We start from the raw sequence: 56,490 nt of genomic DNA, 5'->3' as shown, positions 1-56,490 counted from the left end.
GATTTGGATGAAAAAGTGCTTATGCAAGCAAGCTTGCAACACACTTTCTCATTCAAACCAGCGCATGGCTGAACTGTAACGTAATTTTCTCCACATACAGCACTTTTTCTGTTCTACAGACCACGTCCCGTATCTTACAGGCACATTTCCAAAAAGCACTCTACTGAAGCCATGCATCAAACAATTTCGCCGCGATCGGTGCTGCCGTATGCCCGCCGGAGCCGCCTTCCTCCACGATAACGCATACCGCGATCTTCGGATCATCCGCCGGTGCGAAACCGACAAACCATGCGTGAGTCTCTTTTCCCTTGTCGAATTCTGCGGATCCTGTCTTCCCTGCCACCTGGTAGGAATCCCGTTTCAGGGCGGATCCCGTTCCCACATTGACCACCTGTACCATCAGGTTCTTTAAGGCATCTGCCTCGTTCGGAACCATCAGCTCTCCTGCCACAGACGGGGAAAACTTCCGGATCACATCACCGCCGGAATTTTCCACATGATCCATCAGATACGGTTTCATTAAAATTCCGCCGTTTGCGACCGCCGCGGTGATCAGAAGATTGTGCATCGGGGACATCAATGTCTGTCCCTGTCCGATACCTGTCTGAAGCACTTCCCATGTCTCCGCATCCGGCTGCATGGAGAAGGTACTCTTATTGTACGGAATATCGAGAGGCAGGCTTCTGTTGAATAAAAGCTGCTCTGCAAGGTTCCGGTAGCTCGTCAGCTCAAGCTCTGTGCCGAGGTTCGCGAACGCTCCGTTGCAGGAATTTGCAAATGCCTGGGTGAAATCCTGGGATCCGTGTGCTTTCTTGTGATAGCACTGGATCTTGTTGTTCTCGAATGAAAAAATTCCGCTGCAGTCATAGTGATAGTCATTGTACGCGCCCGGATGTTCTCTCATATACTCCAGGGCTGTGACGATCTTAAAGGTGGATCCCGGCGGGTAGAGTCCCTGAGTCGCGCGGTTTAACAGTCTCGCCTCCGTACTGTCTCCGTTTACGAGATCATTCCAGTTTGCCGCCACCTTATTCGGGTCGAAGGACGGCTTTGAAACCATGCAGAGGATCTTTCCGGTATCCGGCTCGATGGCGATGACTGCACCCCGGTTCTTTCCGAGAGCATCCGATGCGATCTGCTGCAGATTTACATTCAGGGTCGTCACCACGTTGTCCCCAATGCTCTTTCTTCCCATGATCTCATCGGCGGTCTGCTCGATGAGGTTCGTGTGAGATCTCAAAAGGTCAAAGTTTGCCAGGGATTCGATTCCTGTCTTTCCCACCGTCGAATATCCTACCGCATGGGCAAACAGGCTGCCGTATGGGTATTCCCGCACCTCGGTACCGTTGGAATCCGTCGCCGTAACGGTCTTTGCAAGCACAGTCCCGTCATCCGCCAGGATCTTGCCGCGGGTGACCCGGTCCTCGAAAATAGTGGCTCTGGCGTTATACGGATTATCGATCACCGTATCGCTCTTTACCACGAGAAAATATCCCACATAGATTCCCATTGCGAGAAATAAAAATACTGCTGCATACACAAACCAGAGGATATTCCGGTTTGCCTTCGGATTCGGTTTACTCTTCTTCACTGGAATTCTCCTCCTCCTCTTCTTCCCCGCGTTTTAAGACATAAAGTCCCTGGATGACCTGGAATATGATAAAGGTCGAGACGATGGAGCTGCCGCCATAGCTCACAAGAGGCAGCGTCACACCGGTGGACGGGATAAACTTCGTCACCCCGCCGATGGTCAGAAATACCTGGGTAATATAAACACTTCCAAGCCCAAACGCGATCAGTTTATAGAACATCGCCTGCATCTTCATCGCGATCAGCATAAACTGCATATAACAGCCAAGGCATAAAAACAGGACGCAGAGCGCATAGAGTGCCCCCATCTCCTCGGAGATCGCCGCGAAAACGAAATCCTTGTCCACAACCGGGATCTTCTCCGGCATGCCCCGGTAAAGACCCATTCCGAACCATCCGCCTGTTCCGATGGCAAACAGCGCCTGTGCCACCTGGTAGCCCTTGTTTGCGATATCAGACCAGGGATCCGCCCAGGCCTCCACACGCCGTCTCACATGTGGGAACAGATAGTAAGCCGCAACCGCCGCCAGGGATCCGCCCGCAATGCCCGCACCGAACCAGAGATAGCTGGATGTTGCAACAAAAAGCATCGTCATGTAGGCGACGAAAAAGATCAATGCACTTCCAAGGTCCTTTGAAAGCACAAGCACCAACACATGAAGTGCCGCCACGACGGTGGTCTTTATGATCGTCTCCCTGTCCGTGGACTGGTAGAACATGGCTGCCACGAAGAACACAAAACTGATCTTCACAAACTCAGACGGCTGTACTGTAAATCCACCGAAGGAGAGGGAAAGCTGTGCGCCGTAGGAAGTATTTCCGATGACGCAGACCACTCCCAAAAGTACCAGCCCGAGTATTCCATAGACCCATGGGAACGTCACAAGCTGCCATACCCGGTCGATGATAAACGGGATGATCCAGGTGATCACCGCTGCCGCCGCCACGATCACGAACTGTCTCATAGCCCGGTCAGGGTTCAGCCTTGTGAGGATAATAAATCCCGTCGCCAAAAGCGTACACATATTGTTGACGAGCAGTCTGGAACTGTTCCTGTAAAACAGTCTCGTAAGATAAATGTACAGCAGGAAAAATACCACCTGCGCACCGTAAAAGGCTAACATCGTCACAGATTCCGTGTTCAGCCAGATCAGGATATTCGCCAGAAAGTGCAGCATAAACATGCACACAAGCTGGCGTCCGCAGACGCGGTTTTTTCCCTCCTCATCCCGCATGGAAAAGAAGCGGAAATTGTAATAGGTATCCATGGCGATCAGAAGGATCATCAAGTATCTGGATATCTGTATGATCAGATTAGTCAATAATTATCACCTACTCCACTCCGCGCTTAAAGTGTCCGCGCGTAAACTGATTCCTTAAAACTGGCGGCTCCGCCGCTTTTTCACTCATTCCGTATTCCTCAAAGAACGCGTCCAGGATCTCGCCCGCCGCAGCTGGTTCCTCCACCGTGAAGTTCAGGCGGACCGCATTCGGCTTAAGCCCTGTGACCTGTTCGGAGAGTCCTAAAAGGGAAAGCGGCGCAGAATTGTAGATCGTATTGTAACAGAAACGACACTGGTTTACCACCGGGAACCGCATGTCCTTGCGGTCCTTTAACCACATGATTTCCGGCTTTCCGGAACATCCAAGCGTTGTTTTTCTGATACACTGGGCGGAGATCATCATCGGAAGATACCCGTATACGATCATCTCTCCCTGAACACCAGAATCCCGGATCTCTCTCTCGTTTAACTCCACAGGGATCGTCAATCGGTCTGCCCCATACCGCTCCATCGCCGCTCCCGCAAGGTGGTTCCAGGAATACATTCCCTGGTCGAAGTACATAGGAAGTTCAATTCCGGCTTCCCGGAGGAATCCCGGTTCTTCCATGGAACCGATACCAAGCGCGTCAAAACCGGCACTCGTTAAAAGCTCCATCTGCTTTCTGAAGTACTGTTCCGCCTCTTTCCGGAAGATCCTCGGCATCATAAGATAACACCGGACTCCCACCTCATGACAGCGGTCCGCAAGCTTCTTCCACTCCTGGGCGTCAAAGCTCTCCGCCGCAAGATAGATTCCGTATGATCTTTCGGACAGCTTCCGGTACATCTTAAATTTCCCGAGAACCATCTCAAACTGCTGTTTCGTCTGGACAAAGACAGTAAATTCCGGTCTTTCTTCCAAATCAGCCTTTTCAGGCGCTCTCTCTTCTTCCTTTGTCGGTGGAACAGAACTGTTTCTCCGGTATCCGGAAAGGATCTCGTCCTGAAGCTTCTCCAGGACCTCGCGGCGCATCTTATTTAATGCCTGCACCGGCATAAACACATTTCCCTCACACTCCACGGTAAGGTCTGTGAACGTAAACATGGAATCACCGGTCTTTGAGAGCTGTTTTCTGATGCGCTCCGCGTCCATCGGGGCATTCTTTGCCTCCTCGGCGGGCTGGGATTCCTCCCAGGCTGTATTTCCCGCCGTATCCGACACGGAGCAATATCCCGGTTTTCCGACCGCGATGTACGCGCTTCCCGTCACAGGGATCTTCTTTTCCACATTCACATACGTGCGGTCCAGATAGTCGAAAAGTTCCTGGTCCACGTCGCGGTACTCCGGCTTTTCCTTTAAGACCACCATGTCCCGTCCGTTGTGGGTGTGGTAATAGCCCTGGGACTGTCCGCCCCGGTCGAAAAGAGCCAGCAGGGCATCCCTGTCTGCCTTCTCCACATGGTATCCGGCACGCCCCTCCTTCAAGTAGAGGTCCACGTATTTCCGGTAGATACTTACAACTCCTGCCGTGTAGCGCGGACTCTTCATGCGTCCCTCGATCTTTAAGGAACAGACACCCGCTTCCAGGATATCCGGGATCAGATCCAGGGTACAGAGATCCTTTAAGCTTAAGATATATTTTTCATTCTTTTTATTGACATATTTTCCGTTCTGCTCTGCGTCAAAAGGCAGACGGCAGGTCTGTGCGCACCGGCCCCGGTTTCCGCTCCGTCCGCCGATCAGGCTGGAAAACAGGCACTGACCGGAATAGCAGTAACAGAGGGCACCGTGAACGAAGGTCTCCACCTCCAGACCCGTATCATCGTAGATCTCACGGATCTCCTTTAAGGAAAGTTCTCTCGCCGGAACCACACGGACAGCGCCAAGGGCTTTCAGGTCTCTCGCGCTGTATTTCCCTGTCACCGTCATCTGGGTGCTGATGTGGACCGGAAGATCCGGGAAATGTTTCCGGATGTAGGTGAGCACTCCCATGTCCTGAACTAAAACGGCATCCAGTCCCGCCTCATAGTACGGTTTCAGATAGGAATACAGATCTGACATTTCTTTTTCCTTCACGAGCGTGTTGACCGTCATATAAATCCTGCATCCGTGAAGATGCATGAAGTTGATGGCTTTCACCATCGTCTCCTCATCCAGGTTGTTCGCGTAGGCACGGGCACCGAACCGGCTTCCGCCGATATAGACCGCGTCCGCTCCCGCGTTCACCGCCGCCACCATACTCTCGTAGGAACCGGCCGGTGCGAGTATCTCAACCGTTCTGTTTTTCATATTCTCTCCTTTATTCCGCCTTCTTCTCCGCGGATTCCTGCTTCATCTGAAGACCGATCAGCTCATGCTTTAAGCTGTAGATCTCCTTCTCCATCTCATCCTTCTGGCTGCGCAGCATCATCGCCTCCTGAAGTGTCTTAAAATAATCGTCCGCCAGGTTCAAATAGATCATGACTTCCTGGTAATCCTTATTCTGTCTCGTAAATCCCGGCTGTGCCTTTAAAACGGCGATCTTCTCATTAATATAGGCAGCCACCTTCTGCAGGTACTCCGGATCCTCCGCTCCTCCCAGCGTGTAGACATTTCCATTGATCAGCACTTCCGTATAGTTCTTCTCATCCATTTCTAATTCCTCACTTCTTTTGCATAACCGTCCGCCTGTTTTCCAGCCTGTACTCCCTCACGGCTCCACACGATCGATCCACAGATCCGCCGGACAGTTATCATCTATATAAAAATTGTCATTTTTTCTCTATCGTACAGATTTTTCAATTCAGAAAATTCCTGCCTGTATACTGCAGCAAATGTTTTTTTCTATTTCGCCGCATCCAGCCCAAGGTGCTTGTAGGCCAGATCCGTCGCCATTCTTCCTCTCGGCGTGCGCATAATAAGTCCGTTCATCAATAAATACGGCTCATAAACGTCTTCCAGTGTCCCGGAATCCTCTCCGATAGACGCCGCCAGCGTCTCAAGTCCCACCGGACCACCGGAAAATTTCTGGATCAGGGTGAGAAGCAGGGTCCGGTCATTATTGTCGAGACCAAGCTTGTCCACATCCAGGATATCCAGGGCAAAATCCGCCACATGTCTCGTGATCACACCGTCGTATTTTACCTGTGCAAAGTCCCTCACTCTCTTTAAGAGGCGGTTTGCCAGTCTCGGCGTTCCCCTGGACCTTCTTGCGATCTCAAAAGCTCCTTCCTCGTCGATCTCAACGCCCAGGACCTTTGCGGAGCGTTTTACGATCACGCAGAGTTCCTCCGGTGTATAAAATTCCAGCCTCTGGATCACACCAAAACGGTCCCGGAGCGGAGCTGTTAAAAGTCCCACTCTCGTTGTTGCTCCCACAAGTGTAAATTTCGGAAGATCCAGTCGGATCGAGCGGGCGGATGAATCCTTTCCAAGCATGATATCGATGGCAAAATCTTCCATCGCCGGATACAGGACTTCCTCCACCTGGCGGTTCAACCTGTGGATCTCATCCACAAACAGGACATCTCCCTCCTGGAGATTGTTTAAGATCGCAGCCATCTCTCCCGGCTTCTCGATCGCCGGCCCGGAGGTCACCTTTAAGTTCACCCCCATCTCGTTCGCGATGATTCCGCAGAGCGTTGTCTTTCCAAGGCCCGGCGGGCCGTAAAAAAGCACATGATCCAACGCCTCCCCGCGGCTCTTTGCCGCATCGATAAAGACCTTCAGCGTGGACTTTATCTTCTCCTGACCGATATAATCCTTTAAATACTGCGGGCGCAGGGTCCCCTCTATTTTTTTGTCTTCCTCAGTTTCTTCGGTCGTAATGATTTTTCGGCTCATAACATTTCCTATCTATATCTTCTATCAGACAGCCAGATCTCCTGCTGCCATTTTTCAAGGTTTCATCCTATAAGAATGCCAGATGCTTTAACGCGCCCTTCAGCACGTCCTCGGAAGTCATACCTTCTGTGATCGCAACCTTCTTTACTGCGGTCTGCGCCTCGGACGCGGAATAACCGAGGGCCGTAAGCGCTTCCACAGCCTCTTTTCCAGCTTCCGCCATTCCAGAGAGATCCGTTTTCGGGCTCTCCTCCAGATCTGCACCTGCAAATAATACGTCTTCTGCTTTTATTTTATCTTTGAGATCCAGGATGATCCTCTGGGCTGTCTTTGCCCCGACGCCGGGCGCCTTCGAGATTGCCTTCGCGTCACTGGAGATTACAGCCAGACGCAGCACATCCGGTTTCAGCGCGGAGAGGATTCCCAGGGCACTCTTCGGACCGACCCCGTTCACCCCGATCAGCTGGCGGAACATCTCAAGATCCTGCCTTGAGAGGAATCCGAAAAGACTCATTCCATCCTCACGCACGGAAAAATACGTGTAGATCTTCACTTCCTCCCCAAGACCCGGAAGCTCCCCGAGGACCGATGACGGAATAAAGATCCGGTAGCCAATATTTCCCGCCTCAACAACGACGGAATCTTCCCTCTTTTCTTCCAAGGGACCGCGTATATATGAAATCACTGAATGAACCTCCCTTTTCCTCATCATGTCATGATGCATGTCGTAATCATACCATAGCCGCCATTTAAGTGCAAGTGGAACCGCCGCGAGAATCGAACATATTTTCGATTTAGCTGTTTTTTGAAATGTCTTCCCGGAAAACGCCGCCAGGCTTCTCCTTCGTTGACTTTCCATGTTTTCGCGGGTATAATCAGAAAACACGGAAGCAAAAATTCTTCCGCCTGTTCCATTCATGATTTGCCATATGCAGTTTTCCGAGCAGTCACCAGCATTTTTATGAACCCCAGGCGGATCAGCAATATAAGTATAAGGACTATCACATGATCACTATAGAAAAAACATTCCCTGGCACCATCGCCTATCCGTTGGAGCGCCTTGGCGATCCGGAAAAGCTTGTCTTTTTTGATATCGAGACCACCGGCTTCTCCGCCGACTACAACACCGTATATCTCATCGGCTGTATCTGGCCGGAGGGAGACCATCTCCGCTTCATCCAGTGGTTTGCAGACACGAAAGCCGCGGAGGCCGATGTCCTGACCGCATTTTTTTACTTTATAAAGGATTTTCGCACTCTCGTCCACTTTAACGGGGACATGTTCGATATTCCTTTTGTCACGAAGCGCGCCAAGGCCTTAAAGCTCACCCCCGCCTTTGGCAGCGTGGAAAGCGTCGATATCTTCCGCCGGATCAAGCCCTTTAAGAAGCTCCTTGGTCTGCCGGACATGAAGCAGAAGACCATCGAGCGCTTTCTTAAGATCGGACGCAAGGACCTCTATAACGGCGGCGAGCTCATCGAAGTCTACCTGGACTATCTGAGGACTCACGATCAGGAAGAAAAACATCTTCTTCTCCTCCACAATGAGGACGACTTAAAGGGAATGCCTTCTCTCCTTCCCGTACTCTTCTATCCTGACTTTTTCGCCCAGGATTTCACCCTGGACGCGGTGCGGGAAGCTCCCGGCGAGACAGACCGGCTGATCCTCTCCCTCTCAGGGGACCCGGTGACGATCCTTCCGTCCCCGGTGGCTGCCTCCGTCCCCGCCTACGCTTTCCGGGCAGACAAAGACCGGATGGAGCTTTCCATCCGGGTCTACAAAGGTACATTAAAATATTATTATCCGAACTATAAGGATTACTACTATCTGATCTACGAGGATACCGCGATCCACAAGAGTGTCGGCGAATTTGTCGACAAGGACGCCCGGATCAAGGCGACAAAGGAGACCTGCTACACAAAGAAGGACGGCACCTTTCTCCCCCAGCCCGCAGATATCTGGGTGCCGGAATTCAAGACCTCCTGCAAGGATAAAACAGGATTCTTCGAAGTCCGGAAAGACTGCTTCTCCGATGTGGAAAAGCTGAACCGGTATATAAAAGAGATCTTCTCATTTCTCAAATAAAACCCGCTAATCCAGTATCTTCACACATCAGCCCTGCCGCCTGCGTCAGCTGCAGACGGCAGCGGTTATGCTGCAAATCTCATTCAATGCGAAAACATGCTTAGACACATTCCTGCACCGGACGCGAGTGCTTATTTCTAGTAATCCCCGTCCTTAAGAAGCTTCCTGATATACGCAAAAGTCCTTCTCTCGCCCTTCTCCTTCAACATCAGCAGGATCTTATCCAGACATGCCTTCGTCTCCGGATGCATGACGATATATTCCTTATTTCTGGAAAAATATGTGTAGGGTGCCGCATCCGTGTAGTTCCTTCCCTGGTAGATCTTCGAGGCCGCGATCCGGTCCATGACCATCTCCGCCAGGTAATTCACTGGCATCTTCACGCCGACGATCTTCCAGTGGTCCTCCGCTGTGGACACATCGGTCCAGTACTCGAAGTGATGCTTATTTCTCCCCTTGTGATGGAGCCATGCGGAGGAATATCCCTTTTCTTCCTTCTCCGCCGCGTTTGGACTCCGCGTTCCCTGATAATACTTCACGCCGGTCTTAAATTCCTCCCAGGAATACTTCGACAGATCGTGGAGCAGCCCCTGTTTAAAAAGTCCAACCTTAAAGCAGCCTTCCATGACCACCAGCTTGTGATGGGTGATGGTCAGAAAGTGATGCCAGGCGTTGTGGAGCAGTCGTTTTTCTTCCTCATTCAATTTAACAGAACTCATATTTTTACTCTCTCGTTGCCCTCTTAAGCATATCTTCCAGCTCATCCACAGAGAACTTATAATGCTTGTTGCAGAACTGGCAGTTGACCTCGATCTCTCTGCCCTCGTTGATCATGTCCTGGATCTCTTTTTTTCCGATGCTGATGATCGCCTTCTCCACTCTGGAGCGGTCACAGTCACAGTGGAACTGTACCGGCATCTTTGATAAGATCTCAAGTCCGAACTCGCCGAGGATGTCTGTCAGGATCTCCTCCGGAGTCTTTCCCGCATTCAGCAGTGCTGTGATGGAAGAAATTCCGGAAAGCTTCGCCTCGAGCTTGTCGATGATCTCATCGGAAGCACCCGGAAGAAGCTGGATGATAAAGCCGCCTGCCTGACGGACCGTGTTGTCCTTATTCATTAGAACACCTAGGGCAACGGAGGACGGAACCTGCTCAGATGTGGCAAAATAGTAGGTCAGATCTTCCGCGATCTCACCTGTGACAAGCTGTGTCTGTCCCACATACGGCTCTTTTAAGCCAATATCCTTGATAACGCTCAAAACGCCAAGGTCCAGGGAACCGCCGACATCGAGTTTTCCCTGTGCATTCGGCGGAAGCATTACATCCGGATTGAACGCATATCCTTTCACATCTCCATGGCCGTTGGCTGTGACAAGAAGTCCTCCCAGCGGACCGCTTCCCTCAATTCTAAGTGTTAAAAGGTCCTTCTCCCCTTTTAAGTCAGCGCCCATCATGGCAGCTGCTGTCATGAGACGTCCTAAGGCAGCCGTAGCCACCGGGCTTGTGTTGTGGGCATTCTTTGCGTTCTCCACCATATCTCTTGTCGTTGCAGCAAAGGCGCGGATCTGTCCTTCCGCAGCCGTCGCACGGATCATATAATCGTTCATGCTCTATTTCCTTTCTTTTCCATATTCTCTCGCGATCACATAAATACGTTCGCTGTCCTCCCGCGGCGGATTCTTCGTAAATGCATCGTAGGCGGCAACAAATTCCATTCCCGCTTCGTGGATGGCACTCTTCACCTCTTCCAGGGAATAAGCCCGCTGATAATGTGTCTCATGGTACTTCCGGAAGAGATCCCCGTCCTCACGGACAAAGATCGACAGATCATAGATATTGATCCGCTCCTCCTCATCGTACTGGTTGTCCCAGATAAAACTGGAGTCATCCCGGTCTTCCGCGATCGTGTTGTCTCCCATGATCTCCCGGTATTTGTACTCCGTATTCATGTCGAAGATAAACACTCCGCCCGGATCCAGGTAATTGTTAACCAGGCGGAATACTTCCGTCAGATCCTCCGGCTCTAAAATATAGTTCATACAGTCACAGATGGAGACCACCGCCGCCACCGTGCCGTAAAGTTCAAATTCCCGCATATCCTGACAGAGATACAAAATATCTTTTCCGGACTGTTCCTTCTTTTCCAGGGCAAGCTCCAGCATCTCCTCGGAGTTGTCCACGCCGATCATATCATAACCAGCGTCCGCGAGAATCTCCGTGAGACTTCCTGTTCCACATCCGAGATCGAGAAGAAGTCCCTCCGTAACCCCCTGTTCCTTTAAAAGCCCTGTCAGATATTCACACCATTCTTCATATGGAATATTATCCATGAAAGTGTCATAGACAGCTGCAAAACCTGTATATGCCTGCATTTTATCTCCTTGATCAGCCTCAGTCCGCGTACAATAATGAAAAAGCCACTACCCGCAATAGGTAATGGCTTACGTTTCATCTTATGCGTTGCGGCCGCAGCACTTTTTGTACTTCTTTCCGCTTCCGCACGGACACGGATCGTTCGGGTAGATCTTGTGGCCTTCGCGGCGTACGGTTCCGGAAGCTTTCTGCTTCTTGTAAAGCTCTGTTCTTGTCTCAGCGGAAAGGATCTCAGACCACTGCGGAAGCTCATAGAGCCAGGAAGCCTTAGCTTCTACCATATTGTAGTAAAGCTTTTCCGGATCGATCTCAATCTTAACAACGGTATCCTCTGCCATTGTGTCGATCGGGTTCTCATATCCCTTTAAGCTCTCATTGATTCCATCAAGGAAACCAGTCATAATGAGAACTTCTGTGCCATACTTCTCAGCAAGTTCTTTTACAGTTCCCTCAACAACTTCTGTCGGGTTGGAAAGGATCTTCTCGTAGATGCCTTTTTCGATCGTAAAATAGTTTGTCCAGAGTTCTTCTTTCTTTTTATCATCGAGACCATCGCCATAAGCGAGGCTTCTCCATGTTTCAAGTAATGTTGCCATATCAGTTCCATCCTTTTCGTATACTGTTTCTATTTCTTTTCCGCACCATCCATTTTCAAAAGGGCAGACTGGTACAGAAAACGTCTAATGCACATTATAACATAGGATATTTTTTCTGTAAACAGGAAAATTTTTTGTGCATTGGAAATATTAAATGTGACAGGTCCGGTACGTATTCTGTACCATTACTGGGCATTCTGCTTCGTAATATACCCCTCATCATCGATCACCGCCTCCGGAGAGATGCTTCTCATGTAATTGATGATCCGCTCCTTCTCCGCTCCTTCCGCCTTCGCCACGCGGCAATTCGACTGCTTCGCCGGAATAAACCGCAGGGATTCCAACCCCTCATCTCCGATCACCGCCTCCACGAGACAGGAATCGAGCGTCTTTGAGTTGAAGAGATAGTTCCCGAGACTGTACACTACAGGGACATCTCCCTGGTAGCCAATGGGCTGCAGCACATGGGGATGGTTCCCGATGATCAGGTCCGCTCCTGCCGCCGCGATCTGGGGCGCCTGCTCCTGCTGCCAGTGATCCAGCTTATCAGTTCCTTCCGTCCCCCAGTGGATGTATACAATGACAAAATCGCTGTCCGCCTTCGCCGCGGAGATCACCTCCAGAAGTTTATTGATCTCCAGACACCGGAATACCCCCGGAGTTGTCTCCGTTGCCCCTTTGGTGTCCGGCGGAAGTGTCCGCTCGATCTGGGTTGCGGAGACGAAGGTGATCTTCCTTCCGTTTGCGATAAAGGATACCGGTTTCACCGCTTCATCCAGGTTTCGTCCCGCTCCCACATAGGGCATTCCGATGGCTTCCAGGGTGTCCAGGGTGTCTGTCAGGGACACTTCGCCGTAATCATAGGCGTGGTTGTTCGCCAGGGACACGAGATCCGCTCCCATGTCAAAGAGCCAGGACGCGTACTTCGGATCCGCACGGAACGTAAATTTCTTTCCCGCCGTGGGCGCTCCGCCCGTCGTATACGGAAATTCGTTGTTTACCATAAAGATATCGGCGCTCCGCATGATGGATAAGAGATCCGCGGAAATTCCACCCTCGATCCCCTGCCCCCTCTTTAAGAGGGATGCCATGATCGCGTAATGGGAGTCGAACAGGATATCTCCCGCAAAGACGATCCGCGTCTTTCCCGTCTCCGCTGTCTCTTTCACGTAGATCTTGTTCGCCGCCATGACTTCCGGGTCCTTTAAGAGGTCCGCGTAAGGATCCGCGGATCCTGTCTCCGCCTCGGAAGATTCCGTCTCATTCTGCTGCAGGACAACATGAGGTTTTTCACCGCCTGTTTTGCTGTCCACGCTCTCCTGTGTAGTATCACTATTCTCCGCAGGCTCAGCCGTTTTCGTCTCCTGACTTACCTCAACCGCAGCCGTCGTCCGCACGGTCCCCGATGCCACACTGCTGCATCCGCCAAGCAGAACGCCCGCCAACAGGACCGCTCCGCAAATTACCGCTATTTTTCTTCTCATCATACACTCCCATAAGCAGAATTCCTTCAAATTCCACCATTTTCCCTTTTGTTTTTCCTCCCTAAAGCTTACCAGATTTTTTCCTGTTCCGCAACATTACTATATAGAGAAAAAGGCGGCAAAGCCGCCCATTCGCAGCTCCACCGCCTTTATCCATCCTTTTATCGTAACTATTCAGTACCTTCATAGTTACACGCAAAAATCCATTCCAGATCAGCTTCGCTGATGGGATTTTTGCCCTCCAGCCTATGTTTTCTTACGGTCAGCGCAGCAAGTGCGCAGACCTACTGAACAGTTACCTTTTATCCTAACTTTTATCCTTTACTGCTTCTCAGCCTTTCACCGCAAGACTACCAGCCGTGATCGCCTTTCCAGACTTTCTGTCAAACAGAAGAATGTCCGTTCCCGCGATATCAACACCTGTCTCTTCGCCAAGTTTAAAGGTAACACCGCCGAAGATAACGCCTGTCAGCAGGTACTTTCCGATCCTGAGCTTCACGGTTGATTCCATGCCGGTCGGCATCGCACCGTAGATCGTGGATGCGATGGATCCGTCCTTTGAGAGTTTCAGCGCCTCCGGACGGATCGCCAGGACGAAGTCTTCGTTGGTGATCTCCGGCTCTTCCTCCACCGCATAGTCAGACTCGTCGACCTTCGCGATATGGTACTTAAATACCTCGTCCTTGTTGCTCTTCTCAACGGCTTTCTTATCCTTTAGCATCTCAATCCTCTGAGCTTCCAGATCAGCCGCGTCTTTATCTCTCTTTGCGAACCATGCCGCCATATCGATAGGCTCGTTCGGTCGGAATGTCGCTTCGAGATCATCCAGAATCCTAAAGCTGAAACTTCCATCAGCCTGTTCTTTTCCCTTCGCCTCCACAAAGTTGATGGACGGATTTCCGACGAAATCCGCAACAAAGAGGTTTGCCGGTCTGTTGTATACATCAAGCGGGGCATCATACTGCTGAAGCACACCATTGTTGATCAGACAGATCTTTGTCGCCAGTGTCATGGCCTCCATCTGGTCATGGGTGACATACACAAAGGTACTTCCCGTCTCAACATGAAGTCTCTGCAGCTCATATCTCATCTCGAGACGGAGCTTCGCGTCAAGGTTTGACAGCGGCTCATCCATGAAGAGAACTGCCGGTTCCGGTGCCAAGGTTCTCGCGATGGCAACACGCTGCTGCTGACCGCCGGAGAGCTCTGCCGGGTAACGGTTCATGAACATGCCGATCTTGACGATCCTGGAAACTCTGCGGACGGATTTATCGATCTCTTCCTTCGTGAGTTTTCTGTCTTCTGTCAGAACTTTTCCTCCGGATACGATGGCACATTCCTCATTTAAGGACTGCCCCTTTGACTCATAGGACTTCTTGATTCCGTCAAGCTTCTTTATCAGCTCCTCCGCCTTCGCCTTTGCGGCTGTGTCCGGATCTGCCGCGTCCTGAATCCCGTATCCGTAGAGGATCTTCGCGGTATAAATAGAGAGGATGAATGCGTCGATAAATTTCAGATAGACTTTATCCGTGTCGAGCTTACCTCTCTTATCGCGGCACTCTTCCACTAACTCTTTGATCTTCTTTCCGCTCTTCAGCGCCCGGATCAGCTCCCCCGTCGTCATGGCATCAAAATCGTATTTCGGAAGTTCTTCCTTGATATTGCTTAAACCAAAAGAAATATTCTGGTAAACGGTCATGTTCGGCCACAGCGCGTAGTTCTGGAACAGGAATCCGACCTTACGCTTATTGGCCGGAATGTTGATTCCCGCCTCACTGTCAAACACAACCTTATCTCCGATCTTGATCTGACCAGTCGTCGGTGTCTCGAGCCCCGCGATCATGCGGAGGATCGTTGTTTTTCCGCATCCGGACGGTCCGAGCAGTGTGATGAAGGAGTTATCCGCGATGTCGAGGTCCAGATGATCGACTCCGAAGAATTTTCCCCAGCGTTTTGTTATATTTCTCAATGTGATTTCCGGCATATTAATTTCCTCCTATTCCATCGTCAAGGCTTGCACCTGTCAGCTTATTGACTAACGTATTGAAGATCAGGATGGTAACGATCAGGATCAGGTTGATCGCGCTCGAGAACGCGTACAGACCCATTTCATCGAAATAGTCCAGCGTCGTCGAGAGGATGAAGCCCTGCGTACATAAGAGCAGGAACAGTGACAGTTCACGGAGACATGTCATAAACGGAAGCATGTATCCACTGATGATCGCGGATTTCTGGATCGGGATAATGATCCGGAACATTCTCTTCGTCCATGGAATGTCCTGTATGATCGCCGCTTCCTCGATCTCATTGCTGATCTGCAGCATGGAGTTTAACGCACTCCGGCTCGCAAACGGAATGTACTTGATCGTACCTGCGATGATCAGCAGCGTATATGTATTGAAGAGGTTGATCTTCTCGTTGGAGAACAGGATGAAGAATGCAGCACCGACAGCGATGGAGGGCATCAGATACGGAAGGAAGGCCACGCCGTTTACATAGCTTGCCCAGCGGCTTCTGCGGTTCTTCGCAACCGCGTATCCGATCAGGGTACCGATGGTACCTGCGATCAGCGCACAGCAGACAGCAACTAAAAGTGTACCGGCAAACGCGTGCCAGATCGTACTGTTATAGAGGATACCGTGCTGTCCGTACATACCGTTCTCGGTGATATTCTCTTTCGTGATCCACCATTTCGTGGTCAGGTTGCTTAAGTCTTTCGTGTAGAGGAAGCTATAGTCGCCCGGGTTCGGGAGGAACGTCTCAAGGGCGAAGGAAAAGATCGGGAAGATACTTGTGAAGAAGGTCAGAATGATCATCACAACTGCAATCGCGTATTTTCCGACTTTTCCAAGGTTCATCTTCGATAACTGACCGGATTTGCCGGTGACGGTCGTATAGTTCTTCCGGCTCTTTAAGCTCACCTGATTCATCGTGAGGATCGCCACACCGAAGATCATCATGATGATGGCTAAAATACTCGCTTCACCGGTGTACTTGGAGTTTAAGGAAATGTACTTCGTGGAAAGTGTGGTAAGTCCAAGGTAATGCGGTACCGGGTAGCTTCCCATGGCGCTTCCGAATACGAGAAGGATCGTCGAGAGGATCGCCGGTTTTACCATCGGAAGCGTAATGCGAAACATCGTCTTCCATTTCGGTGTATCGAGGATCGTCGCCGCTTCTTCCAGATTTGCGTCCATATTCCGGAAAATTCCGCCGATCAGGATGTAAGCGAATGGCGCGTAGTGAAGTCCCAGAACCACAGAGCTCGGAAATAATCCCAGACACCACCATTTCGGCATGCAGATGCCGGTAAGGGATGCAAGGAGTCCGTTGGATGTACCAACGACTGCGTTGCTGTTAAATACGTTCTGCCATACAACCGCTAACGTCCACTGCGGCATGATGTACGGGAAAATAAAGATGGAGCTTAAATACTTTTTGAATTTCAGGTTCGTTCTTGTTACCAGAAATGCGAAGGTTCCGCCGTAGAGGATAGAGATCGTACAGGTAAAGACTGCTAAGAGGATCGTATTCCACAACGGCTTCCAGAGGTTTGTCTTCGCCAGACGGCTTGTAAAGAGGTCCACATAGTTAATCAGCGTGTAACCGGACGCCTTTCCGGCGAGATGGGCGTCAATGGTTCCCGGATGGATCGTGATCGTATCTTTTACGATGGCGATGATCGGCGCAACAGTGGAGAACGTCAGTACGATGCCGAACAGGAGAAGGATGATGTTCTGCGGTTTTGAAAAATATGTTTTTACACGATTGTATCTGTTCACAGAATTGTCCGCTCCTTTCATTTAAAACATGGATGCCGTTTTTCTCTCACGGCAGATGCCATATGTAACATGAGGGCGCCGCACACATGTACGGCACCCTCGAACTATCTTGTTTCATGCAACTGTTCAATAGGTCTGCGCATTCACTGCGCGGACCGTAAGAACGCGTCGCGCAGTAGGCAAAAATCCCATTGACGAAGTCAATTTGGAATGGATTTTTGCATGTAACTGTGAAGGCACTGAGCAGTTACAGGTTCATTTACTTTGCAGAGTCGCTGTACTTCGTGAGAAGCTCGATCCAGCTGCCGACTGTAAAGGAAACGGATGCACAGTAGTCCGGATCTTCCAGAACTAATTCGCCGTCTGTTGTCCACCAGTCATATCCACGGTCGTCCTTGCACGGGAACTGGTCTTCGCCGGCCTCGTTGTAGCCGCCCTTGCTGTGCTGGTAAGTTTCCTCGATCGCTGCTGCAACTTCCGGGTTAGCGGAGTAGCCGCCCATATCTTTGCCCCATGCGGAGAAGCCGTCCTCTGTACATGTCATGTACTGGATGAATGCGCATGCGGTCCACGGAAGCGGGCTGTTGTTTGTAACGAAGAGATAATGGCAGTAACCGTAACCACCGATGCCTTTGTAGCCATCCTGATAAGCGGCAACCTTAATGTTATTTAAGGAAACGCCTGCGGACTCTTCTACGGAACGAAGTTTGGAATAAACTAATAATCCGGCCTGGTCTGTTGCGGAATCCGTTACAAGTGTGTTGCAGATCGGGCCATCGTCTGTCTGCTCATTGTAGTTCTCAACCCAGAGCTTGATCCATGCAAGAGCGTATGCGCCGTTCTCGCCAAGTCCAAGGTCCTCTGCTTCTGTTGCCATCTCATCGATAACCGGCTTGAAGTATGCCTTCTTTGTATCATCGAGAGCATCGTAAGCATCTTTTAACCATCCGGCATACTTATCTTCTGTCAGCATATATAAGAAGTTTTTGCCGACGATCTCGGAATCGATATCCATATATAACGGGTGAACGCCCTCTGCCACGAAATCCCAGCAGTTATTATATTCAGTGCTTCCTGTGCTGTTATACATAAATACTTTGTTTAATGTCTGTAATGGAAGGAATCCTTTATATGCGTCCGGTGTTGTTCCGTTTGCCTCTGCCCACTCTTTCGGGATGTAGGTCTTTAAGATTCCCGGCTGAACCATCTTTGACTCGATCTGGTTGCCATCCTGGATCAAGGTCATCGCGAAGGTTCCTTCTGTCTTTAAGGAGTCTGCGGTCAGCTGCTCAAAGATCTTGTTGTTCTTCGGCTGCTGCCACTCATATTCCATTTTGTAGGACGGATCGATGGACTGCAGGTATTCGATGAATAACGGCAGCGCGCTCTTTCCGCGGCTGGAGTTACCAACACCATAGAAGGTCTTCCCGTTGGACTCTTCGATGGCTTTCTTCGCTAATTCTTCCATGGACATTCCTTCTGCTTCCTTGATGATCTTTTCTACATCAGAAAGATTGGAATCGTCTGTGGACGCAGCTTCTGTTGCCGCCTCGCTTGCTGCCGCTGTGGTCTCACCGCCGGCTGCTGCTGTCGTAGCTGTCGTTCCGCCACCGCCGCCGCATCCCGCGAGGGACATCGCTGCCATGGAAACTGCAAGTGCCAATGACAAAGTACGTTTTCTCATAAAACTTTTCCTCCTTCATTTACTGGGTCATCTTGTTTCTCTCACGACTCATTTTGTACTTTTATTATACCGGCGCGCAGAAATTTTTAACAGTGGACAAAACTGCGATAGTTTGTGGAATCCTGTGAATCTGTATAATTTTATTCCATATTTCTGATATTTTTGTGCAGTTTCGACATATGTTTTTCTATGGCAGAATTGGAAGCACGGGCATTTTGCTGTATATTTATTTGAGCATCATTCGTCCTCACTCATCTTTCACCCATCATGCTGATCTGCAGGATCCCGTTAGGTCCGGACACCGGAGTTCAAAACCGTCCGCATTTTTCTTATAACTAATCCATTATTTATTAGTATATCTTATTTATAAATATTAGCACAACTTTTATGTATTTTATTAAAAGCCTGTAAAATTCTTTACACAGACCTATTTCCAAAACATTTCTTTTTTCTTATGTAAATATTGTGCAAATTGAACATTGACAGAAACCGCCATTTAATGGTAATTTTACTGTAAGTTCGCTCAGCGTTTTCATGATACGACAAACGCTGTATAAGAAAATATAATGAAGAGGTGTAGACATGCAGGAATTAAAACCGATCAAAGAAGGAAAAGTACGCGAAATTTATGACAACGGGGACAGCCTTATTATGGTTGCCACTGACCGTATCAGCTGTTTTGACGTGATCCTTCACAATGAGGTTACCTCCAAAGGTGCTGTTCTGACCCAGATGTCCAAATTCTGGTTTGACCTGACAAAGGATATTCTCCCGAACCATATGATCTCCGTTGATACAAAGGATATGCCGGAGTTCTTCCAGCAGAAAAAATTTGAAGGAAAGACGATGATGTGCCGCAAGTTACATATGCTGCCGATCGAGTGCATCGTCCGCGGATATATTACAGGAAGCGGCTGGGCAAGCTACAAAAAAGACGGTACCGTCTGCGGAATCCGTCTTCCGGAAGGCTTAAAGGAATCCGATAAACTCCCGGAGCCGATCTATACTCCGTCCACAAAGGCTGAGATCGGCGACCATGATGAGAATATTTCCTTCGAGCAGAGCATCGACCATCTCGAGAAATACTTCCCGGGAAAGGGCCGCGAGTATGCGGAGCTTCTTCGTGACAACACCATCGCTTTATATAAAAAATGTGCAGAGTACGCCATCACAAAGGGAATCATCATCGCCGATACAAAATTCGAATTCGGTCTTGACGAGGAGGGCAACCTCGTGATTGGTGACGAGATGCTCACACCGGACAGCTCCCGCTTCTGGCCGGCAAAAGGCTATGAGCCGGGTCACGGTCAGCCGTCCTTCGACAAGCAGTTCGCCCGCGACTGGCTCACTTCCCATCCGGGCAATGACTGGACACTTCCGCAGGAGATCGTCGATAAGACTATCGCGAAATATCTGGAAGCATATGAGATGATCACCGGGAAAAAATTAGAGGCATAACCCCCACAAATCTCCGCCTCTGAGTTTTCCTATTTAGTTCCTCATTTTTACGAAAAAAGCGTCCGGAATCCATCTCTATGGATCCGAACGCTTTTTTCTGTTGTTCTGTCTTCACCTGCCTGAGGGACACTGCCGCTTTCGGGTCCCTGGGATCTTCTTATTTTAAAATATCCTGTCTGCAGATATGGCGGATCTTTTCCGCGTCAAGTCCCCGGATCACTTCCACAGCAAGATCTGCTGCCGCTTCAAGATCAGACTTCGCGCAGAAATTATAATGCGTATGAACATACCGGCTCGGGACGCCGAGAACCAGGACCGGAACTGCCTTTGCTGTCAGGCTGATCTTTCCCGCGTTCGTGCTTCCGCCGCGGCGGACTGTCTCCTGAAATGGAATTCCGAATTTCTTCGCAAGCTCTTCCGCGTACTCGATAAACACCGGATTGGAAATATAGCTCTTATCCATCCTGCGGATCTGGACACCGCCCCGCATGTGCCCCTGGGTCTGGGCAGCACTGAAATAGAAATCATCTGACGGGGAGCCCTCAAAGACAATCGCCAGGTCCGGACGGACAATCTGGGATGTGACTGTGGCACCTCTTGTTCCAACTTCCTCCTGAGCCGCAAACGCTCCGGTCACCCGTACCGCCAGCTGATCCTTCTCCCCGCACAGACGGGTCATGGTGTCGATAATGCATGCACATCCTGCACGGTTATCAAACGCTTTTCCAAAGCAGAGGTCACGTTCCTCATCGTAGGAAAATGAAACTTCCGGGACTGCCGGATCTCCGATGGAAATGCCGAATACTTCTGTCACTTCTTTCCTGCTCACCGCGCCGACATCCACACTCAGTGTCTCAATACTCAACGACTGGGAGGCCCGCTCTGCCTCATTCATAAAATGGATCGGCTTGGACGAAATAATTCCCCGTACAAGTTTCCCACTTCTGGTCCGGATCATTACTGTGTGTGCCGGAAGGTTCGTGAGGATCACTCCACCGAGCATGAGGATCTCCAGGCTTCCGTTTTCTCTGATGCTCTGTACCATAAATCCACACTCATCTGTATGGGCATCCAGCATCACGACCGGTTTCTCCGGATCCTCACCGGGCATACGCGCATAAAGGTTATTCATCGCGTCATTTTCCAGCTCCAGTCCTTTGCAGTACTTCGCAACCGTGCGGATTACATCCTCCTCAAATCCGCTCGGTCCAAACGCATCACAGATCTCCCCAAACATCTTTACATTCATAATGATTCCTCCTGTATTTTTATTTTAATTCTTACCTTTTCCATTGGCAGACTCCACCGGCTTGCTTTTTCAGGATTCCGATTATTTTTCCTGTATCTCCGATGGAGCAACGCCCACAATTTTTTTAAATGTGTTAGAAAAATACGCAATATCTTTATATCCGACTTTTTCTGCCACCTCGTACACCTTGTTCCGGTGATCCGAAAGCAGTTCCACTGCCTTTTTCATCCGGTACCGTGTGAGCCACCCCATCACCGTATATCCCGTCTCTTTCTTGAAGCAGTGGCTCAGGTGGCCTTCGCTGATCCCCACCGCACCTGCGATCTTCGCCACATTGATCGTACTTTCCCCGTAATGAGATGCCATGTAAAGCACCGCATCCCGGACGTATCCGGTAAGTCCCGCGGTATTTTCATCGAATGGCAGACAGAGCCGGATCACCGCGGCATTGATCTCTGGCCCGTCACCTTCCAAAGCTCCCGGATATTGCTCCTTTACCGGTGCCTTATCCGGGACAGATCTGCTCAGGCCGGTACCTCTTCTCTTCTCCCGATCCGTCTCGATCCGCTCTTTTGCCCTGAGGATCGCGCTTTCCAGTTCCCCGTCCTCAAAAGGCTTTAACAGATAATCAAATGCGTAGAGCTTCAACGCCTCTCTGGCGTAGGAAAACTCGCTGTACGCGGTCAGAAAGATCACCTGTACCGGATTTTTCTCTTCCCGAAGCTTCTTTAACATCTCAAGACCGTTCATCTTAGGCATCCGGATATCACAGATCATCAGCTCCGGATTCTTTTCATGGACCAGCTCCAGCGCGTCCAACCCGTTTTCCGCCTCACCGACGACCTCGCATCCCAGCGAGGCCCAGTCCGTCTCACCGACAATGCCCATCCGGACGAACCGCTCGTCATCTACAACGATCACCTTGATCATAACAGCTCCCCCCCTTCCCTTTCTCCATTCCCCATCGGTCATCAGGATCTGTTTTTCACACCTGGATCAGGCTCTCCGGAACCATTCACCGGTATTCTTATCGTTACCTTTGTTCCACCGGCAGGCAGCCGCTCTGCCCTGAGACCGTAGTCTTTTCCATAATGAAGCCGGATGATCGTATCCACATTGTAAAAGCCGATGTGGCCATTCTTCTGTTCCTTGTCCCGGTTTCCGAGCCGTCGGATCACTTCATCGCTGATCCCGCATCCGTCATCTGAAACCTCGATCACAAGCTCCTCCCTTTCCAGATATGCCCTGACAAAAATATGCCCCTCATCCGCATCCGCCAGCCCATGGATCACCGCATTTTCCACAATGGGCTGGACGATGAGCTTTGGAACCGGGATCTCCTCCGTCTCTGGATCGATCTCATAGTGGAAATCAAACTTTCCGTTAAACCGGATCTTCTGGATCTTTGCATAGCTTTCCACCAGTGTCATCTCTTCCCGCAGCGTGATAAACTGGGCGCTTGAGATGCTGGTCCTTAAGATCTTCGCAAGCTTTGCCGCCAGCGTCGCGATCTCCGGGATATGGTTCGCCTTCGCCACCCACTTCATCGTATCAAGGGTATTGTAGAGAAAATGCGGGTTTAACTGGGACTGCATCATGGCGATCTGGGTCTCGTTCAGCTCCTTTTCACGCCGCACACGCTCCTCCATGTAGGATGAGATCCTCTTTGTCATGATATTAAAATTTTCTGCCAGCTCCCCAAACTCGTCCTGACGTTCCATGTCCACATGGGTATCCAGATTTCCCTCCTGAACCTCATCCATGGCATCATGAAGTACATGGATCGGCTTGGAAAGAAAGGAGCTGATCCCGATCGCGACACCAACACTTAAAAGAAAGCTTCCCGCGGCCATGAAAAGAAGAACTGTATACATGGATCTCGTGGTATCACTCGTAAAAACATGGGGACGGATCAGGACACTGTAAAGTCCTGTGTTACCCAGCTTTGAAACATAAATACTATTGTTGTTCCAAACCTCCGTCAGAGATTCTCCCTGTAGAAAACGGCTTCTCAGAACATCTCCGACCGTCTCCCCCGATGCCGTGCCTACGCTGTACACAGTCTCCAGAAATCCATTGAGGATACAGATTCCGTCCTGACCGCTGTATGTGCCGGAGAGCGCCTTTGCGAAATGCTCCGCCGTCATTGTGGCCACAAAATATCCGGAACATTCCTCTGAATTTCCGGTCACCGCTCTGGCAAACCTCAGGACCTCATCACCATTAGCCTCCAGATCACTCCGGATGATCAGGTCATTCGGATGGGCATGGGCCTCTCTCAGGATCCCCCAGTATACCGGCAGCGTCTGTCCGTAAGTACGGTTTCCCGTAGAGTACAGGCAGGAGCCGTCCGCATTGTAGAGATGAAATCCCGCCATCTCACGGCATGCAGCGGTTGCTCCGTACAGACTTCGGTACACTTCATTCTTCTTTCCAAAGCTCTCCTTTTCCAGTGCCTCGGCAACCTGCGGATCCGTACATAGTTTCTTCGCCGCGTCATGATAAGCATCGAACAGCGTCATCAGCTGCTGTTCTACCGCACCGGCAAGCTCCATATCCTTTTTTTCAAAATCTCTTCCGACCTTCACCTTAAACATCTGGATCAGAAACACGCAGCACACGATCAATGGAAGAACAGACACCGCGAGAAAACTCACAAGAAGCTCACGCCGGAAGGATCTCTGGATAAAGTTCTTCATGATCCACCTCCGTTTCCTGCCATGAGCGCCGCCCATCTTTCCAAAATGGATTTCTGGTTTTTCACCGCCCATCCAAGATCGAAGTCCATGATCGAACCCTCTTCCTTCTGATCCGGGGTAATATCATCGCGGACCGTCCGTCGGTAAAGCTTCTCGACAGCCAGTCTCTGGACATCAGGACTCACGATAAAATCCACAAAAAGCTTCGCGTTTTCTTCATGCTCTGCCCCCCTGATCACCGCGCATCCGTCTGCCACTGCGCTGGTTCCTTCCCGCGGATAGACGATCGAAATCGCCGCGCCGCGGTCGATATACTTTTTCGCAGTCTCCTCCAAAGTCAGACCAACCAGATATGTTCCCTCTGACACCTCATCGAGCACGGCGCCTGACCCCGCCGCCATCCGGAGGCCGAGCACTCTGGCAAACTGTTCCAGAACCTCGTTTTCACGCATCGGCAGGACCTGGATCATCGTCTCCAGCATCGTGCAGCTGCTGCCGGATCTTCCCGGATCCGCAAAGGACACCTTTCCGTCCCAGTTCCCGTCAAACAGGTCCTCAAATCCCCGCGGCGCTGCAGCCGCGTCCACCAGCTTATTGTTGTAGATCAGGACAATGGGAAGCTCCGTAAATGCGGTCCAGACATGGTCCTCAGTCCGGTATATACTCTCGATGTGATCGATCTGGGTGCTCTCGTATGACATGAAGCAGTCCTTAAAGACCTCATAGCTCTCCACACCTCCGCCAAACATCACGTCACAGGATCCCTTTTCCCCCTCTTCCTGGATCCGCTCCAGAAGCTCCGTCGTTCCTCCTGAAACTACTTCCACCCAGATTCCGGTCCGCTCCTCAAACTCCTTTATGATCGGCGCATAGACCTCCTGCTTGTGGGAAGTATACACCGTAAGTCTCTTCTCCGCGCTCACCTTCTCCGGTCCCTGGCCGCTGCTCTCCCCTGTGCTGCAGCCCGCCGCACTCATCGCCACAACTGCAATTCCAAGGAATACCGCCCATACGTTTCTCTTTCCCTTCACTCCCCGAAATCCCCCTTTTGATTCCGATCCTGACTCTATCTGTAGATTTTTAGTAACTGTTCAGTAGGTCCGCGCACTTGCTGCGCTGACCGTAAGAAAACATAGGCTGGAGGGCAAAAATCCCATCAGCGAAGCTGATCTGGAATGGATTTTTGCGTGTAACTATGAGGGTACTGAATAGTTACGATTTTTATTATTCTATCTCTTATTTCGCAGCTCTTTCTAATCTATTCTAACACATTTCTCATAAAGATACCACTAAAAAAGATCCGCCACAAGAGTTTCCCCTTATAACGGACCTTTCCAAACATGATTAATTTTTTTACTGGAGCCACGCACCATCTGCACCGACCTTATAGCCGTCCGGTGTCGTCACGTTCTTTACAAGAGATCCCTGTGGACCACCTGTCAGTTTATTAAAGTAGTACCAGATGCTGTCGATCTGATGCCATCCTGTAAGCATCTGACCTCTCGTACCGTCAGAAACCGGATTCAGATAGTACGTATAACCGCCATCCTCTCTCCATCCAGTTACCATATAGCCGCTCTCATTAAAATAGTACCAGCTGTTCACGCCATTCCACCCCAGCTCGATCCACTGACTCTTCGGCCAGGAACCGTCTGCTCTGCGATACCACCAGCCCTTTGCGTCCTGAACCCACTGGCCGGAAGCATCGGTCTTCTTTCTTCTATATGTGGTGCTCTGAGTGCCGGAATCGTCCGAGTCATCACTGTCAGAGTAGCTGTTGTTGCCGCTATTATTTCCGTTACTCGGCTTGCTCGGAGTCACTGTTGTATCATCAATGGAGGTATCTTCCCCTCTCGTTGCCTGTAACTCAAATGTACTGAAGGAACTTGTACGGATCTTCACTGTCTTCATATCAGAGGACAGCTCCATGGAAAGACCATTCTTCGAACGGCCATCCTTCACAATGTCCTTTCCATTCTCGCCAGTATGAACTAACTTGTAAGTATATCCATATTTCGTGTATGCCTTCTGAATATTCTCCGGAAGTTCAATTTCCATAATAACCGGACTCTTTAACTGCGTCGGAGTATCCTCATCTCCCACATAAAGCTTTGCGTCAAATTTCATGATTGCATTGCTTGCCGTCTGAGCCACCTGCTGTGTGATCCGGAGTTCGACAGAGTCTGCGTTTTTAGAAGTTAAACCTGCTGCTGCAAGTAATCCCTTTGCGGAGATCTCGCTTACCTGATTATCAGAATCAACATCATCTGCAGCTTCACACTTCACTTCAGGCTTGACATTGTAAACCGCTTTTAACGCCTCATCAGCCTTAACAATCACATCATCGTGCAGTGTATTCTGCTGAGCTGTTGTCAAATTATTCATACCTGTGACAAGCTTGTCAGCAAAATCAGTCTTCTGCTCATCAGTAGCAGTATCACCGTTAACCACCAGTTCAAGACCATCCGTGAATAACTCTACACTTGTAACACCAGACGGAGCTTCAACTTTCATGATCTCAATGCCGGTTACTTCTCCATTCTTGATCGTATACTGATTCATGCCAACCGTATACGTTCCTGAATAATCTTTTCTCTTATATCCCTTCTTATCAACCAGCCATAAGCCGCCCTCATTCATGGACTTTCCAGCAATTCCGTCAGTAACAAGCGCTCCTGTGCTGTCGCAGTAGACATCCTTTCTGCCGCGCTCAACCCATTCGCTGTTTGCAAGTTTATTTCCAGTCCACTCTCCTTCATCATCATAAGCGTTTACATAATAGTATAATTTTCCACTCCTCTCAACCCAGGAATCACTGTATCTAACGATCATCTGGCTCTCTGGAATCAGCTGAATTTTAACCGGCTTGAATGTTTTCGTGCCATTTTTCAATACCGGAGTGACTGCATAAGAAGCACTTCTTTTTCCTACCGCTTCAGATAAAGTTCTGGAATCATTTCGATCAATCTTTTTACCATTCGCATCCACAAATTCACCGTTATGGCTGTAACCAGCAATCATAGAATTAAAAATAGAATCAAAACTTTCCTGATCAAACAATTTCATTACATCCGAAACTTTTGTCTTCGCAGCATCAAAAAAGTTGCTCTGCTTTACATCAGCATCCGGGTCAGCATCTGGGTTACTGACACCAATGCCTGTACCGCCAATTGTATAAGTCTCACCATCATCATCTACGTACTCTGCCAAAGCAGCTTCAGCATACGCTCTCTTTCCCACATATAAGTTGATCCAACCCGAGCGCGGAATTATATTCTCCTCTCTGCTCTTATATGTAATCGGAATTCTATAACGACCTAACGGGATGACTCCATTAGATTTGATTCCCGTAGATGTTATCTCAAAATTATCCTGATACCAGCCCAGATCGCTATTTGAATTTAAAAATCTGGAATTGATCTGAAGCTCAGGAACCTCTGTTATAGGAACCTGTTTTGTTCCCTTTTTTGCTGTAAGCTCAATATTCACTTCAGAAGGACGGTCATAATATACCGGCTTTGTAGATATTGAGTATGGTCTGTCCTCATTTGGAATCGAATCCCAGTCTTCACCTACACCCTCTGCATCCAGAATAACCACAAAGTCAGCATAAATCTCACAGTTCTCGTTAATCTCCCGATCGGTCCAAATACCGTCACCTTCATACTCAGGCTCTTCAATATCGTCCGCTCCATTTTGAATAACATGAAGATTTTTAGGATATGACGTCACATATGGATCATATGTCTCATACCCATAATCAATGCTGTCGACAGATATTTCCAATTTTGTTCCCCGTGGGATCTGCACCTTCTCCCCGATCGGTAAAGTTACAGTATACTGAATTCTGCCATTTTCATCATAGACATCATACGCCGCATCAACTGCGCCGCCCTTACACTCTTTCACCTCCACAGTGACCATATCCGACTTATCCTGGCTCGCCATCGCCGCCGTTGACAAAGCCGCCGCCATGCCCGCTGCCAGAAGCAGACAACTCTTCCACTTTCTCATATCGTTTCCTCCACTTTTCCTAGCAGACTTCGAAATTCCGCTATATAAAATCAGTACACCACCCAACTTCCCCAAAGTACACCTAATTCTACAAACTTTGCCACACTTTCGACACAATTGACCATTTTTCTCACTTCCCATCGCAGGATCTCTTCCCTTCCCCCTCGCTCCCTCCATCCCCCAGCGCAGGACCATCTCCTGCCCCGGGTGCCTGATTTCAGGGGCATGGCTTCCTCTTGGCTTCCGGGAGAATGCGTTGGAGGGCAGGGGACACTTGTTTGAGCCGCAGGCGAGTTGTGTCCCCTGCTCTCCGCCCTTAGCATTCTTCCGGGAGCTTAGAGGAACCGTCTCTGGAATCCACCAGTACCCGGGGCCGGAGACGGTCCTGCGCGTACCCGGAGCCATTATGAAGCACCATCTTCCCACAACAAAAAAACCGCCGCACCTCCACGATCTCCCCGAAAGGAAATCATGTTCGGTACGGCGGTTTTTCGCCTGACTCCGCGTGAACACTAAGAAACAGGAACGCCTGCCCCTTCTCATTATGAATTATCTTCTTGTCCGCCTTACGGCGTCCAAGAAGCTTCGGACCTCGTCCTTATACTGCCCCGGCAATAGAATTGCTTATGAAAGCAAGCTTTCAACACAATTCTATCACCAGGTCAGTGCAATTCAAAGTTTTATTTACTTTCTCATCTCAAGAACATCCGCAAATGCCTCGATAGCAGTTGCAGCCTGTCCGAAGTCTCTCATCTGCTGGTCAACACCAAGTTTGATGTGCGGGATACCTGCATTGTCGAGAGCTTTCTTGAGGTACGGATACTCCATCTCCTCCGGATCGCAGAACTGCTGCATGAAGAGTACAAGCCCCTGAGCGCCGCTCTTCTTAACCATGTCAGCTACGAACTCGCCACGGCGGTTCTTGGAAGACTGCGGATCATAAAGAAGGATATCGTAATCCATGTTTGCAAACTGTTTTGCAAGAGCTCTAAGAGCATCCTGCTCGTCCTCCGGAACATCTGTACGGAAGGAACGGCTCTCATGAGCAACATCATCAGCTGCGATCGCGATGTTGTTGTTCTCGAAGATTTCAAGAAGCTTCGGGTTGTCTACGATGATACCGGATGTAACAACCTTTGTTCCCTTCCAGTCACATACCGGAAGAGCTGCGAGCTCTTTGTTTAACTCTTCAAGTTTTGCAGTGTATTCCGGTTTCTCCATGAAGAAGAATGCCTTTAATACTGCAGAACGCTTTGTAGGAGTTACAACGTCGCAGTGCTCGTTAGCGAGTTTTACGAACTCACGGCGGGCTGCACGGCTCTTGTTGTAAACCTTGATTGCGTCAAGGATCGCATCGTTGGTGATCTCGTGACCACATACTTCCTCGAGGTCAGCCTTAACGTTTGCGTACTCCTCCTCACAGAACTTAAGTCCGAACTCTTCGAAACGGTTCTGCGGATGAGCAAGGAAGATAACTTTCATCTTGTCGCCCATAGCAACACGGAAGTTCTGGCTCATCGGACGTAATGTATCACAGATTGTTGGTGTGATGATTCCGTCTAACTGATCCATAGTTCCGTCAAGGAGCATCTCAAGTGCGAGCTGAGCGATCGTGCAGTAGAAGGTTGCACAATACTCTTTTGCACGGCTGATCGTCTTGTTGTTGGAGCCCCAGATTCCCATCGGAACCATGCCTGCAGCATACACAAGCTCTTCCGGAGCGTAGTACGGGAGAACGCCGATGACCTTCTTGCCCTGTGCTTTATATTCAGCAAGCTGCTGTTTCGGAGTTGCAGCTTTTACTTTAAATTCGTCTAATAATGCGTTGATACTCATGGTCTATTTAGCCTCCTTTGCCTGGATGTTTGCTTCCATAGCCTCAACAAGACCCTGTACTCGTGTCTCGTACTGAGCGGCATTGAAGTTACGCGGGTCAGCCTGGTCACCATCGAATCCTGCGCACGGAATACCAAGATCCTTTGTGAAGCGGCGCTGCATCTCTGCCATGTAACCGGACCACGGCTTACAGCTTCTGTTGTAGTGAACGAGAACGCCATCTACCTTGTTGTCACGGCAGATGCCTTCACGCCATGCAACACCCTGCTCGATACATACAGAGTTCGGTGCTTTGTAGTAAGCACGTGCCATCTCATCCAGACCATTATATACGAAACCGAATGCCGGTGCGTATACAACTGCTGTTACGTTGACGCCGTTAGCCTTTAACGGTTTGAACAGTGCCGGAAGCTTCGGCCAGCACGGAATACCCTCGAACATTACACGGTATTTCTCCGGGAACGGAGTTGTTGTCTCGCCCTTAGCGATCGTCTCGTCAAGGTCTTTTGCTAACTGCTCAAATGCCTCAGCAGCCTCAACTCTTGCACGTGCGGTTACAACGTCAGCCATATGGTTGAACAGGTCGAAACCACTGTACGGAGCCGGTTTGTACTGTAAGTAATCACAGACTTTTAACCATGCCTTTGCTGTACGGTTTGCGTTCTCACATGCATGCTCGAACTTCTTCTCGTCGAACTTCTTGCCTGTGAGTTCCTCTAACTGCTTGATTGCCTTATCAAACTGTCCACGAACATAGCGAACATTCTGATCAGCAACTTCTACAGTGTTGTTGTACGGGATATCGATCATGATAAGCGGAACATTGCACATGCGGGCGATGTTCTCATACCACTTTGTCATACAGTTACAGATGTTGTTGCAGCAAAGAACGAAATCCGGCTGCGGGATCTGCATCTGACGGATCGGGGAGATCGCTGCAATACGGCGCTCTTTATCCGGTCCATCCGGAAGCTTTTCAAGCTCAAGAAGGTTTACAAGCTCAAGATACGGAGTCTGAGTCTTCGGATCTTTTTTCGGCTTGCCTGTTGCCTCATCGATCACTACGTTTCCGTCTGCATCCTTTAACGGCTTACCTGTGCTCGGATCGATGATGTACTCACCTGTCTCCGGGTCAAACTTACGCGCTACACGGACACCGGCTGCGTAAGCAAGGCTGATACGTGCGTATCCGCAGATATCGTTGTCGTAACCAAGATCCTCAGCTGCCTGACACATAAGCTCACCGTAACGGTTTGCTGCGATACCAGCTGCCTGGTTCTCCGGGTACATAACGTTTAAATCAAATGCTGCTGCGAGCTCGCACGGGAATTTGGAAGAAGACCAACCAACTAACTCGCCTCTCTTTTTGGCTTCGCGCGCGTCTTTATGAACGTCATCTACGACTTTACGCAGCGCAAGAACACCAGGGCTAACCTGCTTTGCCATAATAAATATCCTCCATTTCTTATCAAACATGGCTGCTTATGTTATTTACAGCCATAGATCTGCATAAACTAATAATGATTATGCGCGGCGGCTTGCTGCCTGATATGCATATAAAGCTGCACCAAGCGCACCGTTATACTGTGTCAGAGGAGATCTGTGGATCTCACAACCAAGCTCGTTCTGAAGAGCCTTGACTACACCCTCGTTCTGAGCAACTCCGCCAGTCATAACGAGTGCCGGAACAACTCCGATCCTATGGGCGAGTCCAGTGACACGGTGAGCCACGGAGCGGTGGATACCCGCGATAATATCGCACTTATCGGTTCCCATCGACAGCTGGCTGATAACCTCACTCTCCGCAAACACGGTACATGTGGAGCTGATCTCCACTCTCTTCTTGGACAGGGAATCAAGATGTCCCAGATCCTGGACCTTAACCTCAAGAACGCCTGCCATAACATCCAGAAATCTTCCGGTTCCTGCAGCGCACTTATCGTTCATCTGGAAATTGGTCATTGCACCGTTATCAATATGAAGGACCTTAACGTCCTGGCCGCCGATATCAATGACGGTATGAACGTCAGGGAACAGGAAGTAAGCTCCCCTTGCGTGGCAGGATAACTCACTCATCTGTTTGTCTGCAAAATTCATTAAGGAATTACGGCCATAACCTGTTGCCAGGGTAAAAGCCATATCCTCTTTTTTCATGCCTGCGTTTTCCAGCACTGCGTCGATCGCACGCTGGGGGCCGCTGGTACCTGCACCTACATCGATCAGGGATTTCGCTACGATCTCCTGGCCATCCTTAAGCATAATGCATTTGGAAGCCGTGGATCCAACGTCAATTCCCAGGGTGTAAATTGCACTCATAATAACCTCCGGGTATACTGAAAATGTAAAATGAAACTGGCTTTGTTATACCAGTATATCCAGGCCAGAGAAAGACTCCCCCGGCCTGGATACATATCATTTTACTCTATCCTTCAGTCAAAATCAAGCCTTGTGAGCGTCATTCCACTCGCGAATTGCACGCGGTGTTACCATCTGGTGCATCGGGCAGATAGACTTCGGATTCTGGTAAGCAGCCTCTGTAAATGCCTGAATGTACGGACGGATATCTGTCATGTCAACGATCTCATCTACCATACCAACCTTAGCGCAGTATGCCGGACGGGACTTATCATGATACAGCTGGATCATATCGTTCATCTTCTTGATGATCGGAGCAAGATCCTCTCCTGCCTTGCTTGCCTTAACAAGCTTTCTGGAGTACATAGCGTTTGCAGCGGTTTCACCCGGCATTACATAGTACTCACATGCAGCTGTACCAAGGGAGTATACGTTTGTATTGTTACCCTGCGGTCCACCAAGCACATAGTGAGCAGCAGCGCTTGCTTTACGAAGAGTAATTTCGAGAGACGGAAGCTTGGAGTTCTCGATGGAGTAGATCAGGGACTGACCTAAACCAAGTAATTCAGCCTTCTCTGCTTCGTCGCCTACATCGATACCTGTTGTATCCTGTAACCAGATCAGCGGAATACGGTCACGGGCACATAAGGTTACGAACTCGTTCATCTTGATGAGACCCTGACGGTACAGCTTTCCGCCGATACCAACGGAGTTCTGCTTATACTCCGGATAGTTCATAAGAAGGCCCTGAGTATTCGCGATCACACCAACTAAAAGTCCGTTAACCTTTGCAAGACCTGTTACCATCTCCGGACCATAGCCCTTCTTGTACTCATATAACTGAGAACCATCGAAGAGACGGCCGATTACGTCGTAGATGTCGTACGGACGTTTTCCGTTCATCGGAATGATGCTGTAAAGATCTTCTGCCGGAAGACACGGTCTCTGCGGATCATCAACACGGAAGAACTCGAGGTTGTATGCCGGAAGGTAGCTGATGTACTTCTTGATGCCCTCGATTACGCCGTAGTCGTTCTCGTAAACCTCACGGAAGAATCCTGTCTCGTCATAGTGGATCGGAACGGAGCCCGGAGCCGGAACGTGCTTCTTGCTGTTCTCGATCTGGGCAGCAACGATCTGCTCAGCAGCCTCCTCGTCGATATATCCCTTCGGGTTCATACCGGAAAGAATACCAGCACCGCCGACTGCCATGTTAGCCTGGCTGTGTGCGATCAGGATTGTCGGGGAAATGCTGTGGTATCCGCCGCCGGCCGGGTTTGTACCGTAGATGCCTACGATTACCGGAATGCCTAACTGGTTTAACTCTGCGTTACGGAAGAACGGAGTACCGCCGCCGCGTCTGTTCGGGTAAACCTGATCCTGATACGGGAAGTCTACGCCTGCGCAGTTTAATAAGTAGATTAACGGAAGATTTAACATCTTAGCAGCATCGGAGCAGCGGATCAGGTTCTCTGCCTGTCCCGGTTCCCATGTACCAGCCATCTTCTTGTTATCAGAAGCGATGATGTAAACCCATTTGCCGTTTACACATCCGAGACCGTTGATGATGTTTGTGGAACCCATCTTATTGTCGTTCGGGTTGAAAAGGCTGTTTAACGGGCAGAATGTTCCCTCATCTACAAGAGCGTTGATACGCTGCATTGCGGATAACTGACCACGCTCATTTAACTTCTCTTCTGTTGTGATGCCAGCAGCAAGGATCTCAGTAACTTTGTCGTGGATCTGCTTCTCGATCTCTTTGATCTCTGTCTCGTTTTCCGCATTCGGATTAACTAATGCCTTACCAACGGTAGGCATGTTCTGGAAATATTTCGGCATGGAAAAGTAGCCCATGTTCTTCCTCCTTATATACGCGATCACTGCGGTCAGCGGATTTTGCCAGCCGCTGACCGCGGCATTTATGATTTCACTTTAAATCAGTTTCGATTACTTTGTTTCCTTCGGAACTTTGATGAATGCCTGACCTGGGTCGATCTCTTCACGAATTACGCGGATGATCTCCGGATCCGGACCTTCCATAAGCTGAGCTCTTGTGGTATCGATCTCGAAACCTGTGTTCTCCTGAACCATTTCCGGAGAGGAGAATGGATAGTAGTAAGCAAGGTACATTCTCTTGGTCTCTTCGTCGAACTTCATGATACCAAGATCTGTAACTACCATCTGCGGTCCACGGTTGCCCGGAAGACCTGCTCTCTCACGTCCGCCAGGGCCGTCCATCCAGCCACAGCTTGTGATGTAGTCAACATGCTCCATGAATCTTCTCTTCTGGTGCTGCATCATGATGATTGTGTTACAGAATGTAGCGATACCGTTAGCTCCGCCGGAACCTGTGAAACGTGTTGTCGGCTGAACATAGTCGCCTTTACCGAAGATACATGTGGAGTTTACGTTACCATACGGGTCGATCTGAGCGCCGCCGATGAAAGCGATCATACGGTCAGCGTCATGAAGCCACTCATTCGCCTCGAAGCCTACGAAACGAACGTTCGGCCACTGTACTGCACAGTGAGCCATGAAACGGTTATCACCTACGGAACGCGGTACCTCTACCGGTGAGCAGTCCATAAGTCCGCTCTCTACGATCGGGTGGCAGCTCGGGCAAACCACACGCTTCGCAAGGGAAGCACCGATTAACGGAAGACCAGTACCAACGATAACGATCTGGTTTTCTTTAATATTTTTTGCGATGGCATAAGCCTGCATTTCCTGCTTTGTATACTTTGTATAATCAGCCATTTTTGAATTTCCCTCCCTCAATTAGTGTCTGGTAGAATAGCCAAGATGCGGCTCATTCTTAAGGTTCATGAGGCGAGCGCCGCCAAGGACATTAAGAAGATCATCCTGATCCTTGCAGCCGTATACGTATTTCTGGAGGTAATCCTTGAAGGTCTCCGGAATCTTTGTGCCGTTAGCAGCATCCTCTGCAGCCTGTTTTGCAACTTCTGCAGCCTTTGCAAGCTTCTCGTCTTCCGGTTTCGCAGCAGCAGCCTTCTCAGCCTTTGCAGCAGCCTTTGCGAGCTGTGCCTTTGCATCTTCAGCGTCAAGGTACTTGGAAGCCTTATCGTACTCCTTAAGTCCCTTATCATCATCATCATAGTAGCCATAGCACTGTGCCGGCCATGCACCGTACGGAGTACGAACGACAGCGTCTACGCACTCGCCGAAGATTCTTGTCTTTGTAGGATCACGGCGGATATATTCATCACTTACGATCTCCTCGCAGGTAACGATCGTACGCTTTGCAGCGATTGCGATATCAACATCGTGGAACTCATCACCCTCGATGATGCAGGTTCCATCCGGAGATGCCTGCTGTACATGGATGATCGCGCAGTCAAGCTTCGGAACCGGAACAGCAAGAAGCTTCTCGCCTGGCTCAAACGGGTTCTCGATATCTACGCACTTTAAGTTGTCAACGCCTTCCATTGTTTTTCTCTTCTCTTCGCTGATACCCCAGAATTTAACAAGACCGGAGCCCTGCATCATTCTTACCGGGAGGTACGGAAGACCAAGGGAAGCTGCGTGAAGCTGTAACATAAGAACGTCCTGGGAATAGTCCTCATATGTAAGCTCACCTTTCTCGATTGCAGCACGGAAACGACGTGCAACGTTTGTATAACCAGAGTTTGCTGTGTAGCAGTTGATGTAAGCTCTTACACGACCCTCACCGATTAAGGAGTCCCAGTCTCCGCCTGCCGGGCCGGACCAGCCTACAAAACCAGTTTTACCCTGACGAAGGATCTCGTAAACAGCAGCGTACGGTTTACGGTTTGTTGTAAATCCGCCGAGGCAGAGTACATCGTTATCATGTACATACTTCTCTACGGCATCGTGTAATGACATAACTTTATTAGCCACAATAAAGCCTCCTTTATTTATATTTGCAGTTAAAAGGCCTGCCTGTTCTCCTCAGACAGGCCTGAACTGCTTTTAATTCCTGTAAAAATATACCACGATACGGAATGAATTTCAACTTCTGGTTCCGTTTCGAAGGGTTTCGATCAGGCCTTGAACATCAGCATGAAGTAACCGGCTGCTACTGCAGAACCGATAACACCTGCTACGTTCGGACCCATAGCGTGCATCAGAAGGAAGTTGGTCGGATTTTCCTTGGCACCAACAGTCTGGGATACACGGGCTGCCATCGGAACGGCAGATACACCTGCAGAACCGATCAGCGGGTTGATCTTGCCGCCTGTGATCGCACACAGGACTTTACCAAGCAGGATACCTCCGACTGTCGCAAACGCGAAAGCAAGAAGACCCATTGCAATGATAGCCAGTGTCTGGACACGGAGGAAGATCTCTCCGTTTGCTGTAGCGCCTACGGTTGTGCCGAGCATGATCGTAACGATGTTGCAGAGTGCGTTCTGTGCGGTATCGGAAAGTCTTCCGGTAACGCCGGACTCACGGAACAGGTTACCGAGCATCAGCATACCAAGAAGCGGTGCTACGGACGGAAGAAGCAGGGAGCAGAACAGAACAACGAATACCGGGAATACAACCTTCTCGACTTTGCTGACTTTTCTTAACTGCTTCATAACGATCTGACGCTCTTTCTTTGTTGTAAGGAGCTTCATGATCGGCGGCTGGATCAGCGGGATCAGAGCCATGTAGGAATATGCGGCTACGGCGATCGGAGCTACAAGATCCGGAGCCAGGTTATTTGCGATATAGATCGCGGTCGGGCCATCAGCACCGCCGATGATACCGATCGCTGCACACTCACCCGGTGTGAAAAGTCCGGTTGCATTTGCAAGTGTAAATGCAACATAGATACCGAACTGAGCGGCTGCACCGAGAAGAAGGCTGACCGGGTTCGCGATCAACGGACCGAAGTCTGTCATCGCGCCGACTGCCATGAAGATCAGGCACGGGAATAAGCTGGACTTAACGCCCATGTACATAATTCTTAACACACCGGACTGATACCAGTGATCTGCCTCATTCATAAGACCTGCAAGCGGAAGGTTCGCAAGGAACATACCGAATGCGATCGGGAGCAGAAGGAGCGGCTCAAACTGCTTCTTGATTGCAAGATATAATAAAACGAAGGATACAAGGAGCATTACGCACTGCTGCCAGGTGATTGCGGCGAAACCTGACTGGGCGAGCAGCTCCGCGAAAACTGAAAGTATATTCACGTGTGGCACCTCCTGCTTAGTTTAAGGTAACCAGAACTGCACCTGTCTCAACGGAATCGCCTGTGCTTACGTTGATGGATGCAACAGTTCCTGCTGCCGGAGCTACGATCTCTGTCTCCATCTTCATTGCTTCCATAACGATTACACACTGACCATAACCAACTGCGTCACCAACTTTAACTTTGATGTCAAGGATCTTACCTGGCATCGGAGCCTCTACTGTCTGTCCGCCTGCTGCTGCCGGAGCTGCTGCCGGTGCCGGTGCCGGTGCTGGAGCTGGTGCCGGTGCTGCTGCCGGTGCCGGAGCTGCCTTCGGTGCCGGTGCTGCTGCGAGGATCGGAGCCGGTGCGCTAGCCTGTGCGCCTCTGTCAAGCGGTCTGTACTCGTCTACTCTCTCGATCTCAACTTCATACTTTTTTCCGTTTAATGTTGCAACGTATTTCATGTTATTTACTACATCCTTTCCTTTTTCTGCGTTTTAGGTTTTTTGTTTTTTACAGTTCTTTGATACTTGTTACACGGAACTGCTCTCCAGACAATCTTGCTTCCTCACTGACTGCCGCGAGAAGCACTGCATAGGATTCCTCATCGATAGCCGGAGCCGGTGCTGCAACTGCCGCAGCTGCCTTTGGCGCACTCTCCTTAAATAATGTACCGATGACCTTAGAGATAATGATAACCGCGATTGCGAGCACTGCAAGTGCCGAGAATACGACTAACAGTCCAACAAGTGAAATGATGATCGAATCCGCAAAGGTCATACCGCCTGTCCACATATACTTACCGCACCTCCTTCGTTTCGTTTCACTTAAGAAACTTTTGTTGGTTAGTTATTTCGTATTGTGGAATGCATTCCACATTTTCCTCAGCGCATACGGGCACATCTCAAAAATGTACCCGTCTTGCGCCTGTTTCTATGCATTTTTCACAATATCGTAATTTGAGTATATCAGCTTTCTGCAAAAATGTCAACAAAGCCGCCCGAAAAAATTTATCAAATATACTAATTTCAGGTCACATAAAGACAAGCAGTACTTATGTCTTTATATGACGAAATGTTACAGTTCAGCCATTACATCTTCTTGTTTTCATATTCATGAAAACAAGAAGCTTGGTGGTTCCACCATATGCTGATTTGGATGAAAAAGTGCTTATGCAAGCAAGCTTGCAACACACTTCCTCATTCAAACCAGCGCATGGCTGAACTGTAACGACAAAATCTTTTTTCTGCCTTTACGGCTGTTTTCCGATATAAGCGAGGATACCTCCGTCCACATAGAGGATGTGTCCATTTACAAAGTCAGAAGCCTCGGACGCGAGGAACACCGCCGGTCCCTTGAGGTCTTCCACGGTGCCCCATCTTGCTGCCGGTGTCTTCGCGATGATAAACTGATCGAACGGATGGCGGGAACCGTCAGCCTGACGCTCTCTTAACGGAGCTGTCTGGGATGTGGCGATGTAGCCCGGTCCGATGCCGTTGCACTGGATGTTGTACTCGCCGTACTCGGAGGCGATGTTCTTTGTGAGCATCTTCAAACCGCCCTTTGCCGCTGCGTATGCGGATACGGTCTCTCTTCCGAGTTCAGACATCATGGAGCAGATGTTGATGATCTTTCCGGCTTTCTTTTTCATCATGCCCGGAAGGACAGCTTTTGCCATGATGAACGGAGCATTCAGGTCAACATCGACAACCTTGCGGAACTCATCCGCGCTCATCTCATGCATCGGAATTCTTTTGATCATTCCCGCATTGTTTACAAGAATATCGACCGTTCCGATCTTCTCCTCGATATCCGCGATCATTTTCTTTACCGCTTCCTCGTCCGTAACATCGCAGACATAACCGTGAGCATCGATCCCTTTCTCTTTGTATGCGGCAAGTCCGCGCTCTAAGGACGCCTCGCTGCTGCAGTTAAATACAACCGTTGCTCCTGCTTCTGCATAGCTCTCCGCGATGGCAAAGCCGATTCCGTGGGCACCTCCTGTTACGAGAGCAATCTTTCCTTCCAGAGAAAACATGTTCTTCTTATCCATTTTGATCCTTACCTTTCCTATTTTATATCAGTTTTTTATCGGCCTCTGCGATATCTTACTTTAAATCCATCGGAGCGATGTTGTCCATATCGTCGAACTCCTGATTCTCTCCGCCCATAGCCCAGATAAAGGTGTAGTTGGAGGTTCCTGCTCCGCAGTGGATGCTCCAGGACGGGCTGATCACAGCTTCTTCATTTTTCATGACGATGTGTCTCGTCTCAGTCGGTTCACCCATAAAGTGCATGACCACCTGATTCTCCGGGACTTCAAAGTACATGTAGATCTCCATGCGGCGCTCATGGGTGTGGCACGGCATGCTGTTCCAGACACTGCCCGGCTCCAGCGCTGTCATTCCCATGGAAAGCTGGCATGTTTTCAGCACATCCGGATGAATGAACTGGTTGATGACTCTCTTATTGGAAGTATTGGCATCACCCAGCGGGCGCTTTGCGGCATCCTTCAAGGTGATCAGCTTTGTCTCGTAGGACGTGTGGGCCGGCGCACTCACCATGTAAAATTTTGCCGGAGTCTCCTCACTGTCACTGGAAAAGATCACTTCCTTTGTGCCTTTTGTGATGTACAGGCAGTCTTTATAGCCAAGGCGGTACTCCATTCCGTCCGCTGTGATGGATCCGGCACCTCCGATATTGAAGATTCCGATCTCGCGGCGCTCAAGGAAATAGTGGGTACCGAAATTTTTCCAGCAGTCGATCCCCTTTTCAATGGAGACATGTTCTTTCACCGGCATACATCCCAATGTCACCATGCGGTCCACGTGGGAGTATACGGATACCACCTCATCCGGATGGTAGAGATCCTGAATCAGGAACTCGTCCCGAAGTTCTTCGGTTGTGTAGCGTTTTACATCTCTTTGATTTGCGGAATAACGAATATCCATATGTTTTACCCCTTATTTATATTCAGGACGATTTTTATGCCGCCCCGGTTGACTTTTTTATCACACACTCACTTGTTCTCTTCTTATTTTTTCTGTATTGCAGTGTATCTCAGAGCACCGATTCCAAAGAGTGCCAGCAAAAGTGCATCCAGCACCAAAAACAGGATCGCCGCCTGGAATCCAAGCTTATCCGCAAGGACTCCAATGACCTGCGGGGTAAGGATCCCGCCGAGGGAACCGATCCCTGTAAACACCGACATTCCAAGTGGGGAATTTCCCATGAGATCGCCGGTAAAGGCCGTAGTTGTCGGGAACGCCCCCGCCATTCCAAGTCCTAAAAGGATCAGGGCCGCCACTGCCATTGTGGTATGATCCGCGAAGACAAGGATCAATACCGAGACAAACTGGAGTACGGAGATCACTGCCAGAATCTTTGCCGGAGGCACGCTCTTTGAGATGGACGCAATGACGATCCTTCCGATCATGATCATGATCCAGGTCACGGATACCATCACGGTCGCAAGACTTGTGGACATAAAGCCGGTACTTTTTAAATAAGTAACAAACCATCCGTTTACGGAGTTTTCAAGACCCATATAGAAGAACAATGCCCCAACCGCCAGAAGGAATCCCGTGTTCTTTAAAAACCAGAATTTTTCTTTTGTCATCGACGATCCGCCGTTCTCCTCTCCCGCCTTCTTCTCCGCCTCTTTTTCGATCTTTCTGTAATCCATTGTGGCGTAGGAAAGAACGATGAGAACCGTGAGGACTGCAAGGAGGCGAAGGATCGTCTTCCAGTTCATACCCGCTCCCATGAGGAGCATCGTAACGAATGGGGACAGGAAAGCCCCCACCGCATACCACATATGAAGCAGATTCAGATATTGATTGGAACTTCCCGTCACCTGACGGATCGCATGATTGTTGATGATCGTGATCATGCCCTTCGTGATTCCGATCAGGAAGATCATCACATAAAGCACCGGGACCGGAAGTCCCATTGTAAACAGGAAGAGGCACACCGGATAGGGGACCGCCAGTACGACTACCGCCGTCTTCTGGGACATCATCCCACAGAATACCGGATATACCAAGCTTGAACATAAATTTCCGATCGCCAGAAAGGAAAGCAGTCCGCCGGCCGCGGTAAAGCTTAAATTTCTCTCCTCGATCAGGTTTGGCAGAATGACACCGAAGATCAGGATGACCATTCCGCTGATAAAATAGGTCAGATAACAGTGGTCGATCACCGACCGTTTATCTTCTTTTGTGATTTCCATCCAGTATTCTCTCCCCCACACATATTTGTTAATTTTTCTCCATACTTTTCCATCATATCATCTTTTATCCCTAAAGACAAGGTTGTTTTCGTTGACACCCCAACGGTCTTACTATACAATAGAAGGAACGCAGCTTGTTTTACTTTTAAGGAGGAAAAGGGAGTTATGAAGGACATAAAGAAGGTGACGTTGATCGGTCTCGGTGCGATGGGGGTATTTTTCGCACCGCGTATCTCAGAAAAGCTGGGGGCTGATTTCCGGATCCTTGCAGACGGCGCAAGAAAAGAGCGTCTGGAGCGAAAAGGGGTAACAGTCAATACGATCAATTACCGTTTTCCGATCATCACACCTGATGTCGAGGGGGATCCGGCAGATCTCGTTATCATTGCGGTAAAGGGATATGACCTGGAGCAGGCGATCAGGGATATTAAAAATCAGGTTGGCAAAGATACGATCATCCTCTCCGTATTAAATGGTGTGGAGAGCGAAAAACAGATCGCCGCCGTCTACGGCAGCGAACATCTGCTGTACTCCTATATGCGGATCAGCATTGTCATGAAGGACGGAAAGACGGAGTTCGATCCGCATAAGGGTCTGATCCACTTCGGCGATCTTAAGAATGATCCGGAACACTATTCCGGGAATGTTCTCGCTGTGAAGAGTCTTTTTGATCTCTGTGGGATCGACTACAAGATCGATGCAGATATGTTAAAAGGAATCTGGTTCAAGTTCATGTGCAACGTTGCCGAGAATATGACATGCGCCATGTTCGGTGTTCCCTTCGGAGCATTCCAGAAGAACGATGACGCCAATTTCTTCCGCCACAAGGCCATGTGGGAAGTGATCCGCATTGCAAATAAGTTGGGTATTGATATCGGTCAGAATGAGATCGACCGTCAGGAGCACACGCTCGGACGTCTTCCTTATGAAAATAAGCCGTCAACGCTTCAGGATCTTGAGGTCGGAAAACGCACGGAAGTCGATATGTTCGCCGGAACGGTTGTCCGCCTCGGAAAAGAGCTTGGCGTTGAGACTCCGGTCTGCGAGTGTTTCCTTCACGGAATCCATCTGATCGAGGCGCGGATGTTTAAAGAAATCTAATATCTATATGTACATAGCCAAAGCTGCCTGCGGCATATCGCCAGGCAGCTTTTTTCTGCTCTCCCACCTTATTTTCTTAATTCTTTTCCTAATATCAAAAAACAGTCTTGCATTTCCCATAGAGCTGTACTATATTTAACATATGAACGATGGTTCATATGTTAATATGATAATTAAAAATTATAATTCTGAGGAGGTCTACTCTATGGAGGAATTAGAAAAATCCAAGCAGAAGTCAGCAGACCACGAGGACGAAGAGGTTTGCTGCTGCGGACACCATCATCACGATGAGCATGATGATGACGAGCACGAAGAGCATTGCGGCTGTGGACACCATCACCATCACGATGAGCATGATGACGAGCATGAAGAGCACTGCGGCTGTGGGCACCATCACCATCACGAGGAACATGGTGACGAGCATGAAGAGCACTGCGACTGCGGACACCATCATCACGAAGGTCATGATGATGACGAACATGAAGAGCACTGCGGCTGTGAACATCACCATCATCACGACGATGACGATGGCTGCTGCTCCGAACACGATCATCATCACGAGCACGCCGAACACCACCACGGTCCGGCACCGAAATCCACCTGTGTGGTCTACGTGATGAAAAACATCGACTGCGCGAACTGCTCCGCAAAGATCGAGAAAAAGATCCAGGAGCTCCCGGAAGTCGATGACTGTATTTTGACTTTCGCGACGAGACAGCTCCGGGTCTACTCTTCCGTGGGAACAAAGCTGCTCCCGAAGATGCAGGAGATTGCTGATCAGATCGAGCCCGGCACCGTCATTGAGGTCCGCCCAAAGAATCCGAAAGCGATCTGCACCGTCTATGTAATGAAAAACATCGACTGCGCAAACTGCTCCGCAAAGATCGAGAAAAAAATCCAGGAGCTCCCGGAAGTCGATGACTGTATTTTGACTTTCGCGACGAGACAGCTCCGTGTCTACTCTTCTGAAGGAACAAAGCTGCTCCCGAAGATGCAGGAGATTGCAGACAAGATCGAACCAGGCACCATCATCGAGGTCCGCGAGGAAGGAAAACCGGCAGATGCAAACAGTAACGACAAGCATGCCCATGATCTTCCGGAGCTGATCGCCGGAGGCTTGCTCTTCATCGTCGGAGAGCTTCTCTCCCACTCCATGCCGCAGATCTCCGCCATATGCTTTGTGATCGCCTACCTGATCCTTGGACGGGAAGTTCTCTTAACAGCCCTGAAAAACATGAAGACCGGCCACGTGATGGACGAAAACTTTTTGATGAGCCTCGCGACCATCGGTGCTTTCTGTGTCGGCCAGTTTGGGGAGGCGGTCGGAGTTATGCTTTTCTACCGGGTCGGTGAAGCATTCGAACACCGCGCGGTTGAAAAGAGCCGCAGCCAGATCATGGAAGCCGTTGATCTCCGGCCGGAGACCGTTCTTCTTGACGAAAATGGTACTGTCCGCGAGGTTCCGGCCGGTTCCGCCGTTGTCGGCAATATCGTAGAGATCCGTCCCGGCGACCGCATTCCGCTTGACGGCGTTGTCGTAGAGGGCGAGAGCCGGATCGATACGTCACCGATCACAGGTGAACCTGTCCCGGTATCGGTAAAGGTCGGAAGCCAGCTGACATCCGGCTGCGTCAATACTTCCGGTCTCTTAAAGATGAGAGTCGAGAAGGAACTTTCCGAGTCCATGGTCACAAGAATCCTCGATTCCGTGGAGAACGCCGCAGCCAGCAAGCCGCAGGCCGAGCGCTTCATCACGAAATTTGCACGAGTTTACACCCCGTTCGTCGTTGCCCTGGCGGCTGCGACAGCGATCATTCCGTCCTTAATTACAGGAAACTGGTCCCACTGGATCTACACAGCTCTTACCTTCCTCGTAATCAGCTGCCCGTGTGCCCTTGTTTTAAGCGTTCCGCTGGCATTCTTCTCCGGGATCGGCGCAGGTTCCAAGAAAGGAATCCTCTTTAAAGGTGGAATCGCACTTGAAAACCTGAAAGCTGTAAAAACGGTTGTCATGGATAAGACAGGAACCATCACAAAAGGAAACTTCGTGGTTCAGACGATCCTTCCGGCAGGCACAGCTTCCGAGCAGGAAATCCTTCAGATCGCGGCAGCATGCGAGACCGCATCTACTCATCCGATCGGAATCAGCATCGTCTCTGCTGCAAAGGATCAGAAACTTGTGATCGAAAAGCCCGCCGAGATCGAGGAGATCTCCGGCAAAGGCATCCATGCAAGGCTCTCCCAGGGCGAAGTGCTCTGCGGAAACAGAAAGCTTCTCACCGAGTTTAACGTGGACTGCGGTGCTTACGATGAGAACGGTGCTGTCACCACCGTCTATATATCGGTAAACGGAAAGCTTGCAGGAACGATCCAGATCGCCGATACGATCAAGCCGGAGGCAAAGGATGCCATCAGGTCCTTAAAATCCATGGGGATCCGCTCCGCTATGCTCACCGGCGACGGCGAGGCAGCCGCTGAGGCGGTAGCCGCCGAGGTCGGAATCGACAATGTATACGCAAAGCTTCTCCCGGCTGATAAGCTCGAGATCTTGCAGAAGCTCCGCGCGGAGAACGGAAGCGCAATGTTCGTCGGTGACGGAATCAACGACGCACCGGTACTTGCAGGCGCTGATGTAGGCGCAGCTATGGGAAGCGGCGCTGACGCAGCCATCGAGGCCGCCGATGTCGTCTTCATGACATCAAGCATGGATGCCATTTCGGAAGCCATCAAGATCGCGAGAAGCACAGGCGCGATCTCCAACCAGAATGTGGTATTCGCCCTTGCGGTAAAAGCTCTTGTCATGATCTTAGGTCTCATGGGAATCGCCTCCATGTGGCTCGCGGTATTCGCCGACACCGGTGTCGCGATCCTCTGCGTGCTGAATTCCATCAGAATTCTTTATAAGAAATAAGACTCCTGCTGTAATTTTCCTCTTTAGGGAATCAGCAGACAAGACAAAGAAAAGCCCTGGAGAACCTTTCTCATATCGTTCTCCAGAGCTTTTTTGTTATCCACTTCGATAGTTTCAGTTTCTGGCATCAGGATCTTTTCCTGTCGTTGAATGTTTAGGCTGCGGCGGGCATGATCTCTGTCAGCGCTTCACTCTCTTACTTCAGCATCCCCATCACCACAACAGCCACAAACAATACGCACATGCACCCGATAAAGATATCAATGGTCCGCACCGACACATTGATCTTATCGTACATCCGTTCTTTTATGGATCTGTTCTTCAGGCGCTCATTTTCCTCCTGCAGCCGTTTATTCTCTTCAGTGAGTTCTTCTAAAGTCTTCTCACCAAAGGCCTCCACAGCCTTTTCTGCGGCTTCGGTCACTGTTCCGATTCCGCTGACCTTCTCAATCTCTTCTTCCATTCCTTCACCTCCACTCTCCCGGTGCAGGTTTTATCAAACCGCTCCAGCTTTCTTTCCATGAGGCAGGTTGCTAAAACCAGCCATCGGTATTTTCTTTCTGATACATGATGTACGCAAAAATGTGCCGCGGTACACCCGAGCGTCTCGCACGGCCGTTTCCAACAATCTGCATCTTCGCGCGAGTGTGCAAAAACGGGCGTTGGAACTCGTCCTCCGCCCGTTTTTTAACTGTACCGAAACAGTCAGTCTATTACTTCTTTGCAATGTACTTTCTGATATCGAGTGCAATCGCAACTACGATAACGATACCCTGTGCGATGTACTGGTAGTTTGTATCAACACCAAGGTACTGTAAGCAGGTCTTTAAGATCTCGAATACAAGAACACCGATAAGAACACCAGAGATACGTCCGATACCACCGTTTACGGATACACCGCCGATGGTGCAGGCTGCGATGGCCTCAAGCTCCCAGCCCTGGCCCATGTTAACGGAGGAACCACCGGATTTTGCTCCTACAAGGAAGCCGCCCAGTGCGTAAAGAGCTGCCGCTGTCATGTAGATGATGATCTTTGTCTTCTTAGTGTTTACACCGGAAACCTCTGCGGACTGCTCGTTGCCGCCGATCGCATACATATATTTTCCATGAGGAGTCATGTTATAGATGAACCACATAACAAGACCAACTGCAAGGGCGATCAGGAACAGGAACGGGATCACGCCAAAGAGTTTTCCTTTTGCTACTGCTGTGTACGCACTGTGATATCCACCGATCGGAGTCGCGTTTGTGTAAACAAGGCAGACACCGTAAACGATCAGCTGCATACCAAGTGTTCCGATGAAGGCCGGAACCTGTAAGTAGGAAATTACGATACCATTGATGAAACCAAAGATACAGCAAATTACCACACAGATCAGAAGAACCGCGAGAACCCATAAGCCCCAGGCATTTCCGAAATCCGGAAGGTTCTGGAAGAACTTGCCGCTGTAATCCGGCTTCTGAAGCAAGGTACCTGCTAAGCAGGCAGAAAGACCAACCATACGTCCTGCGGAAAGGTCTGTACCTTTTGTAATTAAGCATCCGGATACACCGCAGGCGATGATGAATCGCGGAGCTACGTTCAGAGCGATATTAATGAAGTTACCGCCTGAGAAGAATGTCGGCTGTTTGATCGCAGTAAATACTGCAAGTAATAAAAGAACGACGATGATTCCATTATTGATAAGGAAATCTTTTGCACTTACTTTTTTCGCTGTCATGACTGAACCTCCCTGTAATCTACTTGTTTTCCTTGCCGCTTAAAGTGAATTTTGTGGCGAAGGACATGATCTTCTCCTGAGTTGCGTCTTCTCCTTCCACCTCACCTGTGATGTGACCGTTGCACATTACAATGATTCGGTTGGACATACCGATCAACTCCGGCATTTCCGACGAGATCATAATGATGGATTTGCCCTGTTTTACGAGATCGATCATGATCTGGTAGATCTCATATTTGGCACCGACGTCGATACCTCGGGTCGGTTCATCCATGATCAGGATATCAGGATTGTTCGCAAGCCATCTTGCGATAATTACCTTCTGCTGGTTACCACCGGAGAGAGACTGGATCAGCGTCTTTCCGCTCGGTGTTTTGATCTTTAATTTCGCGATGCTGTCTTTTACGACGTCATCGACTTCTTTCTTGTTGATCTTACCCATATGGGTATAATGCTTATAGGAAGCGATCGCTGTATTATCATCAATGCTCAAGCATCCAAAGATACCGGTTCCGCGACGATCCTCTGTGATCATTCCTACAGAGCTGTTGATCGCATCCTGCGGTCGTTTAATATGTGCCTCTTTTCCAAGGATCTCAACGGTACCGCTCTCAATGTGGCGCATTCCGAAGATTGCTTCCATAAGTTCTGTTCTCTGTGCTCCGACTAAGCCGCCGAAGCCTAAGATCTCTCCCCTCTTTAACTCAAAAGAGCAGTCTTTAAAGGAGTTCGGTAAGATACTTGTCAGGTGGCTGACCTTGAGGACAGTCTCATCCGTCCGGTAATCATCCTTCGGCGGATAAACGTTATTTAACTCACGTCCAACCATCTGTTTTACGATCTCTTCATCAGAGATATCATCGATTGCCCAGGTTCCAACGTATGTACCGTCCCGCATGATGGTGATATCGTCGGAGATCTGGCGGATCTCAGCCATCTTGTGGCTGATATATATCATAGAAACACCTCTGGATTTCAGATCTCTGATGATCCGGAATAATGCTTCTACCTCGTTATCAGTCAGGGAGGACGTAGGCTCATCCAGAATTACAAGATTTGCACTCTGGCTGACCGCTTTCGCGATCTCTACTGACTGCATCTGTCCGATTGATAATGTGCCGAGCTTTGCTTTCGGGTCAAACTCCATCTTGACATCCCGAAGCCATTTCTCAGCTTCTTTGTTCATCGTCGCATGATCAACGACCTTGACCGGTCCGTAGTTTTTCATCGGATACCGTCCAAGATACATATTCTCAGCGATGGAGCGCTCAGGAATCGGCTGAAGCTCCTGATGAACCATGGCAAGTCCTTTGTGAAGCGCGTCGTCCGGGTTTGCGATTTCGGTCTTTACACCGTCAATATAAACTTCGCCTTCATCCATTTTGTAAATTCCGAAAAGACATTTCATCAGTGTCGATTTACCGGCACCGTTTTCTCCCATCAGTGCGTGGACCGTTCCGGGGCGGACCCGTAAATTTACTCCGTCAAGTGCCTTAACACCTGGGAAGGTTTTTTTGACTCCTCTCATTTCGAGTCTGTACTGTTCTGCCATCCCAAAACTCCTTTCAGATACACTCCCCCGCATCTCCGGGTGGCATATTTTTTAAGTTTTAAGTTCAGAGAACCGGGTGTGCCAGACACACCCGGTTCTCATTTGTTACAGTATCAATTACTTTAACATATCAAGGATTTCCTGAGCGTTATCCTTAGTAACCTTTTCGTAGTTGACCATGTTGACAGCATCAACCTTCTCGCCGCTTAAGAACTTAACAGCGATATCGCTTGCAGCCTGAGCCTGTGCGAAGTGGTTGTTGAATACAGTACCTGTCTGCTTGCCATCGATTACGTTCTGAACAGCCTCTGTCAGAGCGTCAACGCCTACAAGGTAGATATCCTCGTTAACTTTACGTCCTGCTGCCTCGATTGCCTGTAATGCACCAAGTGCCATAGCATCGTTGTTGCAGAAGATAACCTCGATCTTGTCGCCGTACTGGTTTAAAGCGTCCTGTGCGATCTGCTGAGCCTTAGCCTGATCCCAGTCACCACGCTGTTTTAAGAGCTCCTCAACTTCCATTCCTGCGTCTGTAAGAGCCTTAACAGAGAACTCTGTTCTGTACTGAGCATCTACGTTCTCCGGGTCACCCTGGATCATGATGTAGGAAACTTTGCCATCGCTGTTGATATCACCCTTGTTTGCAGTCTCAAGGATCTCTTCGCCCTGGTATGTACCGGACTGTCTTGCGTCACATCCTACGTATGTAGCGTTAAGACCTTCAGATTCCCATCTCTCTTCTTCTGTTGCGTCCGGCTCACGGTTGATGTAAACAACCGGGATACCAGCTTCTTTACACATATCTGTGATCTCCGGTGCGGAAGAAGCCTGTACAAGGTTTAAGATCAGAACATCATATTTCTGAGTGATGAAGTTCTGGATCTGGTTTGTCTGCTCTGCCTGATCGCCCTTACCATCCTGAACGACTACGTTCTCAGCCTTGAATCCAAGGTCCTCTGTTAAGTAGCGAACTAACTCTGTTCTGTAAAGAGTCATGAAGTTATCATCGAACTTGTAGATGCTGATGCCGACTTTCTTGTCTGCTACATCTGTGGTTGCTGCTGCGGCTGCAGCTGTTGTTGCAGCTTCTTTTGCTGCCTCGGTAGCTGCTGCTGTTGTCTCTTTTGCTGCCTCAGTAGCTGCTGCTGTTGTTGCTGTTGTGGAAGAGCTTCCTCCGCATCCCGCTAAAGACAGGGCCATCATGGAAGCCAGTGCCATTGCTGTTACTTTCTTTGTCATTCTCATGTTTTGAATCCTCCCATTCAAAAAATAATTTTGACCGTTTAGGCATTTTCCCTTAACGATGAGTTCATTATAGCCTGCCTTTGTGCATTTTTCCATACTATTTTTTATGATAAATTATTAAAATTCTTTGATTCCTGTAAAAAAACCACAATTTTTTGTCATATCATGGCAGAAATCAGCTTAAATATAACAGTACAGGCATGTGCCGCCTCACACATGCCTGTAAAAAATGATGTCAGTTAGCGATGATATGCTGGGGACACCAGAAATATTTTTCCTGGGTCACCTCTTTTCCCATTGCGAGCTCCTCCGCCGTATCGAAGATCCTCTTCGCGTAGATATCCTTGCTGGATTCAACCGTCCCAAAGAGTTTTCCCTCGCGGAACGCCTCCTGGCCGGCCGGTGTCCCGTCGATCCCGACAAGCTTGATCGTCCCGGCGACGATCCCCGCCCGCTCGATGGCATCAATCGCACCAATAGCCATGTCATCATTGTTGCAGAGCACAAGCTCGATTTTATTCCCATAATCCGAAAGCCACTGTTCCATGAGGGCGGAGGCCTGGTTTCTCTCCCAGTTTGCGATCCCGCCTGTGATCTTCTCGATCGGAACGCCGCCGTCCTTCAGTGTCTCAATGGACCACTCCGTGCGGATCAGGGAATCCTGGTGGTTCGTCTCCCCCTCAAGGAGGACATACGAAACAACCCCGTCCCCGTTCCGGTCAAGGGTGGACGGATTCTTCCGGTAGGCGTCTACGAGGATCTGCCCCTCCAGAACCGCGGACTCCTTTGCGTCCGCTCCCACATAGTACAGTTTCTCCCAGCGGTTCATGTCCTCCGCGACCGGCTCCCGGTTGAAAAAGACAATGGGAATATCCGACTCCATAGCCTGATCGATCACGCCGGACGCGGCGGAACGGTCCACCATATTGACGCAGAGCACGTCGCAGCCAAGATCGATCATACGCTCCGCCTGGCTGTTCTGCGTGAGCTGATTTCTCTTCGCGTCCCGGACATCCAGCGTCACGCGGACCCCGGTCTCTTTTTCATATTCCTTCGCCGCCTGCTCCATGGAATTCCGGAGCGTGCCGATGAACGTGTCATCCCCGCGGTATAACAGGACACCGATCCGCAGGGACGTCTTTTTTTCCTCATGCCCTCCGGTCTTTTTCGCGTACAGCCAGGCGCTTCCCCCGAGAAGCGCCGTCGCCGCAATGGCAAGGATCAGAACATTTCCCTTTTTCATACCTGCCTCCCCCCTATTCCATCGGATATAGCATCTTTTCGAAGATCCCACTCCTTAAGATCTCCCCGTCGATATACTCCGGTGTCAATGTGATCCGTTTTTCCTTCCACTCTCCCCCGGCTGCCTGAACCGCCTTTTCAACACTTAAATAACCCTCGTCGAACCGGTTCCATGCCATCAGACCCTTGACGATCCCCCGGTCGAGCTGGTTTAAGAGCGCCGTCGTGCTCCCGATCCCGTAAAGAGCCGTCACATGTTCCCGGTACACACTGCTGCCCTCCAGGATATCCGCAAGCTCGGATAAGGCACCAACATCCATGCCGACCGCCATAAAATCACCGCTCTCCGGATATACCGTTTCCTCGATAGCCTTGCGGTATGTGTCCTCTGACTTTTTCTCGATCAGACGTACGGTAAAACCGGCGGGATCCAGCACAGAGCGGATCCCGTCATACGCGTCAAGGTTCCCCGTGTACGCCATTCCCTCGGAGAACAGGCATACCGGCACAGCCGGATCCTCGCTCTCCGCAATCTTCTCCCCAATCGTCCGTCCCATCTCGTAGCGGTCCACAGAGATGGAGCACGCCACCGAGCTGTTGATCGCCGTGGGACCAAGAAAGATCACCGGGCAGCCCGGCGAGATCTCATCGAGCTTCATGACCGCGAGATCCTCGCGGACCGGCGCAAGGATGATCGCATTCGCTCCGTCCTTTATTTCACGGACGATCAGTTCTTCCTGCTGTTCCTCATCGTTTTCCGCGTACAGCGTGATGAAATTGACATCCGCCTGATACTTCTTCTCCGCCATATCCATGCCCGCGCGGAAGCTCCCATAATAGTTGTCATTCACGTTGTCTATGATGACGGAGATCCGGCAGATCTCCCTCTTTTTTTCCTTGATGATCAGATCCGTGGATGACAGCAGATAGAGCATCACAAGGAGAAGGATGCCGGCACACCAGCTGATTTTTTCTCTATTTGACATGGATCTTTTCCCCCTCTGCCGTCTCAGCGTAAGGCACCGCCCGCATGTGGATCGTCACGACCGTCCCCTCATCGAGCTCGGATTCGATGGACAGACCGTATTCCTGTCCAAAATACAGCCGGATCCTCTCATTGACGTTCCGCACCCCGATCCCGGAGCCACTTCCGGACTTCACATGCGGCTTATCCGTGAACATGCCTTTCACCTGCTCCTTCGTCATCCCGAGTCCGTTGTCGGAAACCTTCATATAAAGATCCTCCCCGTCCCGGTACACCCGGATCCGGATCTCCCCATCACCGTCCATAAACTCCATTCCGTGATAGACCGCATTCTCCACGAGCGGCTGGAGGATCAGCTTCACGCTCGCGAGCTCCATGACATCCTCATCCGCCTCGATCTCATAAGTAAAACGGTTCTTAAACCGCATGTGCTGGATCATCAGATAGTTTCTCACATGTTCCAGCTCATCCCGAACGGGAATAATGCTCTTCCCACGGCTTAAGCTGATCCGGAAGAATCTGGCGAGCGCCGTCACGACCTTCACCGCGTCCGCCTGTTTCTCATTCTCGATCATCCAGACGATGATATCGAGGGTGTTGTAAAGGAAATGCGGGTTGATCTGCGACTGTAAGACATCAAATTCATTTTTCCGCTTGGATTCATGCTCCGCCACGATGTCATCCATCAGATGCCGGATCTGGGTCGTCATGTTCCGGATGGAGGTGCCGAGGTGACGGATCTCATAGGAACCGCCCACATAGACTTCCGTTTCCAGATTGCCCGCCTCAATCCCGTTCACAGAACGCTCCAGTTTTTCGATCGGTGTCGTAATCCTCGTGGAAATGTAAGCATTGATGACCGCGAGGATGAATACGACAAAGGCAACAATAAACACGATCAGGATCCTTGTCTTCAACGCGTTTAAGGATGCGCCGCCGAGTGCCGCCGCCCCGACGATCTTCCAGCCGGTATAGCCGACCGTCTTGACCGTCACGGCACGCCCCTTTCCTTTATATTCCTCCTGATGGATCCCGTCCCTGTATTCCGCTGCCGCCTCAAGGTTCTCATCCTCGAGCCCGGAGTAGATCAGCTGGGACTGCGGATGGTAGATCAGCTCCCCATCCGCGCCGAGAAGATAGACATAGCCGCCGTTTCCCAAGGTGATCCCGTCAAACAGCTGTTCCAGGCTGTCATAGCGGATGTCGATGAGGAGAACGCCCTGCTCCGTGGACGAGCCCTCCGTGATCTCCACCGCGCGCGCCGCCGAGATCACCCAACGGTACTGGTTCTCCCCCGCGTCGAACACCCGCTGGACATGCGGGACTGAAAAGTGAAGATTCTCCGTCTTTTTCAGTGCCGCCTCAAACCACGGTTCCGCTGCCGGATCTGCCCCCGTCTTGAGTCTCGTGGCGGGAACGGCCTCCAAAAGCTCTCCGTCTCTGGAAAACAGGGCGATATTCTCGACATTATCCTTGTTGTTGTCGTAGAGAAGCGTCATCTCTTTGTTGACACTCTCATTCCTCAGATCCACGTTTTTTACGATCCCGTAGTATGTGGTGTCCGAAAGCTTCATGATTCCGCGGAGCCACACATCCACAGACCGGTTCAACTGGTCGATCAGGATCTGGTTCTCCTCCTGCATCGTATCCGACATCTGCTTTGACATCCGGCTGTACAGGGACAGTCCGATAAAGATGCTCGCCGCCAGGGCTGTCACCGTAAAGTAGACGAAGATCATATAGCGGATGCTGGTCCGTTTGAATAAGCTGCCCTCATTTTCCGGTTTCATACCTCTCTCCCCCGCCGGCCCTACGACCGGCTTCCTCTGAATTTCGTCGGTGAAACGCCGAATTTTTTCTTGAATACGTAGCTGAAATAATTCTGTTCCTGATAGCCGACCTTTGCCGCGATCACATAGGTCTTGTCATCCGTCTTATTTAACAGCTCCACAGCCTTATTGAGACGCACATCCGTCAGATAACCGATATAGGTCTGCCCCGTCGCTTTTTTGAACATCGTCGAAAAATAGGCAGGACTCATGTGCAGCGTCCGGCAGACCTGCTCCACAGACAGGTCCGGATCCTGGTAATTCTCCATGATATACCGCTTCGCGCGCTCCATGCTCTGGCGCGTCGTATTGTCACGCTCCTGGTCCATAGCCCCATTGATCCTGAGTGCCGCCTCAAGAAGCCATTTTGAGAACTTCTCCCGGTTCATCACCTGCCGGATCATCATAAACGGGTCCGTCCCCATCCCGGCATCCCCAAAAAGCGCTCCCAGTTCCAGGTCGTACTGCTGGATGAGCTGGACCAGACAGTTCGCGACGCTGAACATGTAGGTCTGGTACTGCCGCGCATGGACCTTCGCGTCAGACATCCTTCCGATGATCCCGGATACCACGGACCTTATCTTCTCCTCCGGACCGAATTTTACCGCCTGGATGAGGGCAGACTCGTCCTCCGCGGTAAACTGGAGCTTTCCGGTGTTCACCGGCTCCACATCGTTGATGTAGATCGTACTGCCGCTCCCGACAATTGCGCGGTAGCCCAGGGCATCGAGCGCTGACCGGAAGGACTCACAGATCAGCCCGAGCTCCGTCCGGCTGTGCCCGATCCCGATCGTTACCGGGATCATCAAGATCTTCCGGATCTCCTTGCAGATATCGCTTAAGATGTCGATCATGCTGGTCTGGGAGTTGTTCTCATCGATCGCCACGATCCCGGCGATCTCCGCGTCAGCCGCCCCGGAGAACGAGAACAGGGAGAATCTGCAGTACGGTTTCAGGTTCTCCTCAAGGATCTGCATCACAGAGATCGGGATCAACTCCCGCTCCTCGTGGAGCGGAAGGATCAGCTCCCCGGACACTTCGGAAATTTCCGCTTTCACCGCAATGGAGATCCACTTTTTCGCTCCCGCAAGTGGGATATCGTACTGTTCCAGGCGGTCATTGACCGTTTTCCCGTCCATCTGGTGGCTCACAAGATCCTTTAGGAACTGCTCGCGCAGGATCGGCAGGCTGCGTCTGTAGTTTTCCCGCAGAAGGCTCACATCGCGCTTCTGCTCGATCTCCTCGTCGAGGCTCTCCTGGATCCTCCTCAGGATCGCCGTCAGCTCCTCCACATTCACGGGCTTTAAAATATACTCCGTCACATTCAGCTTGATCGCGCGCTTCGCATAATCGAAATCATCATATCCGGAAAAAATGACGATCTTCATCGATGGATACCTCTGGCGGATCTTCTCCGCAAGCGTCAGCCCGTCCATGTATGGCATCCGGATATCCGTGAGGACCACGTCCGGCTCTAAGGCTTCGATCTTCTCCAACGCGTCCTCCCCATTCTCCGCGTCCCCGACAACGGTAAACCCAACCGCCTGCCAGTCGATCTTGCGGATAATACTCTTACGCACTTCCTCCTCGTCATCCACAAGGATAATTCTGTATAAGTCCATTTCCTGCTCCTATCTTTTAAAAGATCTGTTCCAGATGCTTCCGGATGACCGCCTCATCGGTCAGTTTTGCGATATGACCGTTCATGCCCGCCTTGATCGCTCCTTTTCAGAAACCGCCGTTTTCCCATTCTGACAGCCGGCCAGACCCGGAGTGCAGAGAAGGAGCATAACGGCTCCAAAGATTACAGAGCGCCTGCCCCCTCCTGTCCTTTTCTTTCTATTCAACGCAACAAGGTCCTGCATGTATTCCATCCTTTTCATCCGCCCCGGTCACCTTGCCTGTTTCCGTGCTTTTTTATTCGCATACATATTCGCGTCCGCGCGCGCTTTTGTGTCGGAAATGCTCTCCTGCTCCTCGATCAGGGCACTGCCGTATGAGGCACCTGGGAGCATATGCAGCGATTTTTTCCGTTTTTCTATGATCCAGTAAAATTTCTCCCGCAGTATTTTTCCTTCTTCGTTTCCCTGAACAGGACGCAGAACTCATCTCCGCCGATCCGGTAACAGTTTCCATAGCGGGAATACGCCTTTTTCAGACATTCCGCGATCACCTTCAGGCACTGGTCCCCCGCCTGATGACCGTATGTATCGTTGATGTACTTAAAATTGTCGAG

44 protein-coding genes (1 of these 44 cut by a window edge) are annotated in these 56,490 nt (G+C 50.1%); 4 read left to right on the top strand and 40 right to left on the bottom strand.

Going from position 1 to position 56,490, the window contains the following annotated elements; all coding sequences use genetic code 11:
• Window positions 1-160: 160 nt before the first annotated feature.
• The 6 genes from GPK83_RS13360 to ruvA form a co-directional block, all read right to left on the bottom strand.
• A complete protein-coding gene (locus GPK83_RS13360) occupies window positions 161-1,591 on the bottom strand; it encodes a penicillin-binding transpeptidase domain-containing protein (protein ID WP_345941819.1) in 1,431 nt (476 codons plus the stop codon).
• Window positions 1,578-2,876 carry an FtsW/RodA/SpoVE family cell cycle protein gene (locus GPK83_RS13355; RefSeq protein ID WP_015554228.1) on the bottom strand — a complete coding sequence of 433 codons (1,299 nt, stop codon included), beginning with the start codon at window positions 2,874-2,876 and terminating at the stop codon, window positions 1,578-1,580. The genes GPK83_RS13360 and GPK83_RS13355 overlap by 14 nt, the downstream gene beginning before the upstream one ends.
• 46 nt (window positions 2,877-2,922) lie before the next feature.
• Entirely contained in the window at window positions 2,923-5,142 is a 2,220-nt protein-coding gene (locus GPK83_RS13350) for a U32 family peptidase (RefSeq protein WP_215704987.1), read from the bottom strand.
• Window positions 5,143-5,152: 10 nt separating this feature from the next.
• Window positions 5,153-5,485 (bottom strand): cell division protein ZapA, encoded by a 333-nt coding sequence (locus tag GPK83_RS13345; RefSeq protein WP_015554226.1) that lies wholly within the window; start codon window positions 5,483-5,485, stop codon window positions 5,153-5,155.
• A gap of 191 nt (window positions 5,486-5,676) precedes the next feature.
• The gene (gene ruvB, locus GPK83_RS13340; protein WP_117469434.1) at window positions 5,677-6,675 is read right to left on the bottom strand and encodes a Holliday junction branch migration DNA helicase RuvB; all 999 of its coding nucleotides are present in this window, start codon (window positions 6,673-6,675) and stop codon (window positions 5,677-5,679) included.
• 67 nt (window positions 6,676-6,742) lie between these two features.
• Window positions 6,743-7,360 (bottom strand): Holliday junction branch migration protein RuvA, encoded by a 618-nt coding sequence (gene ruvA / locus GPK83_RS13335; RefSeq protein ID WP_215704986.1) that lies wholly within the window; start codon window positions 7,358-7,360, stop codon window positions 6,743-6,745.
• A gap of 320 nt (window positions 7,361-7,680) precedes the next feature.
• Here ruvA and GPK83_RS13330 point away from each other — a divergent pair, with 320 nt between their 5' ends.
• Window positions 7,681-8,760 (top strand): ribonuclease H-like domain-containing protein, encoded by a 1,080-nt coding sequence (locus GPK83_RS13330; protein ID WP_215704985.1) that lies wholly within the window; start codon window positions 7,681-7,683, stop codon window positions 8,758-8,760.
• 137 nt (window positions 8,761-8,897) lie between these two features.
• Here the strand turns inward: GPK83_RS13330 and GPK83_RS13325 are convergent, their stop codons facing one another.
• The 8 genes from GPK83_RS13325 to GPK83_RS13290 form a co-directional block, all read right to left on the bottom strand.
• Entirely contained in the window at window positions 8,898-9,479 is a 582-nt protein-coding gene (locus GPK83_RS13325; protein ID WP_215704984.1) for a DUF5662 family protein, read from the bottom strand.
• A 4-nt stretch (window positions 9,480-9,483) separates the two neighbouring features.
• Window positions 9,484-10,368, bottom strand: a complete 885-nt coding sequence (gene hslO, locus GPK83_RS13320; RefSeq protein ID WP_117504024.1) for an Hsp33 family molecular chaperone HslO — start codon at window positions 10,366-10,368, stop codon at window positions 9,484-9,486.
• A gap of 3 nt (window positions 10,369-10,371) precedes the next feature.
• The gene (locus GPK83_RS13315; protein WP_215704983.1) at window positions 10,372-11,133 is read right to left on the bottom strand and encodes a class I SAM-dependent methyltransferase; all 762 of its coding nucleotides are present in this window, start codon (window positions 11,131-11,133) and stop codon (window positions 10,372-10,374) included.
• A gap of 81 nt (window positions 11,134-11,214) precedes the next feature.
• Window positions 11,215-11,730, bottom strand: a complete 516-nt coding sequence (locus GPK83_RS13310; RefSeq protein ID WP_117483233.1) for an SEC-C metal-binding domain-containing protein — start codon at window positions 11,728-11,730, stop codon at window positions 11,215-11,217.
• A 185-nt stretch (window positions 11,731-11,915) separates the two neighbouring features.
• Window positions 11,916-13,217 carry a CapA family protein gene (locus GPK83_RS13305; protein WP_252196358.1) on the bottom strand — a complete coding sequence of 434 codons (1,302 nt, stop codon included), beginning with the start codon at window positions 13,215-13,217 and terminating at the stop codon, window positions 11,916-11,918.
• Window positions 13,218-13,545: 328 nt separating this feature from the next.
• Window positions 13,546-15,198: an ABC transporter ATP-binding protein gene (locus GPK83_RS13300; protein WP_215704982.1), complete on the bottom strand. Its 1,653-nt coding sequence runs from the start codon at window positions 15,196-15,198 to the stop codon at window positions 13,546-13,548.
• A 1-nt stretch (window position 15,199) separates the two neighbouring features.
• Entirely contained in the window at window positions 15,200-17,017 is a 1,818-nt protein-coding gene (locus tag GPK83_RS13295; RefSeq protein ID WP_117469425.1) for an iron ABC transporter permease, read from the bottom strand.
• Window positions 17,018-17,255: 238 nt separating this feature from the next.
• The gene (locus GPK83_RS13290) at window positions 17,256-18,680 is read right to left on the bottom strand and encodes a hypothetical protein (RefSeq protein ID WP_215704981.1); all 1,425 of its coding nucleotides are present in this window, start codon (window positions 18,678-18,680) and stop codon (window positions 17,256-17,258) included.
• Window positions 18,681-19,262: 582 nt separating this feature from the next.
• Between GPK83_RS13290 and GPK83_RS13285 the strand changes: the two genes are divergently transcribed.
• Window positions 19,263-20,138, top strand: a complete 876-nt coding sequence (locus tag GPK83_RS13285) for a phosphoribosylaminoimidazolesuccinocarboxamide synthase (RefSeq protein ID WP_215704980.1) — start codon at window positions 19,263-19,265, stop codon at window positions 20,136-20,138.
• Window positions 20,139-20,295: 157 nt separating this feature from the next.
• Here GPK83_RS13285 and GPK83_RS13280 read toward each other — a convergent pair whose 3' ends face one another.
• The 17 genes from GPK83_RS13280 to GPK83_RS13200 all read right to left on the bottom strand — a co-directional run bounded on the left by GPK83_RS13280 (window position 20,296) and on the right by GPK83_RS13200 (window position 41,668).
• Complete coding sequence (locus GPK83_RS13280) at window positions 20,296-21,387, bottom strand: M20/M25/M40 family metallo-hydrolase (RefSeq protein ID WP_015554214.1); 1,092 nt, start codon at window positions 21,385-21,387, stop codon at window positions 20,296-20,298.
• Window positions 21,388-21,468: 81 nt separating this feature from the next.
• A complete protein-coding gene (locus GPK83_RS13275; RefSeq protein ID WP_215704979.1) occupies window positions 21,469-22,317 on the bottom strand; it encodes a response regulator in 849 nt (282 codons plus the stop codon).
• A 41-nt stretch (window positions 22,318-22,358) separates the two neighbouring features.
• Window positions 22,359-24,086 (bottom strand): sensor histidine kinase, encoded by a 1,728-nt coding sequence (locus GPK83_RS13270; RefSeq protein WP_215704978.1) that lies wholly within the window; start codon window positions 24,084-24,086, stop codon window positions 22,359-22,361.
• Entirely contained in the window at window positions 24,083-25,117 is a 1,035-nt protein-coding gene (locus tag GPK83_RS13265) for an ABC transporter substrate-binding protein (RefSeq protein ID WP_215704977.1), read from the bottom strand. The genes GPK83_RS13270 and GPK83_RS13265 overlap by 4 nt, the downstream gene beginning before the upstream one ends.
• 322 nt (window positions 25,118-25,439) lie before the next feature.
• Window positions 25,440-28,100: a hypothetical protein gene (locus GPK83_RS13260; RefSeq protein ID WP_215704976.1), complete on the bottom strand. Its 2,661-nt coding sequence runs from the start codon at window positions 28,098-28,100 to the stop codon at window positions 25,440-25,442.
• Between the two features lie 684 nt (window positions 28,101-28,784).
• Window positions 28,785-29,936, bottom strand: a complete 1,152-nt coding sequence (hgdB, locus tag GPK83_RS13255) for a (R)-2-hydroxyglutaryl-CoA dehydratase subunit beta (protein ID WP_021904088.1) — start codon at window positions 29,934-29,936, stop codon at window positions 28,785-28,787.
• Window positions 29,937-29,939: 3 nt separating this feature from the next.
• Window positions 29,940-31,382: a (R)-2-hydroxyglutaryl-CoA dehydratase subunit alpha gene (hgdA, locus tag GPK83_RS13250; protein WP_118299235.1), complete on the bottom strand. Its 1,443-nt coding sequence runs from the start codon at window positions 31,380-31,382 to the stop codon at window positions 29,940-29,942.
• 78 nt (window positions 31,383-31,460) lie between these two features.
• Window positions 31,461-32,252, bottom strand: a complete 792-nt coding sequence (hgdC, locus tag GPK83_RS13245) for a (R)-2-hydroxyglutaryl-CoA dehydratase activase HgdC (protein WP_015554210.1) — start codon at window positions 32,250-32,252, stop codon at window positions 31,461-31,463.
• A 123-nt stretch (window positions 32,253-32,375) separates the two neighbouring features.
• Window positions 32,376-34,145 carry a carboxyl transferase domain-containing protein gene (locus GPK83_RS13240; protein WP_117469416.1) on the bottom strand — a complete coding sequence of 590 codons (1,770 nt, stop codon included), beginning with the start codon at window positions 34,143-34,145 and terminating at the stop codon, window positions 32,376-32,378.
• Window positions 34,146-34,238: 93 nt separating this feature from the next.
• Window positions 34,239-35,048 carry a glutaconate CoA-transferase subunit B gene (gene gctB / locus GPK83_RS13235; RefSeq protein WP_021904092.1) on the bottom strand — a complete coding sequence of 270 codons (810 nt, stop codon included), beginning with the start codon at window positions 35,046-35,048 and terminating at the stop codon, window positions 34,239-34,241.
• A 21-nt stretch (window positions 35,049-35,069) separates the two neighbouring features.
• On the bottom strand, window positions 35,070-36,170 hold the full coding sequence (locus GPK83_RS13230) for a CoA-transferase (protein ID WP_345941818.1): 1,101 nt from the start codon (window positions 36,168-36,170) through the stop codon (window positions 35,070-35,072).
• Window positions 36,171-36,313: 143 nt separating this feature from the next.
• Window positions 36,314-37,456 carry a sodium ion-translocating decarboxylase subunit beta gene (locus GPK83_RS13225; protein ID WP_117469414.1) on the bottom strand — a complete coding sequence of 381 codons (1,143 nt, stop codon included), beginning with the start codon at window positions 37,454-37,456 and terminating at the stop codon, window positions 36,314-36,316.
• Between the two features lie 16 nt (window positions 37,457-37,472).
• The gene (locus tag GPK83_RS13220; protein WP_215704975.1) at window positions 37,473-37,901 is read right to left on the bottom strand and encodes an acetyl-CoA carboxylase biotin carboxyl carrier protein subunit; all 429 of its coding nucleotides are present in this window, start codon (window positions 37,899-37,901) and stop codon (window positions 37,473-37,475) included.
• 49 nt (window positions 37,902-37,950) lie between these two features.
• Window positions 37,951-38,232, bottom strand: coding sequence for an OadG family protein (locus GPK83_RS13215; protein WP_015554205.1), 282 nt, complete (start codon window positions 38,230-38,232; stop codon window positions 37,951-37,953).
• A 457-nt stretch (window positions 38,233-38,689) separates the two neighbouring features.
• A complete protein-coding gene (locus GPK83_RS13210; protein WP_015554204.1) occupies window positions 38,690-39,490 on the bottom strand; it encodes a gluconate 5-dehydrogenase in 801 nt (266 codons plus the stop codon).
• Window positions 39,491-39,545: 55 nt separating this feature from the next.
• Window positions 39,546-40,388, bottom strand: coding sequence for a 5-dehydro-4-deoxy-D-glucuronate isomerase (gene kduI / locus GPK83_RS13205; RefSeq protein WP_117483243.1), 843 nt, complete (start codon window positions 40,386-40,388; stop codon window positions 39,546-39,548).
• A gap of 83 nt (window positions 40,389-40,471) precedes the next feature.
• A complete protein-coding gene (locus GPK83_RS13200) occupies window positions 40,472-41,668 on the bottom strand; it encodes an MFS transporter (protein ID WP_215704974.1) in 1,197 nt (398 codons plus the stop codon).
• A 165-nt stretch (window positions 41,669-41,833) separates the two neighbouring features.
• Here GPK83_RS13200 and GPK83_RS13195 point away from each other — a divergent pair, with 165 nt between their 5' ends.
• Both GPK83_RS13195 and GPK83_RS13190 read left to right on the top strand, forming a co-directional pair.
• Window positions 41,834-42,769 (top strand): ketopantoate reductase family protein, encoded by a 936-nt coding sequence (locus GPK83_RS13195; protein WP_015554201.1) that lies wholly within the window; start codon window positions 41,834-41,836, stop codon window positions 42,767-42,769.
• Window positions 42,770-42,974: 205 nt separating this feature from the next.
• Window positions 42,975-45,680, top strand: a complete 2,706-nt coding sequence (locus tag GPK83_RS13190; protein WP_117552243.1) for a heavy metal translocating P-type ATPase — start codon at window positions 42,975-42,977, stop codon at window positions 45,678-45,680.
• A gap of 196 nt (window positions 45,681-45,876) precedes the next feature.
• Here the strand turns inward: GPK83_RS13190 and GPK83_RS13185 are convergent, their stop codons facing one another.
• The 9 genes from GPK83_RS13185 to GPK83_RS13145 form a co-directional block, all read right to left on the bottom strand.
• Window positions 45,877-46,143, bottom strand: a complete 267-nt coding sequence (locus GPK83_RS13185; RefSeq protein WP_242992091.1) for a hypothetical protein — start codon at window positions 46,141-46,143, stop codon at window positions 45,877-45,879.
• Window positions 46,144-46,393: 250 nt separating this feature from the next.
• Window positions 46,394-47,401, bottom strand: a complete 1,008-nt coding sequence (locus GPK83_RS13180) for a sugar ABC transporter permease (RefSeq protein WP_015554198.1) — start codon at window positions 47,399-47,401, stop codon at window positions 46,394-46,396.
• Between the two features lie 19 nt (window positions 47,402-47,420).
• Window positions 47,421-48,953, bottom strand: coding sequence for a sugar ABC transporter ATP-binding protein (locus GPK83_RS13175; RefSeq protein ID WP_215704973.1), 1,533 nt, complete (start codon window positions 48,951-48,953; stop codon window positions 47,421-47,423).
• 117 nt (window positions 48,954-49,070) lie between these two features.
• Entirely contained in the window at window positions 49,071-50,198 is a 1,128-nt protein-coding gene (locus GPK83_RS13170; protein WP_015554196.1) for a substrate-binding domain-containing protein, read from the bottom strand.
• A gap of 235 nt (window positions 50,199-50,433) precedes the next feature.
• Complete coding sequence (locus GPK83_RS13165) at window positions 50,434-51,441, bottom strand: galactose ABC transporter substrate-binding protein (protein WP_015554195.1); 1,008 nt, start codon at window positions 51,439-51,441, stop codon at window positions 50,434-50,436.
• A gap of 13 nt (window positions 51,442-51,454) precedes the next feature.
• On the bottom strand, window positions 51,455-52,426 hold the full coding sequence (locus tag GPK83_RS13160) for a substrate-binding domain-containing protein (protein WP_215704972.1): 972 nt from the start codon (window positions 52,424-52,426) through the stop codon (window positions 51,455-51,457).
• Window positions 52,416-54,215, bottom strand: coding sequence for a sensor histidine kinase (locus GPK83_RS13155; RefSeq protein WP_215704971.1), 1,800 nt, complete (start codon window positions 54,213-54,215; stop codon window positions 52,416-52,418). The genes GPK83_RS13160 and GPK83_RS13155 overlap by 11 nt, the downstream gene beginning before the upstream one ends.
• A gap of 20 nt (window positions 54,216-54,235) precedes the next feature.
• Window positions 54,236-55,876: a response regulator gene (locus tag GPK83_RS13150; RefSeq protein WP_215704970.1), complete on the bottom strand. Its 1,641-nt coding sequence runs from the start codon at window positions 55,874-55,876 to the stop codon at window positions 54,236-54,238.
• Window positions 55,877-56,292: 416 nt separating this feature from the next.
• A protein-coding gene (locus tag GPK83_RS13145) for a GGDEF domain-containing protein (RefSeq protein WP_215704969.1) crosses the window boundary here: on the bottom strand, window positions 56,293-56,490 show its 3' portion. Its footprint extends 720 nt past the window's final position; the window shows 198 of its 918 coding nt (coding positions 721-918); the start codon falls outside the window, past its right edge; it ends in the stop codon at window positions 56,293-56,295.

The sequence above is a fragment of the Clostridium sp. MCC328 genome (assembly GCF_018785465.1).
In the GTDB taxonomy this organism is placed as follows: domain Bacteria; phylum Bacillota; class Clostridia; order Lachnospirales; family Lachnospiraceae; genus Pilosibacter; species Pilosibacter fragilis.
The sequence above is the reverse complement of the archived record's forward strand: the minus strand, read 5'-3'. Positions and strand labels throughout refer to the sequence as shown.

What these genes read in the sequence shown, in the direction of transcription:
- GPK83_RS13160 (WP_215704972.1), bottom strand. Translation starts at nt 52,426, where the DNA reads ATGTCAAATAGAGAAAAAATCAGCTGGTGTGCCGGCATCCTTCTCCTT.
- GPK83_RS13350 (WP_215704987.1), bottom strand. Translation starts at nt 5,142, where the DNA reads ATGAAAAACAGAACGGTTGAGATACTCGCACCGGCCGGTTCCTACGAG.
- GPK83_RS13150 (WP_215704970.1), bottom strand. Translation starts at nt 55,876, where the DNA reads ATGGACTTATACAGAATTATCCTTGTGGATGACGAGGAGGAAGTGCGT.
- GPK83_RS13185 (WP_242992091.1), bottom strand. Translation starts at nt 46,143, where the DNA reads ATGGAAGAAGAGATTGAGAAGGTCAGCGGAATCGGAACAGTGACCGAA.
- GPK83_RS13315 (WP_215704983.1), bottom strand. Translation starts at nt 11,133, where the DNA reads ATGCAGGCATATACAGGTTTTGCAGCTGTCTATGACACTTTCATGGAT.
- GPK83_RS13195 (WP_015554201.1), top strand. Translation starts at nt 41,834, where the DNA reads ATGAAGGACATAAAGAAGGTGACGTTGATCGGTCTCGGTGCGATGGGG.
- hgdA (WP_118299235.1), bottom strand. Translation starts at nt 31,382, where the DNA reads ATGGCAAAGCAGGTTAGCCCTGGTGTTCTTGCGCTGCGTAAAGTCGTA.
- GPK83_RS13325 (WP_215704984.1), bottom strand. Translation starts at nt 9,479, where the DNA reads ATGAGTTCTGTTAAATTGAATGAGGAAGAAAAACGACTGCTCCACAAC.
- GPK83_RS13215 (WP_015554205.1), bottom strand. Translation starts at nt 38,232, where the DNA reads ATGTGGACAGGCGGTATGACCTTTGCGGATTCGATCATCATTTCACTT.
- GPK83_RS13210 (WP_015554204.1), bottom strand. Translation starts at nt 39,490, where the DNA reads ATGGATAAGAAGAACATGTTTTCTCTGGAAGGAAAGATTGCTCTCGTA.
- hgdB (WP_021904088.1), bottom strand. Translation starts at nt 29,936, where the DNA reads ATGAGTATCAACGCATTATTAGACGAATTTAAAGTAAAAGCTGCAACT.
- GPK83_RS13285 (WP_215704980.1), top strand. Translation starts at nt 19,263, where the DNA reads ATGCAGGAATTAAAACCGATCAAAGAAGGAAAAGTACGCGAAATTTAT.
- GPK83_RS13270 (WP_215704978.1), bottom strand. Translation starts at nt 24,086, where the DNA reads ATGAAGAACTTTATCCAGAGATCCTTCCGGCGTGAGCTTCTTGTGAGT.
- GPK83_RS13170 (WP_015554196.1), bottom strand. Translation starts at nt 50,198, where the DNA reads ATGAGAATGACAAAGAAAGTAACAGCAATGGCACTGGCTTCCATGATG.
- GPK83_RS13355 (WP_015554228.1), bottom strand. Translation starts at nt 2,876, where the DNA reads ATGATCCTTCTGATCGCCATGGATACCTATTACAATTTCCGCTTCTTT.
- GPK83_RS13190 (WP_117552243.1), top strand. Translation starts at nt 42,975, where the DNA reads ATGGAGGAATTAGAAAAATCCAAGCAGAAGTCAGCAGACCACGAGGAC.
- kduI (WP_117483243.1), bottom strand. Translation starts at nt 40,388, where the DNA reads ATGGATATTCGTTATTCCGCAAATCAAAGAGATGTAAAACGCTACACA.
- GPK83_RS13280 (WP_015554214.1), bottom strand. Translation starts at nt 21,387, where the DNA reads ATGAATGTAAAGATGTTTGGGGAGATCTGTGATGCGTTTGGACCGAGC.
- GPK83_RS13240 (WP_117469416.1), bottom strand. Translation starts at nt 34,145, where the DNA reads ATGGGCTACTTTTCCATGCCGAAATATTTCCAGAACATGCCTACCGTT.
- GPK83_RS13175 (WP_215704973.1), bottom strand. Translation starts at nt 48,953, where the DNA reads ATGGCAGAACAGTACAGACTCGAAATGAGAGGAGTCAAAAAAACCTTC.
- GPK83_RS13260 (WP_215704976.1), bottom strand. Translation starts at nt 28,100, where the DNA reads ATGAGAAAGTGGAAGAGTTGTCTGCTTCTGGCAGCGGGCATGGCGGCG.
- GPK83_RS13220 (WP_215704975.1), bottom strand. Translation starts at nt 37,901, where the DNA reads ATGAAATACGTTGCAACATTAAACGGAAAAAAGTATGAAGTTGAGATC.
- GPK83_RS13200 (WP_215704974.1), bottom strand. Translation starts at nt 41,668, where the DNA reads ATGGAAATCACAAAAGAAGATAAACGGTCGGTGATCGACCACTGTTAT.
- GPK83_RS13330 (WP_215704985.1), top strand. Translation starts at nt 7,681, where the DNA reads ATGATCACTATAGAAAAAACATTCCCTGGCACCATCGCCTATCCGTTG.
- GPK83_RS13290 (WP_215704981.1), bottom strand. Translation starts at nt 18,680, where the DNA reads ATGAGAAAACGTACTTTGTCATTGGCACTTGCAGTTTCCATGGCAGCG.
- GPK83_RS13310 (WP_117483233.1), bottom strand. Translation starts at nt 11,730, where the DNA reads ATGGCAACATTACTTGAAACATGGAGAAGCCTCGCTTATGGCGATGGT.
- GPK83_RS13295 (WP_117469425.1), bottom strand. Translation starts at nt 17,017, where the DNA reads ATGAAAGGAGCGGACAATTCTGTGAACAGATACAATCGTGTAAAAACA.
- GPK83_RS13155 (WP_215704971.1), bottom strand. Translation starts at nt 54,215, where the DNA reads ATGAAACCGGAAAATGAGGGCAGCTTATTCAAACGGACCAGCATCCGC.
- GPK83_RS13345 (WP_015554226.1), bottom strand. Translation starts at nt 5,485, where the DNA reads ATGGATGAGAAGAACTATACGGAAGTGCTGATCAATGGAAATGTCTAC.
- GPK83_RS13305 (WP_252196358.1), bottom strand. Translation starts at nt 13,217, where the DNA reads ATGATGAGAAGAAAAATAGCGGTAATTTGCGGAGCGGTCCTGTTGGCG.
- gctB (WP_021904092.1), bottom strand. Translation starts at nt 35,048, where the DNA reads ATGGCTGATTATACAAAGTATACAAAGCAGGAAATGCAGGCTTATGCC.
- GPK83_RS13300 (WP_215704982.1), bottom strand. Translation starts at nt 15,198, where the DNA reads ATGCCGGAAATCACATTGAGAAATATAACAAAACGCTGGGGAAAATTC.
- GPK83_RS13165 (WP_015554195.1), bottom strand. Translation starts at nt 51,441, where the DNA reads ATGAAAAAGGGAAATGTTCTGATCCTTGCCATTGCGGCGACGGCGCTT.
- hgdC (WP_015554210.1), bottom strand. Translation starts at nt 32,252, where the DNA reads ATGAGTGCAATTTACACCCTGGGAATTGACGTTGGATCCACGGCTTCC.
- hslO (WP_117504024.1), bottom strand. Translation starts at nt 10,368, where the DNA reads ATGAACGATTATATGATCCGTGCGACGGCTGCGGAAGGACAGATCCGC.
- ruvB (WP_117469434.1), bottom strand. Translation starts at nt 6,675, where the DNA reads ATGAGCCGAAAAATCATTACGACCGAAGAAACTGAGGAAGACAAAAAA.
- GPK83_RS13275 (WP_215704979.1), bottom strand. Translation starts at nt 22,317, where the DNA reads ATGATCAAGGTGATCGTTGTAGATGACGAGCGGTTCGTCCGGATGGGC.
- GPK83_RS13180 (WP_015554198.1), bottom strand. Translation starts at nt 47,401, where the DNA reads ATGACAGCGAAAAAAGTAAGTGCAAAAGATTTCCTTATCAATAATGGA.